We start from the raw sequence: 57,671 nt of genomic DNA, 5'->3' as shown, positions 1-57,671 counted from the left end.
CACCGCCCGCATGTTCGGCGGCCGCATCTTCGACTGGAAGGTCAGCGCGGCGGGCGGCTACGTCGAGACCGACAAGTCGAACACTTGGATCACGCTGGCCCCTTACCTCATTCCGTTTTACACGCTGATCATCATGCTGGCCTTCGGCATCGCCGGACTGGCGCTGGACATGCAGGAGGCGCACGCGGTCTCGCTTTGGAAATGGACGCTCCACGTAAAACCGACGCGGTTTCTTTACGCGCTGATCGGCCTCACCTGGTGCTTCCACGCCACCTACACGATCAAAACCGTCATCGCCGAGCAGGGCGACCTCAAGCGCAACGGCGAGTTCTTCTCGATGATGCTCATCTTCCTCATCAATGCCTTTCTGCTCATCGCCCTCTTCCTTGCCGCCTCCCCATCGCCGGGGCTGGGCCTCGGAGAGGTACTGCGCTGCTGGTGGTCCGTCGCCACCGGCATGCTCGGCTGGGTGTGGCGGCTGGTGTTTTGAGCACCATCACGGCGCATGATGCCCGGATGCCGGGCATGCCTCATCAATGTGTCCAGACCTGCCGCATGAATCCTTCCTGGCAGCCACCTCCCCTTCTCGCGCACAAAAACACCAGCACTTCCCTCAAAAGCACCGTAAAACCGCGCTGCCATTGCAGTATTGACATCTGACCTCCCGCTTTGGAGCATCCACACCTCACATCATGAAGAAATACAACGTCGGAATCATCGGATACGGCTGGGCCGCAGGCGCCCACATTGAAGCCATCAACAAGACCACCCAGGGCCAGGTCACCGCGGTCTATTCCTCCCGCAAGCTCGATGACGCCGAGCTCTCCGCGAAGCACGGTAGCAAGATCAAGAGCTACCAGAGCATCGACGAAATGCTCGCCAATCCCGACATCCACGTCGTGGACATCACCAGCTACCCCAGCCAGCACCGCGACCAGGCTGTCGCCGCCGCGAATGCGAAGAAGCACATCATCCTGGAAAAACCCATGGCCAATTCCCTCCAGGAAGTCCGCGAAATCGTCGCCGCCGCCAAGTCCAACGGCGTCAAAGGCTGCGTCTGCTTCGAGTGCCGCTGGTCGAACCAGTTCCAGGTCACCAAGGCCCTTATCGATGAAGGCCTGCTCGGCAGCCTTCACTACGGCGAGATCGACTACTACCACGGCATCGGCCCGTGGTACGGCCAGTTCCGCTGGAACACCGGCAAAAAGGACGGCGGCAGCGCCCTCCTCACCGCCGGCTGCCACGCCATGGACGCCCTCCTCATGATGATGGGCAGCGAGGTCGAGAGCGTCTGCTCCTTCTCCACCAAGAGCGCCAGCGACATCTTCAAACCCTACGAGTACAACACGAGCAGCACCACCATCCTCCGCTTCAAAAACGGTGCCGTCGGCAAATCCGCCGCCATCGTGGACTGCCTCCAGCCCTACTACTTCCACACCCACCTCTGCGGCAGCCAGGGCAGCCTGCTGGACGACAAGTTCCACTCCATGAAGCTGCACACCGACAAGCACGCCTGGAGCAAGCTCTCCATGAAGATGCTCGACTCCGGCGACGTGAGCGATCATCCCTACCAGAGCCAGTTCCAGGCCTTCTTCGATGCCTTGGATCAAGGCAAGGACATGCCGCTCACCAGCTTCCCCGAGTCCTTGAAGAGCTTCGAAGTCATCTTCGCCGCTGACAAGAGCGCCGAACTCAGTGGCAAGCCGGTGACGATCGCCGAACTCGGCTGATTCGCACAGAAAGGGCGCGGACGAATTCGTCCGCGCTTTTTTATGCCCCTCTCAGCTTCGACACGTCGTAGAGGCTCAGCATCGCGGCGAGGACTTCGTCGCGTTTGCCTTGCTTGAGCATGTCGAAGGTGACGTGCTTGCCGGGCAGGAGCTTGAAGTGGCCGGAGCGGGTGCGGCGCAGGGCGCTGAGGTGCGCGCCGCAGCCAAGCTTCTGGCCGATGTCGTGCGCGTAGGTGCGGACGTAGAAGCCCTTGCTGCACACGACGCGGAAATCGACCTCCGGCGGGGCGAAGCGGGTGATCTCGTAGTCATACACGCGTACGAAGCGCGGCTCGCGCTCCACCTCCTGGCCCTTGCGGGCGAGCTTGTACAGCGGGACGCCGTTGATCTTCACGGCGGAGACCATGGGCGGCATCTGGTAAAAGTCGCCGCGCAGGGTATCGAACGCGGCCTTCACCTGCTCGAGCGTGAGATCGGCGGGGACGGGCTTTTCCTCCACCGTTTCACCTTCGGCGTCCTGGGTGTTGGTGGTCTTGCCGAGGGTGAGAGTGCCGACGTATTCTTTGTCCTCGGACATGAGGAGTTCGGAGAGGCGGGTGCCGTTGCCAAGCACAAGGATGAGCATGCCGGTGGCCATGGGGTCGAGCGTGCCGCAGTGGCCGATCTTTTTCATGTTCAGGCATCGGCGTGCGACCGCCACCACGTCGTGGGAGGTCATGTCCTGGCCTTTGTCCACAAGCAGGACGCCGCTAATCAATTCGTCTGACTTCATCCTCGAGTACTTTCAAAAATTTCTCCGCCGCTTCTTCAATGGGTCCGCGCAACCGCGCGCCGGACGCCATGCGATGACCGCCGCCGCCAAACTGACCGCAGATGACGGACACATCGAGACGCGCGTCCTTGGAGCGCGCGCTGACGCGCACCTTTCCGTCCGCGACATCCTCAAAAATCACACAACTGACCACAGAGTCGATCTGCCGAAGGGTGTCGATGAGACCTTCCGTGTCTCCGGGCAGCATGGCGATGTCATCCATGAGCTTTTGCTTGAGCTGCCAGCTCACAATGCGGCCGTCGGCACGGAACTGCATCTCATTGAGCATGGCGCGCATCAATTCCAGGCGGCGCATCGGATACGACTGGTAGATCAACTGCGCCAGCCGCGCGGTGTCGAGCCCGGCCTCGATCATCTCCGCGGCGATGCGATGCGAGCGGGCATTCGTGCAGGAGAACTGGAAGGAACCCGTGTCCGTCGAGATCGCGATGAAGAGATTCTGCCGCACGGCGTCATCCATCGGGAACCCCTGCTCGCTCAGAAAATTGTAGATGATCTGGCCGGTGGCGGGCGAGTCGCTGTCGATGAGATTGAGCGTGCCGTAACCGGGATTGGTCGGGTGATGGTCGATGTTCATCAGCACCGGAGCGGGATCGAGCAGCGCCTTGCACTTCTCACCGATGCGCTCATGCGTGGCGGTGTCGAGCGCGATGGCGAGATCAACATTCAAGGGCCCCGCGCCGGGCCGGATCACCGTGTCGGTGCCGGGAAGAAAGGCCAGATTCTCCGGCACGCCGTCCTCCAGCATGGCGGTCACTTCCTTGCCCATGGCGCGCAGGCTGAGGGCAAGCCCGAGCAGGGAACCCACGGCATCTCCGTCCGGCCGCACATGGGAGACAATGGCAATGCGCCTCGCGGCACGCATGGCGGCGGCGATTTCGGCGGTGGTGGAGTTCACGGGCATCGGGAACCCGTGACAAAGCACTGCCAGCCTCTTGCGCAAGGAGAAGATGAGGCTGTGAGCGAGTATCAACCGCCTCAAAACCAGCGATGAGACGTTTTTGCCTCTTGTGTCAGCGATCCTCCTGTCCAAGCCTTTGCGGATGCTTTTCGGCTACTACATGCATGACCTCAGCCCGCACCTGATCAAGATCACGGACAGCATCGCGGTGCATTGGTACGGGCTGGCGTATGTGCTGGGGTTCTATCTGACCTACCGTGTGATGTTGTTCCTGGCGAACCGCGGCCTCTCGGAGATCAAGCCGGCGGCGGTGGCGGACTTCATCACGCTCGTGGCGCTCTTCGGCGTGGTGCTGGGCGGGCGACTGGGCTTCATGCTGCTGTATAACTTCGATGAGTTCATTCATCGCCCGTGGATTTTCTTCCTGCTCAATCAAGGCGGCATGGCGAGCCACGGCGGCATCGCGGGCGTGGCGCTCTTCTGCCTGTGGTATGCGCGGAAGCACAAGATCTCATGGACGGGCATCGGCGACACGCTGGTCTGCGGCGCGCCGCTGGGCATCTTCCTGGGCCGCATCGCGAACTTCATCAACGGCGAGCTCTTCGGCCGCGTGACGAACGTGCCGTGGGCAATGAAGTTCCCGACGGAGATGCTGCATGAGGATTTTTACCGTCTAGGCGGCCAGCCGGGCCTGCTGCCCGAAGGCATCCAGCACAGTCCGGACATCATCGCTTTCTTCGAGCAGAACCGCGGCGGACGCGCGGAGTTGGAGGCGATTTTGCATCCGCGCCACCCCTCGCAGCTTTATGAGGCGCTCGGTGAAGGCCTCTTCCTGTGCGCGATCCTGCTCTTCATCCGCATCAAGTGGCCGCGCCTGCCCCACGGCATCCTCACCGGGCTGTTCTTCCTGCTTTACTCGGTCATCCGAATCGCGCTGGAGAACGTGCGCCAGCCGGACAGCGGCTCGGAGATGATCATGGGCCTGACGAAGGGGCAGTTCTTCTCGACGTTCATGATCGTGACCGGTCTGGCCTTCCTGCTGTGGGGCTGTTTTTTCGGGAAACGCCCCGCCGAAACCGCCAAAGCCTGATTTTCCTCTTTGGCGCATACAAAAGGCGAACCCGGAGGCGTTAGGCAGGTCGAACACCAGCCACCCCGCATGGAAGCCTCATTTGACTGGAAACAGACCTTCAACCAAGTCGCCCCGCAGCTTGTGCTGTATGCGCGGCAGCTTGTCGCCTCGAAGGCCGATGCCGAGGACGTGGTCCAGATGGCCTTCGTGCGCTGGTGGCGGCGGTTCCCGGAGGGTGACAGCGCGCACATCCCCCTGCTCTACGCCGCTGTGCGCACCATCGCGCTCGACCAGCGCCGCTCCGACACCCGCCGCGTGAACCGGGAGGCGAAGTCCGACATCGCCATTCCTCATGAAAACACCCCCGCCTTCGACCCGCAGCCCGGCCAGCAGGAGATCGCCTCCATCGTCGAAAAAGCGCTCCAGGACCTGCCCGAGCAGCAGCGCGAAGTCGTGACGCTCAAACTGTGGGGCAACCTGACCTTCAACGAGATCGCCGCGATGACCAACGAGTCCATCAACACCATCGCCGGCCGCTACCGCTATGCCTTGCAGGCGCTGCATAAAAAGCTCGCCCACCTCAGGGAAGACCTTCTCGGCGAACCCACGCCGCCGCCCGTCAACATTCTGCCTTTTTCCAAACCCCAGGAGGCCCTGTCATGAACCACGACCCCGATGATACCCGGCTCGAAAACCTGCTGCGCGGCCTCGCGCCCGCCGCACCGTCCCCTGCCCTCTCGCAGCGAGTCGATGAAGAACTGAAGCTCGACATGAGCTGGCTCACCACCACGTCCCGGCAACGCCACCTGCCCCGCTGGCTCGTCTCCGCGAGCTGGGCCGCTCTCGGCGCCGCCGCCGCCGTGGCGGTGATGAGCAACCTGCCGTCCCGTGCGGACTCTTCCGCCGGCACGCTCGCCGCCTCCACGCCCACCGTCCTGCCAGTGGCCACCATCCGCGAATGGGAGGACGTGCAGGACGAAGGCATCCACTACACGCAGGGACGCCTCCCGGAGCAGCACCTGCGCGTCATCGCCCGCGAGCGCCAGACATGGATCGACCCGCGTGATGGCGCGCAGATGACCGTGGAGTATCCGCGTGAGCAGAAAGTCATCCTGCCCGTCTCCTTCCAATAAATCCCCCGAACCTGAACCCCGCCCGACCATGAAACTCAAACACTCCCTCCTCATCGCCTGTCTCAGCGCTGCACCCGTGTGCGCGCAGCAGGCGGAGCAAAAAGCCGAGGTCCGCAAGATCGAAAAATCCGAGTCCTCCTCGACCGGCGATGCCAGCGCCACAGCGACCGTGACCGTGGATGTGAACGGCGTCCGCAAAACCGAGACACGCACCTCGCGCCCCGGCAGAAACCAGCCTCCGCCCGGAAATCCGCCGGGGCAGCCGCCTCAAGACCCGAAGCCCGTGACTTACATCGGTGTGATGACACGGGATGTCTCCCCCGAGCTGCGCTCCCAGTTCTCCCTGCCCGAGGGCTTCGGCATCATGGTCGATGAGGTCATGCCGGACTCCCCCGCCCAGCATGCGGGCATCAAAACCCACGACATCCTGCTGAAATTCGAGGACCAGCAGCTCGTGAACATGGAGCAGCTCATGCTCCTGGTGCGCGCCAAAAAGAAGGGAGATGTCGTGAACATCACCCTCATTTCCGGCGGACAGGAAAAGCAGGTGCCCGTGACCCTGGGCGAGCATGTCATGCCCGCGGTCCAGCACGGCCGGCATCCAAACTTCGCCGGCATGCCGCAGAACGGAGTGTTCTTCTTCAACGGTGACCCGGCGCAAGGCGGCATGCACGGCTTCCAGAAGCAGGGCCAGGAGATGAACGCGCAGATGCAGCGCTTCCAGAAGGAGATGAAGGAATACCAGCAGCGCATCCAGGACTGGGCGCGGCAGAACAACGGCGCCCCGATGCCACAGCCTCCAGCCTTCAACATGCCGGGCAAACCGCAGCCGCAGCCCGGCCATGTGAACGGCATCATCCAGGTCCAGCCTAGCGGCGGCAACGTGCAGCAGTTTAACTTCAGCGAAGCCCACGCCGCCACCAACATCACCCGCCGTGACGACTCCGGCGAATACACCCTCAAGACCGAAGACGGCAAGACCACCTTCACCGCCCGCCCCAACAACGGCAAGGAGCAGACCTGGCCCGTCAGCAACGAAGCGGAGCGCAACGCCGTGCCGCCGGAGTTCCGCGACAAGCTGCGCATGATGGACGGAGCGCAGAGCGGCATTCACATCCAGATCCATCCCGGCCCCGGCGGCGCTCCCCCGCCCCCGCCTGCTCCCGGCGGCGTGAACCAGCCCGCGACACCTCCGCAGAACACCAAGCCCACCACCTCCGCCTGATCATTCGAGGCATGAAAAAAGCTGCGATGGCGTCACGCCATCGCAGCTTTTGTCTTTCAAAGGGGGACGGGCACTCCTGCCCGTCGGGTATGGTGAGCGATCGCACGTGTGCACCGGCGGACAATCGTGTCCGTCATGCGTCTCACTTCGCCGCCAGCGCTTCCTTGATCGCGTCCAGCACCTCAGGAGCGTCCGGCTTCACCTTCGGCTCGAAGCGCTTCAGGATCTTGCCGTCCTTGCCGACAAGGAACTTGCCGAAGTTCCACTTCACATCGCCCGGAAACGGCGACTCAGGGCCGCTGAGCACCTGGTAGAGCGGGGATTTCTCCGGTCCTTTGCACGTCACCTTGTCGAACATCGGGAAGGTCACCTTGTACTTCGTGGAGCAGAACTGCTTGATCTCCTCATTCGTGCCCGACTCCTGCTTGCCGAAGTCGTTGCAGGGAAAGCCGAGCACCGCCAGGCCGTCCTTGGCGAACTTCTGGTTCAGTTCTTCGAGCTGCGTGTACTGCGGCGTGTTCCCGCAGCGCGAGGCGACGTTCACGATGAGCATCACCTTGCCCTGATAGGCCTTCAGGGAGGTGTCTTTGCCGTCGATGTCCTTCAAAGGAACATCATAGACAGATTTGGGAGCGTCCGCGGCGCTCAACGCGAACGCGGCAAGGAGGGTGGTGGTAAGGGTGAGAATTTTCATGGGGCGGAAGGAACGCTCCGGCAGGCGTGAGTATTACGCGCCTTCATGCCTGGCGACATGTTATCGTGATCATACAGGAACTGTCCCTGCCGGTCTCCAAGTGTCGGAGAGATGTGACGCCTGGTCATGCATGAGGCTTCGAGGGTGCTGAGAGACATTCGTGCGTTTGATGACCTCCCGGCGGCGGGGTGTAGCCGGGATCACCGGGTTCTAGGATGCCGTCCCAGGGGACATTCGGGTTCGGTGAGTCCCAAGTGTATTTTTGGCCGGTCCAGGGGGCGATTTCCTGGGAGTCCCAGTGCAGCGGCTTCATGGCTCATGCACGGCGGGTAAAGGTGTGGACCTCGCACCGGGCACAGGCGCGGCACAGCTCGCAGGTGGCGTGACGGTCGGCGGCGCAGCGGGGACAGTGAATGCAGAGGGCGCAACTGGAACGAACGATGCCGGTCTTTGGCAAGGCCACGGCATGCCTGCCGCATGCTTTCGGCGGTGCCAACCGGCGGGATTGCGTGCTTGAATCTAGGGAAGGCATGCAGGGCGGGGTTCACTGGCCTTTACCCCGCGCCTCCGGCGGGATTTCAGGCAAATTGGGCACGAAACAGCCTTGTTGCATGGCGATCGTAACCTTGGCATGCCTGATGCTTAGGATATCTGAAAACCGGCAGCACCGCATTACATTTTTTACTATTGCCAAATACAATTTAGACGCCCGTTCTTTGCTTACCCGTCAACACCCAGAATCACTATGCCGATGAAAACAGCCCTTCGTACAGCCGTTGTCAGCATGCCTGAGACCGTGAACAGACTGCCTCATCCCCGCCACCTGTGGACGCGTTCCTGGCTTGCAGTTCTTGCGCTTGCCCTGCCAGCCCCTGAGCTGGCTGCCGCAGGTCTGGAGACCTGGACTGATGCCCAAGGCCGGAAGCTCCAGGCCGAGTATGTGGGACGGCAGATGGAAACCGTGTATCTGCGCACTGCGGATGGAACGGCGCACGCGATCCCCCTCGGCCGGTTGAGCGCGGAAGATGTGAAGCGCATCCGCCAATTGCCGGAGAAGCCCGGAGGCGACACAGCGCCGCAGCGTTTGACACCCGAGCAGTCCGCCGAGCGCATCGACCGCGTGGTGGAAGCGCATCTGGCGGCCCGGAAGATCAAGCCCAACCCCATGCTCACCGAGGAGCAGTTCGTCCGCCGTGCTTATCTGGACATCGCGGGCCGCATCCCGAAGCTGGAGGAGACACGCGCTTATCTTGACGACAAAACCCGCAACAAGCGCACGCTGCTGATCGACCGGCTGCTGCGGACTCCGGGCCATCACAGCCATCTGTTCAATTACTTTGCCAATCTGCTGCGGCTGAAGACCCGGGTGTCGGAGTACATCAGCGGCGCTTCCTACATCACCTGGGTGAAGCAATGCATCGCGGAGAACAAGCCCTATGACCAGATGGTGCGTGAGATGCTCACCGCCAGCGGTGCCTACCAGAAAAATCCCGCCGCCGGCTACCTGATGCGTGACGCGGGCATGACCTTGGACAATCTCTCGCTCACCTCGCAGTACTTCCTCGGCACCGATCTTTCCTGCGCCCAGTGCCACGACCACCCCTTCGACGACTGGACGCAAAGGCAGTTCTACCATCTGGCCGCGTTCTTTGGCCACACACGGACGACGCCGAACGGGGATGTCCTCAAGGCGGAATGCGGCAAGGTTGGCAAGGAGTACGTGCCCACGGACAAGGTGATCGAGGCGGCTTTCGAGCACCGCGAATACGACGGCGTGGTCAAGGAGGCGATGAAGCGCTTCATGAACGCGGCCCAGCATCGCGTGGCGGATGACCCCAAGCTGGTGCTGAAGCTCCCGCACGACTACAAATACCCCGATGCCAAACCCGGCGATGTGCTGGAGCCGAAGGTCATCTTCGGTACGATGCCCGACCTGGCAAAGTTTGACAGCTTGCGCGCGGCCTTCGCCCACTGGCTGACGGCGGATGACAATCCACGCTTCGCCATCACCATCGCCAACCGGATGTGGGATCGGGCCTTCGGCCGTGGCGTGGTGGAGCCTTTGAATGACCTCGAAGACCTCAGCGCCGCCAGCATTCCCGGCCTGGTCGAGGTGCTGGGGGAGGAGATGAAGCGTGTGCGCTATGACCTGCGGGCCTTTGAGGCCATCCTCTACCGCACACGGGCCTGGCAGCGGGAGGCCTCGATGGCCTCGCCGGCCTTGGGAGCGGCTTATGATTTCCCCGGACCGCTGCTCCGCCGGCTGAGCGCCGCGCAGGTGTGGGACTCCATCCTCACGATGGTCCTGGAGGACCCGGACTACTACAACGGCAAGCGGGACTACAAGGATTGGGAACAAACCTTCGCCTTTGACCGCGCCACGGTGACCGGGAAGATCTTTGCCGACTCCTTCGCCAGGCAGGAAGCGCTCATGAGCCGAGATGGTGGTGCTTTCGGCTGGCCGAAGGACAGCCCGGATGTGCGCCCCAGCGGCAAAGAGCTCTGGTTTGACGACCGTATCAGCGCATGGCGCTTGTACGGGGATGTGCTGGTGCGTGCCTCTGAACTCACTCAACCCGCCCCGCCAGGACACCTGCTGAGCATCCTGGGACAGTCCAATCGCGAGCTCAGTGATGCCGACACGACGATCGGCTCCGTGCCGATCGTGATGGCCATAATGAACGGCAGCGGCAGCAAGGTTCTGACCAAGCCCGGCTCACGCATCCTCAATGCGGTGGACCAGTTCAAAGCGGACGGCCCCAAGGTGGACGCGGTCTTCCTCAGCGTGCTCAGCCGCCTGCCCACGCCGGATGAACGGTCGGCCGCGTACAAGACGATCCGGCGGGATGGCCAGAAGGGCTTCGAAGATGTCTGCTGGTCCCTGCTGAACACGCGTGAGTTTCTCTTTGTGCAATGAGCCGAGCGCGCTGCGGTGGATAGGGCGCTGTGCCGTGGTAGGATGCTGTGTCGTTGGTAGGGCGCTGTGTCCCCACAGCGCCGTGTGTGCACGGTGTGATGGGGCTTCGAAGGACGCTCAGAGACATGCGCAGGTTTTGCGGCCTCCCGGCGGCGGGCTGGGGACAACCGAGTCTGCGAGATAGGCGAAGCCAACCCGCCCTACCTCGCCGCGGGCGCGATGTGCCAGGTAGGGCGCTGTGTCCCCACAGCGCCGGGCTTGCGCGGGGTGATGGGGCTTCGAAGGACGCTCAGAGACATGCGCACGTTTTGCGGCCTCTCGACGGCGGGCTGGGGACAGCCCGCCCTACCTTGCCCGCCCTCCCCCATCCGCCTTAGCCCTCAAACAGGGCCAGCAGGTGCCGGATCTCTTCCTTCACGTCCTCGCCTTCGTCGAGCGTGCGCTTCACCTCGCGGATCAGGAAGTCGCGGAAATCGCCACGCAGGCGGCTGAGGGAGATGCGCAGGGCGTTTTCGGTGACAGCTAGGCGCGTGGCGATGGCGGCGAAGGATTCGGTCTGCGGCTCGGTGCTGCTGAGCAGCGGTGCCAGCGCATCGTGCAGGGCCTGCTTGCCGCGCTTGGCGTAATCTTCCCGCAGGCGGGCGCGCACGCGCTCGATGAGTTCCAGCGCCCAGCGGCGGTCGTAGTAACGCTCCGGCGAGTCGTGCGTGGCATGGGCGTCCTGGCGGTAACGGGCCTCGTCCTCGTCCCACAGGTCGCCCCGGGCCTGCACGCGCTGCTGGCGGCGCTGCTCGCCGCGCTGGAAGTTGAGCTTGAAGCGGGAGAGGGCGGTGAGCAGGAAGGTGCGCAGCTTGCCGCGTTCCCGGTCGGCCTGCGCGAGGGCGTCGTTGCGCAGCATCTTCTCAAAGAAGCCCTGCAGCACGTCCTCGGCGTCCTCATGGTTCAGCCCGGTGGCGCGCAGGTAGCCGTAGAGCGGGTAACGGTAGATGCTGAAGACCTCCTGCACCGCATTCTGCGCCTCATTCTGATCATGGCTCTTCAGGCGCGCGATAATGGACCAGTGGGTGGTGGGGAATCGACGTTCAGGCGATGCGGCGCTCATGCTCGAAGGTCTTATACTTGGCACGGTGCCGCGTTCACGAAATATTTGCGCTGCAACGGGGTAAAGTTGTAGAACTGCCACGCCCGCATGCCCGACGAGCCCTACACAAAGCCCGATGAGATCGCCCCGCTGCTCCGCCTGGGGCTGGAGGACGAGGCGGACAGCGCCGCCATGACGCTGGACGCCACCATTCGCGTGGATGCCCCCACACCGCGCACCGGCGGGGGCGTCACCGGCGGTTCCTCCTACCGCGGCTGGGAGCCGCCGAGCGTGGAGGAGCTGCAACAGGTGCTCCCCCAGTATGAGATCAGCGGCTTCATCGCCCGCGGCGGCATGGGCGCGGTGTACAAGGGCCTGCAGCGCGCGCTGAAGCGCCCCGTGGCCATCAAGGTGCTGCCGCCGGAGATGGCGGCCGGGGATGACCTGAACTTCGCCGACCGCTTCAAGCGCGAGGCGCAGGCCATGGCGCGGCTCAGCCACCCGAACATCGTGGCCGTGTTCGACGCCGGGGAGACGCCGGACGGGCTGCTCTACTTCGTGATGGAGTTCATCGAGGGCACGGACGTGGCCCAGCTCATCGCCAGCGAGGGAAAGCTGGACGCCGCGCGTGCCACATCCATCATCTCCGCCGTCTGCGAGGCGCTGGCGTTTGCGCACGAGGAGGGCATCGTCCATCGCGACATCAAGCCCTCCAACATCATGATCGACAAGCGCGGTCGCGTGAAGGTGGCGGACTTCGGCCTGGCGAAGGTCACCAGCGCGGACGCCAACGCCAGCCTCGTCACGCAGAGCAACGTGGCCATGGGCACGCCCGACTTCATCGCCCCCGAGGCGATGATCCCCGGCATCTCCGTGGACGGCCGCGCGGACCTGTATGCGGTGGGCGTGATGCTGTATCAGATGCTCACCGGGAAGATCCCGCGCGGCCGCTTCGAGCTGCCCAGTGGCGTGGTTCCGCAGGTGGACAAGGGTTTCGACATCATCGTGGACCGGGCGATGCAGACGGACCGCGACAAGCGCTACTCCACCGCGACGGAGATGAAGAAGGACGTGGAGAGCGTGGTGATGCTCAAAGAAGGGAGCGCGGGCGTTCCCTTCGGGGCTGCGCAGCCTGCCCGCTCTCATCCAACAGGCGGCTCAGCCGCGAAAAAGGAAGCGCCCAAGCGTGGGCGCGCTCCTCTCCTCATCGCCGCCGCGGTGGTGGTGCTGGGCGGCGGGGCGTTTTTCCTCATGCGCGAAGGTTCTCCAGGTAGGGCGGATGGTCCCTCATCCGCCGCCGGAACACCCCAGAACGGCGCTTTGGGACAAAGCGCCCTACCCGCGACCACCGAGCGCTGGATCAATGCGCTGACGAGCGAGGCGAAGCTGGCCAACCGACCTGATGAGCTCACTCCCGAGGGACTGCGCTTCACGGGCATCAGGCTGGTGATGAATGAGAGCGCCCCCAAGCGGGACGTGGCGATTCGGATACGCACCACCTTTGTGCCTTCTCCCACCATCAGCGGCCCCCAGCTACGTGTGCGGAGTGTCGCGGGTGAGGCCCAGTATTACACGCTCAACATCGACAAGAATGGCCGTTACGCTGGACTTTGGCGTCAAGGCCAATCAGCCGTAGGCACACTCAATCTCGGTGAGTTCCCACTGCCGATACCCCTCAGCGCGGGAGAGGACTATGAACTGGAGCTGCGTGCCGTGGGCAGCCATTTCACGGTGAAGTTCAACGGACAGGTGCTGGGCGAGGCCGAGGACACGTCCCCCGCGGAAGGCAGGATTGGCATCGGGACAACGAGTGCCGTGCCCGTGCTGGTGAAAGCGCTGGAGTATCTCGATCTCGGCTCTGGGGCCATCTCCCCCACTCCCAGCCTCCCGGTCTCCCAGTCTTCCACCGCCTTCCCTCCCGGCCAGTGGGTGAAGGTGCTGAGCAAGCGGGAGGAGGTCGATGCGTCCAACGTGGGTGTCCGGGACAAGCTGCGCTTTGAAGGCGGCTGGATGGATGCCAGCAGCCTGGACCCGGTGCCCATGCTGAACATCCCGAAGCTGAACGCGGCCAATGTGGGCCTGCGCCTGAGGGGAAAAATCTCGCCTGCCCGCAGCGCAGGCAAAGTAAACTCCCACGTGTGTGCTCTCGTCCTGCGCTCCCGCACCCAAGGGCCCACGGAGGCCTACCATTTCTCCCTCGGCAGCAATGGCATTGGCAGTGCCAATCTGGGTGTGATCCACCATGCGACTGCCATCAAAGTGAGCGAGCGCCTGCACACCCACAACCTCGACCGCGTGATGCAGCCGGAGGAGGAGTTCACGATGGAATTTTACGCCATCGGCACGCAACTGCTGGCCCGCTTCAACGGCGAGTGGCTGCCGCCCGTGACGGACACCCGGCTGAAATCCGGCTCCGTCTTCCTTCAGACGGGACACTTGGTGCGCGACGTGGAGGCCATTAACCTCGACGGCCTGAGCGAGGCGGAGGCGCGCAAGGCGGCGGGGGTGGATCCCGTCTCCTCGTCTCCCAGTCCCCAAGTCTCCAAGTCTTCCACCACCTCCGCCGCGCCCGCCAAACCCGGGCCATGGATCGACGCCACAGAGAAGCTGAGGCGGAGCGGGCAGGAGAAGGGGCTTTTCACGACGGAGGGTGAGTGGCTGATCGCCACCCGGCGCAGTCCTGAGTATTTCCCGCTCTCGGGGAACCAGGAACTGGCGGATGTGGCGGTGCGCGTGGTCTTCCGCCACCGGGTGCAGGTGAAACTGCGGAGGCAGCCCAGCGCCCAGAAATTCGGAGGCTACATCGTCGGGGTAGGCAATGACCGCCGGGGGACCGGCTTCAGCGGCGACCATCCGGATCGGGAGTGGGTGCCGCCGGAGAACGCTCCTGTCAGAAGCGGTCCACCAGAAGCGGAGCACGAGCTGGTCTTTGCCGCCCACGGCAATCACCTCATGTATTGGCTGGATGGCAGGCTGATGGCCCGGATCACGGATGATCGATACCAAAAAGGCCATCTGGAGCTGGGAACGCTGATGGACGAGACAAGCGACCCCAAACCTACCTCCATCAAGAAGGTGGAATACATGTCCCTCGACGGCCTGAGCGAGTCCGAGGCGCTGAAGGCGGCGGGGACTGACACCCCTGCTGCTGCAAAGCAACCCCGCTGGGAAACGTTCGACTTTTCCAAGATGGATGAGAAGACGTTCGCCGATGCCTTCAGCGGCGCTGCCAAGCTGAAGGGTGGCTTGCTGCACAGCACCAACTACGATATCTGTGGGTGGAATGGAGTGAGAGCGCGCAACGTCGCCCTGCGCACCACCCTTCCGGTCGATGCCAACATGGCCGACGCCCGGCTGATCAATTCTGTGGGCACCACACAAACCGGCGTCCGGTTATGGAGATCTTCCCTGGAGATTTTTGTCAATCGCTCCGGGCAAGAGAAGGTTTACCAGAGGTTTAAACTCGTGCCCGAGTTGACAAGGGGTGGCGATGCCGTCCTCCAGATGGCCATCATCGGCAAACGTGTTTTCGCTTGGCTAGACGGTCGCTTCCTAGGAGACGCTGAGGTGGAAGGTATGTCTGAGGAAGTCGGAAGGAGCAACATCAATGCTCAGAGCGCCCTCTTCAGGAGTTTCGAGGTCCTCATCCTCGATGGCCTGAGCGAGGCGGAGGCGCTGAAGGCGGCGGGGATTGATCCTGTCTCCACTTCTCCCACTATCCCTGTCTCCCAGTCTTCTGCCTTTCCCCCCGGCCAGTGGGTGAAGGTGCTGACGAAGCCGGAGGAGCTGCATGCCTCCAACGCGGGGTTCCGGGACAAACTGCGCTTTGAAGATGGCTGGATGGACGCCAGCGGCCTGGACCCCGTGCCGACGCTGCACATTCCGATGCCTGGTGAAGCCGCAAACGTCGGCCTGCGCCTGCGGGGGAAAATCGCTCCGTACACCGGCAAGGCCAAGGTGACCCCGATGATCGGTTCCCTTTTGCTGCGCTGGCGCACTCAGGGCGCGGTGGAGTTTTATCAATTCTCCCTCGGCGGTCACTGGAGACCAAGCGCCGACCTGGGCGTGATCCACCATGTGGTGGCCACCCAGAAGGGGGAGCGGCTCTACAACCGCGACCTCGGCCGCGCGATGCACCCAGGGGAGGAGTACACGATGGAGTTTTACGCCATCGGCACGCAACTGCTGGCCCGCTTCAATAACGAGTGGCTGCCACCTGTGACGGATACCCGACTGAAATCCGGCTCCGTCGCCATCCAGAACGCCCATCTCATCCGCGACGTGGAGGTCATCAACCTCGACGGCCTGAGCGAGGCCGAGGCGCGGAAGGTGGCAGGGGTGGATTCCGCGCTACCGTCCCAGACTTCGGCCTCGTGGATCGCGGCGGACCTTGCTGCCGCGCCGACGAACCCGAAAGTCACGCTCAACGGCAGGCAGTTGCAGGTATCGAATGGACAATGGCGGCCGCTGGAGTCGAAGCGCTTCCGTCAGGTTGCCCAGCGCATCACGTTCGTCTGGCGGGAAAACACCGCCAATGTCAAACTGATCACCGGAAATGACAGCGCCGCCGTTCACTACGGCAAGCTGGGTGCCTCGCGCTCCGGAGGGCAGTTTTGGGAGGTGGGGCATTACTCGGGACACGATCAGCGCCTGGATGGGAGCAAGCCCGACATCCAGCCGCCCCTGAAGCCGGGCGACACCGCGGTCTTCCAGTTTGCCACCCTTGGCGACCGGCACTTCGTGTGGCTGAACGGCAAGCTCCTCGGCTCGGCCACGCATCCCGCCACTGCCGAGGGAGGGGGCCTCAGTGTTTATGCCGATGAGCTTCTTCTCGATCGTTACGAGTAGATGGACCTCGACGGCCTAAGCGAGGCGGAGGCGCTGAAGGCGGCGGGGGTGGATGCTGTCTCCGCGTCTCCGACTCTCCCTGTCTCCAAGTCTTCCGCCACCGCCCCCCTCCCCCAGCCGGGCCCGGATGGGCGGATGGTCTTCCCGGTGGGCGTGTGGGCGCAGATGAAAGACCTGACGAAGCACGAGAAGACCGAGGATGGCCCGTGGGTTCGCTTGGGACAGGTGGTAAACGGTTGGTATGAGAAGGACATCGTTCTGATGACCAACCTTGGCATCCGGGCACGCTTCCGAGGGCAGCGGGTGAAGGATTACGATTACCCTCAACTCAACCTGCGTGGCGTGAAGGACAAAACGCCCGCACTGAATCTGCACATCCGCTCCGGCAAGATGCAGATCCGCGTGATGGAGACCGGGTTCCCTGTGCTGGCGGAGGCCCCGCTGCGCGAGCCGTTGCCGCAGGGCAAGGAGTATGTGGCGGAGTTCTACGCCATCGGCCAACAGGTGATCGCCCGCGTGAACGGCCAGGAACTCACCGCCAGCACCGATCTGCCGCCCGCGCCCTGCAGCTTCAGCCTTTTCGGAGCTGACTGGGACTACTTCCAGGACGCCCAGGTGCTGAACCTCGACGGCCTGAGCGAGTCCGAGGCGCGGAAAGCGGCGGGGATCGGGGAATGACGAAGCCCGAGCCGAGCAAAGCGAGACAGACGAAGCGAAGCTGAGCCCGAAGGGTGAGTGAAACGAATCAATGACGAATGAGGGCGCGGGCTGGAGGGAAGGCCGGAGTGGAATGATGGCGATGGGTGGTGCTCTGTGAAACCGGGAATTGCAAGGCCTGCGGCCTGAACTTATGCTCACGCCATGCCCACGGAAACCCTGGCCCATCGGCTCGGCACCACGACGCACGTTTCCCCGCTGCTGATGAAGGCGCGGCGGCTGGGGCTGCGCGTGCCGGAGGATCTTTGCACGCTGGCCGTGCAGCGGGGATGCCGCCACTACTGGCAGGGCACGGAGCCGGAGGGCGAGCTGGTGCCCCAAGCAAAGCTTTCGAACGCAGAGCTAGCGCTGGCACTGCTGACGATCGCCGCTCCCTATGACCCTCATATGATCCGCTGCGGCGCCGCCATGCTCAGCGCGTCGGGCAATGATCCGGCCACGCTGGCTTGTCTGGCGGCCTGGGAGCGGAGCGAGGCCGTCGTGCGCTATGTCGCTGAGTGCGGGTCAGGCTATGAGCCTGAAAACCCGTTCTGGAGTGAACTCCTGGGCCTGCTACCTCCCGCGCTCCCACCCAAACCCGGCGTGCTGCCGCATCCGACGCGCTTTGTGGCGATGAACGGCTATGAACGTGGTGTTGGCAGGAAGATCACCACCGAGTGGCAGAGACCTCAAAAACGTCCGGCGGCATGACGAACGCGGAGATCATCGCCAACACGCTCGATGGCCTGCTGGATCATGAGGTCTCACTCGTGGCTTATGGTAGGGCCTCCATCGCGCTGGGTTTTAATCAGGTGCCAGAGGCGGTGGGCCGGTCCCTAGATATGGATGTGATCCTGCGTTTCTCCCATGCCGCGGAGCTTGAGGCGGATGATCAGTTCTGGGAAGCACAGGCGCAGGTGAATGCCGTGCTGGAGAAGCAAGGGCTGTACATGACGCATCTCTTTCAAGAGGATCAGGTCTTCCTCCGTCCCGACTGGGAGCAGCACATCGTGCCCGTGCTCCGACCGCCGATGCGCTGGCTGAAGCTGTTTCGTCCGGCGACCATCGACCTCATCCTGACGAAGATGATGCGGGGAGATGATCCACAAGACATGGCGGACGTGGACTTCCTGATCCGCCACGACCGCATCACGCCGGCGCAGATGGAGCCGGCCTTTGACACCGTGCGGATGCCGGACATCCAGGAACTGCGGGATGCCTTTGACCGGGCGCTGCCGGTGGTGCGCCGATTGCTGGCTCACGGCATCAACACCACATCCCACGGCCAGAGCGGCGTGTAGGTGTGGCGGATTCGATCCAGCCACCTACGAGCTCGTAGCCGCCGGGGATTTCGGCGTCGCTCGGGCAGCATGTTTTTCGAGCAGGCGCGCCTGACGGCCATCTCACCGCCCCAGCACCAGCACGGCCAGCGGCGGCAGATCGACGACCACGCTCCAAGGCTGGCCGTGATGCGGCACCTGCTGCGCCTGGAAGCCCGCTCCCGCGCTCAAGCCGGAACCCGCGTAGTTGCTCGCGTCGCTGTTCAGCAGCTCACGATAGCTGCCGCCGTCTGAAACACCGGCGCGATAGCCTTTGCGCGGCACGGGCGTGGCATTGACGAGCACATAGACCATGTCGCCATCGGGCGAGGTGCGGGCGAAGGCGAAGATGCTGTTCTCCGCGTCGTTTGCATCGAGCCAGAAGAAGCCGCCGGCCTCGTGGTCCCTGGCATGCAGCGCGGGGCGCGTGGTGTAGAGATGATTGAGGTCTTTGACGAGCGTTTGCAGGCCGCTGTGCTCCTCGCCGAGGAAGAGATGCCAGTCGAGACTGGCATCATGCTTCCATTCATGCCACTGGCCGAACTCGCCGCCCATGAAGAGCAGCTTCTTGCCCGGATGCATCCACATCCACGCGAGGAACATGCGCAGGTTCGCGAACTTCTGCCAGCGGTCGCCGGGCATCTTGTTGATAAGGCTCCCCTTCCCATGCACAACCTCGTCGTGGCTCAGGACGAGAATGAAGTTCTCGTCGTAGGCGTAGATCATCGAGAAGGTGGCCATGCCGTGGTGATACTTCCGGTGCACCGGGTCCTCCGCCATGTAGCGCAGGCTGTCGTTCATCCAGCCCATGTTCCACTTGAAGCCAAACCCCAGGCCGCCGCTGCTCACCGGACGCGAGACGCCGGGCCATGCGGTGCTTTCCTCCGCGATGATCGTGGTGCCGGGATGCTTCGCATAGCAGACCTGGTTCAGATCGCGCATGAAGGCGATGGCCTCCAGGTTCTCGCGGCCGCCGAGGTGGTTCGGCACCCACTCGCCCGCTTTGCGCGAATAGTCGAGGTAGAGCATCGACGCCACGGCATCGACGCGCAGGCCGTCGATGTGAAACTCGCCCAGCCAGTAGAGCGCGTTCGCGACCAGGAAGTTCCTCACCTCGTTGCGACCGTAATTGAAGATGAGAGTGCCCCAGTCCATGTGCTCGCCGAGACGCGGATCCTCATGCTCATACAAACCGGTGCCGTCGAAGCGCGCGAGGCCGTGGTCGTCCTTCGGAAAGTGGCCGGGCACCCAGTCGAGGATGACGCCGACGCCGTTCTGATGGCAGCGATCCACAAACTCACGGAACTCGTCCGGATTCCCAAAACGGCTCGTCGGCGCGTAGTAGCCGGTGACTTGGTAGCCCCATGAACCATCGAACGGATGCTCCGCGATGCCCATGAGCTCGATGTGCGTGAAGCCGAGCCCCTTCACATACGGAACGAGGTCGTCCGCCAGCTCGCGGTAGCTCAGCCAGCGACCGCCTTCATTCACGTTCCGCTTCCACGAGCCGGGATGCACCTCGTAGATGCTCATCGGCGAATGGTAGAGGTCATGCCTCGTGCGGCGCTGCATCCATTCATTGTCCGCCCATTGGTAACGGTCCAGATCGAACACCAGGCTGGCAGTCTGCGCGCCGTTCTGGCCGTAGTTCGCCATCGGATCGCTCTTCATGCGGAGATGCCCGTGCTTGTCGATCAGTTCGAACTTGTAGTGCGTCAGCTCCGTGATGCCGGGGATGAAAATCTCCCAGATGCCCGCCTCGATGCGGTGGCGCATCACATGCACGCGGCCATCCCAGCGGTTCCAGTCGCCCACCACACTGACGCGCTGCGCGTTCGGCGCCCACACGGCGAACTGGCAGCCGTCCACGCCATCGATGGTCTTTAATCTGGCGCCCAGAATGTCCCACAGCCGCTGGTGCGTGCCCTCGCGGAAGAAATACATGTCCTGCTCCCCCAGCAGCAGTCCGAAGGAATACGGATCCACCAGCGTCTCGGCGATGCCCTCATGGTCGGTGATCGCCAGCTCATAAGCACCAATTGGCGTCACCACCTCAAAATAGCCGTCGTCATGCAGCTTCTGCGCCTCCCAGCGCTGGCCTTTGACCACCACGTCCACCATGGCGGCGTAGGGCTGCACTGTCCTCACCACCTGCTGGCCGTTGCCGATCTCGTGGGCACCCAGGAAGGCAAACACATTGCCATGACGGGCCTGGATGACGGACTGGATTTCGGACTTGTTGGAGTAGCTGGACATGGCCCGCACTCATGGAGCGTTTCACCGGGAAAGCAACGGCTCCAAGCGCTCGCGAAGAATTGTCTGCCAGTCCAGCCTGCGCATCAGCCCGCGGCGCGCCTGCCGCGCCTTCACCACGGCGTCGGCTTTGATTTTGCGCGCGAGCCCCTTGGGCGAGGCGGTGAGTTTGAAAAAACTGGCGTCAGGCGCGGCCACCTCGCGATGCGCGGGGATGTCGGAGCAAAACACCGGCACCTGATGCAGCGCGGCTTCGATCAACGGCAGGCCATAGCCTTCCTGGATGCTCGGGAAGAAGAGCAGGTCCGCCATCTGGTAGAGGCTGCGCACGTCGTCATCGCTCAACACGGCTTTTTCGCCGAGGAAGTGGACTCGCTTCGTGACGCCGAGGTCTTTGGCGAGGCGTTTGAGCTCGCGGAAGTATTTGAGGCCATCCTTTTGATGTGGGTCCGGGGCGGCGGTGACGAGGTAAATCGCTTCTGGAAGCTCCGCGAGCACGCGAAGGCCCATTTCAATGTTTTTGCGCCGCACGAAGCGCGTGGGCTGCAGGAGCACGAGGGGCGCTTTTTCGAGCTGAAGGGCCGAAATGCGCTCCGTGAGGCCCAGAACGGCCTTCGCGTCGCATCCGTTCGGAATGACGTGGATGGGGTCGCGAGTGACTTTGGCGTATTCGGCCTTCCGATGCTCGGAAACGGCGATGTGGAGGGCTTTGGGGACCTTTTCAGCCCAACGCACATCATGCACCCAGTTGATCCAGCGAATGTCCGGCCGTGCGTGCGTGAGCGCGATGAGTTCCTCCGTCCATGCGAGGTCGAAAGGCATCGTGAAGACGTTGTGGACGATCACGACACATTGGAGTGGAGCGCGGACGCCCTCGTCCGCTTCGAATAATGGCGGAGGGGGGCGTCCGCACTCCCACCATTCAAACGCGCCGTCCCTCAATTTCGCCTCCGGTGCATTCCTCCGGATGTAATTCAACACACCCTCCAAATGCTCCGGCCCACGAATCAACCGGTCACGATACCCCGCCTGCCAACACTCGCCCTTCTGACCTGTATGCTTGGCGATCCTTCGCGAAGAAATGCTCTTCCAAGCCTGGATGACCTTCTCCAGCTCCGCTCCCGCTCGAAGCCGGAAGAGCAGATGCACATGATTCGGCATCACCACATAACTGAGCAGGTCGTAATCCTTGCCATCGGCATGATGCAGCGTGTCAATCAGCCCTTGGCGCGCTTCCGGCCGCTGCAAGACGCAGCTTCCCATGCCCGCGTTCAACCATCGCTCGATTTGCTCATCAAACTGGTCATGAAACGCGAATTCCTCGTCGGCTGACCACGGCTTGGGATGCTCCTGCTCCCACTGGCGCTTCTGCTCTCGCAGTTCAGTGAGTTTTTCCTGCGGCAGCGAATCGGCCAGCCGCCAAGTGACGAAGACGAGCTTCCCCGCTTGCTGCCAATGCGGCAGGACATGGCGGTGACGCGTGATTTCCTTCGCTGGCTCGAAGTAGGGATGGTGATCGTCCTGCTCGATCCATTGCCGCACACGCACGAAGGGAGAAGGAGCGCGGACGCCCTCGTCCGCTTTGGAAACGAGAGGCAGCCACGCATGAAAGCGGACGAGGGCGTCCGCGCTCCTATCGAAGACGCTCACGTCGTGGCCCATCGCGGTCAAAGCATTCGCCTGTTCTCCAATGACACGCTCCACGCCGCCGATAACGGGCGGTTGGGTGTAATGCAGGATGGCGATGCGCATGCGCAAGCATGGGAGCGCGGACGCCCTCGTCCGCAATCATTTCGATGCCCAGGCGGACGAGGGCGTCCGCGCTCCGCTCCGATCAAACGACGATGTTCACCAGCTTCCCAGGAACGACGATGACCTTCTTGGCGGGTTTGCCCTCCATGAATTCCTGCACGCGAGCACTGGCGAGAGCGATCTTTTCGATCTCCTCCTTCGTGGCCTGGATCGGCACGCGGGCTTTGTCGCGGAGCTTGCCGTTCACCTGGAAGACGACTTCCACTTCGTCTTCGATGAGGGCGGCGGGATCGTATTTCGGCCAGGTTTCGTCGCTGAGGAAGCCTGGAGCGGCCAAAGCGGGGAATTTGGAGCGGATGATCGCGTTGAGTTCTTCGGCGAGATGCGGTGCGAAGGGGCTGAGGACCTTGAGGAAGGTCACGATGGCTCCGGCGGGCTTCACTTCGGCTCCGGTGAAGGCATTCGTGCAAACCATCATCTGGCTGATCGCCGTGTTGAAGCTGAGCTTCTCGATGTCCTCGCCGCACTTCTTGATCGTCTCATGCAGCGCCTTGGTGAGCTGCTTGTTCGCAGGCACGTCTTGCAGGGCCTTGGAGATGCTCCACACGCCTTCGTCATCGACTTCCATGACGAGACGCCACACGCGGGCGAGGAAGCGATACACGCCCTCGACGCCCTTCATGCTCCAGGGCTTCACCTGCTCGAGCGGGCCCATGAACATCTCATACAGGCGCAGCGCATCGGCCCCATACTCGCGCACGACGTCATCGGGGTTCACCACGTTGCCACGGGACTTCGACATCTTCTGACCGTCCTCGCCGAGGATGAGGCCTTGGTTCACCAAGCGCTGGAACGGCTCCGGCGTGCTGACGTAGCCCAGATCAAAGAGCACCTTGTGCCAGAAACGGGCGTAAAGCAGGTGCAGCACCGCGTGCTCGGTGCCGCCGACGTATAAGTCCACACCTCCTGGGCGCGGCGACGAAGACAATGAGACAGGGAGACCATGAGATGGGGAGACGGTCTGATTGTCTCCCGGTCTGGTTGTCTCCTTGTCTGATTGTCCCCTTGTCTGATTGTCTCCAAGCGAACCCGTCATCCAATACCGCTCCGCCTCGACGCCCACGAACCTGTCCGAGTTCCGCGCATCGCAGTAACGCAGGTAATACCAGCACGAACCCGCCCACTGCGGCATGGTGTTGAGCTCGCGCTTCGCGGTGGCGGAGTATTGGACCCAGTCGGTGGCTTTGGAGAGCGGAGGCTCGGGCGTGCCGGTGGGTTTGAAGTCTTCCAAGGTCGGCGGCATCAGCGGCAGCTCGCTTTCGGGAATGCTGCGATGCTGGCCGTTTTCCCACACGATCGGGAACGGCTCGCCCCAGTAGCGCTGGCGGCTGAAGAGCCAGTCGCGGAGTTTGAAATTGGTCGTGCCTTTGCCGAGGCCTTTTTCTTCGAGCCAGGCGGCGATCTTCTTCTTCGCTTCGGGCGTGGGCAGGCCGTCGAGGAAGCCGGAATTCACGGCGAAACCATCCGAGGCTTCCGGCTTGTCGGTTGAATACCAAGCGAAGGTAGTTTCTCCAGTCTTCGGATCCTTGATTGTAACAGTAGTATTCAACAGTTGTTCGTAGGGGCGGTCACTGTCGTTAAACTCACCACCTCTCATGTGCAGCGTAGCAACCACAGGTTTGATCGGCAGATCGAACTTCTTCGCGAACTCAAAGTCACGCTCGTCATGCGCGGGCACGGCCATGATGGCACCAGTGCCGTAGCCCATGAGGACGTAGTCGGCGATCCAGATAGGGATGCGCTCGTTGTTGACGGGATTGAGTGCGTAAGCGCCGGTGAAGACGCCGGATTTTTCCTTGGCGAGCTCCGTGCGCTCCAGATCGCTCTTTCGCGCGGTCTTTTCGCGGTATTCCTCGACGGCGGCGAGTTGCTCCTCCGTCGTGATTTCGTCCACGAGGCGATGCTCGGGCGCGAGGACCATGTAAGTGGCTCCAAACAGCGTGTCGGGCCGTGTGGTGAAGACGGTGATCGTTTCGTCGAGGCCATCGACCTTGAAGGTGACATGCGCCCCCTCACTGCGGCCGATCCAGTTGCGCTGGAGCAGCTTGATGCTTTCCGGCCAGTCGAGGCCGTCGAGCTCATCAATGAGGCGCTGGGCGTAGGCGGTGATGCGCAGCATCCACTGGCGCATGGGGCGGCGCTCGACGGGAAAGCCGCCGACTTCGCTTTTGCCGTCCACGACTTCTTCATTCGCCAACACGGTGCCGAGCTGCGGGCACCAGTTCACCGGTGCCTCGCTGACGTAGGCGAGGCGGCGATGGTCGATCTCCTCACGCGAGAGGCCCTGCGCTTCGAGTTCGCTGATGGGATGCGCCTTGCCGTCGTCGCCGACGTAGGAGTTGTAGAGCTTCAGGAAGATCCACTGCGTCCATTTGAAGTAGCCGGGATCGGTGGTGTTGACCTCGCGGTCCCAATCGTAGGCAAAGCCGAGGGATTTGAGCTGCTTGGTGAAGTTCGCGACGTTTGCCTCCGTGGTCACGCGGGGATGCGTGCCGGTTTTGATGGCATACTGCTCCGCGGGCAGGCCAAAGGCGTCCCAACCCATCGGGTGCAGCACGTTGAAGCCGGACATCTTCTTGAAGCGACCGATGATGTCCGTGGCGGTGTAGCCCTCCGGGTGGCCGACGTGGAGGCCGTTGCCGCTGGGATAGGGGAACATGTCGAGCACGAAGTACTTCGGCTTCGAGGCGTCGAAGTCGGCATCACCGGGGTTGGGCGTGCGGTAGGCCTTGGAGGCCTCCCACTCGCCCTGCCATTTCGGTTCAAACTCGGAGAAAGGGAAGGCTTTGCGCTGCTCGCTGGACATAGGGGCGCGGAAGAAGGCGAGGCCGGGCCAAGTTCCAAGTTTAAAGTTGGAGGTTTCAAGTTCCGCGCCCGGGGGGGCTTGAAACTTTGAAACTGAAACTTGAAACCTTATTTGAAGAGCTTCGTCCCCGCCGCGAAATGCCCGGCATGCTCGGACATGCGCATTTCCACGCGCTCGCGGATGGTGCGCTCGCCGATGCCGTCGTGCTTCGTGGCGACGAGGGCCTTCAAAAGTGTGATAAGCGACTTCAAATCATCCATCATGACATATTCAGGGACGATCTGGCGGGTGTCGCTGAGGTTGTGGTAGTTTCCGAGCGGAATGGAGATGCCAGCGCTGCGAATGCCCGCAGCCTGGGCTGCCGTGGCCTCACAGGCGCCAGCGTCGAGCAGGCAGCGCTGCACGCGGATGCCCTGCTCCTTCGCCGTGGTCATCAAAACGGCCACCGCCTCGCTGTCGAAGATGGAAACGCGATCGCCAACACGAATCACCGGTCCGCCGCCCATCACCGCGCCATTCACCGGGCGGCTGGTTTCGAGCGAGAGGAACACGCTGTCTTTGCCGAAGGGCCACTTCTGCGCGAGCTGCCAGGCACCGAGCCAGCCAACCTCCTCCGCGCGGGTGAAGGCCGCATGCACGGTCGTCTGGATGTTCAGACGGGCGAGTTCGAGGAAGGTCATCACGATGGCGGCACAGCCGATCAAGTCATCGCACGCGGTGGCCTCGATGCGGCTGTTGGTCACGTTCACCGGAAAGTTCCATGTGGCGATCTGCCCCTTCACCTTGCGCAACCCTTTCTTCACCGCCGTCTCGATGGACTCCTGCGGAACTCCGCCGCCGCCGAGAAACTCCCACTCATCACGCTTCGTGCTGCCGGCAGGTTTGACAAAGCCGGGATGATCCATGTGCGAGCACAGCACCCATGTCGGCTTGCTCTTGGCCTTGCCGTTCTTGTAGGTGGCCAGCAGGTTGCCGAACTTGTCGCGCTTCAACTTCACATGGCGGCAGTCCTTGAGCAGCGACTCGATTTCGGCGCGCACATGATATTCGTGAAATGGCGCGGTCGGCTGCTTGAGCAGGCGTTTGAGAATGTTGTTGAGGTTGGGCGATGCCATGCGCCATCGTAACTCGATTTTCGCAAACACCAAACGCCGCGTGAAGAAGCTCCGATATTTCTTTGAGACCGCCCTGATCGAATCAGGCGCATGGATCATGCCCCGCCTGCCGAGGGGCTTCATCCTGGCGCTCTCACGCGGCATCGGAACGCTGGCGTATCTGGCGGACAAACGCGGACGCGGCACGGCGCTGGAGAACTTGAAGTGCGCGTTTGGAGATCAGTACACAGCGGCCGAGCGCTCCCGCATCGCCCGCAAGTCGTATCAGGTCTTCGCGCGCACTTTTCTCGACCTGTTCTGGTCCTCGCGGCTCACCAAGGACACCTGGCAGAATTTTTTCAGCATTCACCTGGCCGATCCTGCCGCCGAAAAGCAGGCGCATGAGACAGGCGGCGTGTGGGTGACGCCCCACTTCGGCAATTTCGAACTGGTGAGCATGGTCTGGGGCTTCCGCGGCTTCAAATTCACCGTCGTCGCGCAGGATTTCAAGAACCCCGCCCTCACGCATGTTTTCAAACGCCTGCGCTCGCACTCGGGGCATGACATCATCCCGCAGGAGAATGCGATGCTGAAGCTCATGAAGGCGCTGAAGCGCCAAGGGCACGCGGGCCTGCTCACGGATCTCAACATCCCTCCCGGTCGTGCCGCCACTGCGATTCAATGCTTCGGCCTCTGGACCAGCGTCCCCACGCTGCATGTGGAGCTGGCGAAACGCCTCGGCCTTTCGATCATGACCGGTGTGTGCCGCCCGCTCGATGACGGCCGCTATGAAGTGCACATCTTCGAGGCCATCAAGCCCGGTGCTGATGAGGACACGCAGCAGCTCACACAGCGGGTTTGGAATCACTTTGAAAAGGCCATCCGCGAGCACCCCGAGTGCTGGCTCTGGATGTACAAGCACTGGCGCTACCGCCCCGTGGGCACCTATGGCGCGCCACACCCGGATTACCCGTCTTACTCGAACTTTTCCGACGCGCTGATCGAGATGATTCCGTCCTCTTTGCGCCCTGTGCAAAAAGCATGACCCGAACTGGCTGAAAGACACAGCCTCACGCGCCAGTTTTTTCGTTGCCCCGCGAATCCCGCGCTCGTAATCCTCACGCCTCCCAAAAACCAACCCGCCAATGTCCATACCGCATCTTCCCGCCCTCCGCAAAGGCCGCCCTTATGAGTCGCTCGACAAGGTTCAGGTCAAAGACCACAAAACGGGCGAGATCTGCGCCGAAGTCAGCCAGGTGAACGCCGGCATCGTCCGCAAGGATCTCGCGAAGATCGGCGAGGCGCGTGCGACGCTGAAAAAGTTCACGGTGGAGCAGTTGATCGAGATCACCGCCAAGGCGGGCGATCTCTTCCTCAACGGAACCCTTCCCCTCGGCGACAAGGGCCACACGCAGTCGCCGCAGGAATACATCGCCACCCTTTCCCGCACCAGCGGCCTGCCGCACATCATGGTGAAGCGGAACATGACGAAGATTCACTTCGCCATGACGAACATGAAGATGATCCTCAACGGCCTCACCCGCGGCCTGGACCTGAGCGTCATCGACCGCGGCTTCGGCACGCAGGCCGGCTGCCCGGTGTCGTATTTCCCCACTACGAAGTCCCTCGGCCTCGTCATGCCGAGCAACTCGCCTGCGGTGAACTCTCTCTGGCTGCCCTCCATCGCGCTGAAGATCCCCGTGGTCATCAAGCCGGGCCGCGAGGAACCGTGGACGCCTTTCCGCCTCATTCAGGCCTTCATCGCCGCCGGCGCACCGGCGGAAGCCTTTGGTTTCTACCCCACCGACCACGAAGGCAGCGGCGAAGTCGTGAAGCTCAGCGGCCGCAACCTCGTCTTCGGCGACGTGAACATCGCCAAGATGTATGAAAACAATCCCGCCGTGCAGGTTCACGGTCCGGGCTGGAGCAAGATCATCATCGGCGAGGACAAGATCGAGAACTGGAAGGAATACATCGACGTCATCGTCAGCTCCATCAGTGACAACGGCGGACGCTCCTGCATCAACGCCTCCGCCGTCATCGTGCCGAAGTACGGCAAGGAAATCGCCACCGCCATCGCCGAGCGCCTTGGCCCGGTGAAGCCCACCGCCGCTGATGACGAGAACGCCCGCCTTTCCGGCTTCGCGAACCCCAAAATGGCCGACTACATCGACAGCGCCATCGACAACGACCTCAAGACACCCGGCGCCGAGGACGTCACCGCCCAGTTCCGCGACGGACCGCGCAAGGTCGAGTTCGAGGGAGGCATCTTCCTTCGCCCGACGATCATCTGGTGCTCCGACAACAAGCACCCGCTCGCCAACCGCGAGTTCCTCTGCCCCTACGCCAGCGTTCTGGAGATTCCGCAGAGCGAAGTGCTCGGCCGCATCGGCTACTCGCTCATCGTCACCGCCATCACGCAGGATCCGGCCTTCATCAACGAGCTGCTGGAATGCGGCGACATCGACCGCCTCAACATCGGGCCGATCAGCACGATGAAGATCAGCTGGGACCAGCCGCACGAAGGCAACATGTTTGAGTTCCTCTACAAGCGCCGGTCGATTGACTGCGCGTGAGCGACGTAGCACGGGCTTTCCAGCCCGTGCTTGTCTCCGAATCGGGTTAGAAAACTCGATCAACGGTTGGAATCCTCGCCCTACACCGCATGTCACTCGCCCCCTTCGATCACCAGCCGCGCACGCGCCTCGTCTTTGGCAACGGCACGCTGGCGCGTGTGGGCGAGTTCGCGCGCGAACTTGGAAAACGCGCGCTCATTGTTAGCGATCCTGGCATCGTGAAGGCCGGTTACGTGACTCGTGCGGTCAGTTTCCTGGTCGAGGCGGGCCTTCAGGCACGCGTATTCGGCGAGGTGCGCGAGAATCCAAGTACGGAAGACGTGGACGCCTGCGTCGCGGTCGCCCGTGAGTTTCAAGCCGACCTCATCATCGGCCTTGGCGGCGGCAGCAGCATGGACACCGCCAAGGGCTGTAACTTCATCCTCACCAACGGCGGTCGCATGCATGACTACTGGGGCACGGGCAAGGCGACGAAGCCCATGCTGCCGCTCATCACCATCCCCACCACCGCCGGCACCGGCAGCGAATGCCAGAGCTACGCGCTCATTTCCGATGCCGAGACGCATGTGAAGATGGCCTGCGGCGATCCCAAGGCCGCCGCGAAGGTGGCGATCCTCGATCCCGAGCTCACCATCTCCCAGCCGCAGCGCGTCACCGTCTGCACCGGCATCGACGCCCTCTCCCATGCCCTCGAAACCGCGGTGACGAAGAAGCGCAACGCCCTGTCCTCCCTCTACTCCCGCGAAGGCTTCCGTCTCTGCCACTCCGGCTTCAGCCGCGTGCTGCGTGAGCCGAAGGATGTCGAAGCTCGCGGCATGATGCTCCTCGGCGCGGCCTACGCTGGCATCGCCATCGAAAACAGCATGCTTGGCGCCGCGCACTCCTGCGCCAATCCCCTCACCGCCTTTTTCCACGTCGTCCATGGCGAGGCCGTCGGCGTCATGCTCCCCCACGTCATCCGCTTCAACTCCGCGATCCCCGAAATCGCCGCCATCTACGAAAGCTACTTCGACGGCGACCTCGCCGACCGCATCAGCGAGCTCCTCTGGGAGGCCCGCATGCCCCGCACCATCAGCGAGCACGGCGCGAAGGAAGAAAACCTCCAGCCCCTCGCCGAACTCGCCGCCAAACAATGGACCGCGCAGTTTAATCCGCGTGAACCGAGCGTTGAGGACTTCGTAGAGCTGTATCGCGCGGCGTTGTGAGTCCTGTTGAACATCTCGATCAACTACTCGCTCGCCCGGAGCCGCTGCTGGCGCTCGCGCCGATGCAGGACATCACGGATCTTGGTTTCTGGCGGCTGATGACGCGGTATGGCGGGGCGGATGTGTATTACACAGAGTATTTCCGCGTGCATCCGGACTCGCACCTTGAGAAGGACATTCTGGCGTCGATCACGCATAACCCCACGGGGCAACCGGTGGTGGCGCAGATGATCGGGAATGACATCCATTCCCTCGTGCGCAACGCGAAGGAACTGCAGCAGCATGAGGTGGCGGCGATTGACCTGAATCTCGGCTGCCCAGCGCCCATCGTTTACAAGAAGTGCGCCGGCGGCGGCCTGCTGCGCGATGTGCCGCGCATCGAGGGCATCCTCGGAGCGTTGCGGGAGGCGGTGACGGTGAAGTTCACAGTGAAGACGCGTCTTGGCTTTGATGACACGGAGACGATCGACGCGCTGGTGCCGCTGTTTGCGAAGCACGGCGTGGATCTGGTGACGATCCACGGCCGCACGGTGACGCAGATGTATCGAGAGGGCGTGCGCTATGATTTGATCGCGAAAGCGAAGTCGAATCTCCCCTGCCCCGTGCTGGCGAATGGCAACATCGGCTCGCATTTCGACGCGGAGGCGGTCACGAAGGAAACCGGTGTGCAGGGCCACATGCTGGGACGCGGTGCGATCCGCAATCCGTGGTTGTTTGAGCAAATCAGGCAGCACTTTCGCGGCGAACCGGTGGCACAGCCGACTCCAGCCGAGAGACTGGCCTACATCGGCGAACTGTATGAGGCCGTCACGATGCCCAGCACCCGCGAGCTCGATCAAGTGAACCGCATCAAGAAGCATCTGAACTTCTTCGGAGAAGGCATGGACGACCCGCCAGGCTTCCTGAACGAGATGCGCCGCTGCACGACGCGGGCGGGGCTGATGGAGGTTTGTTCACGTCACTTGAAGGTCTGATCCGGCGCAAAACGACGGACGTTTCCTCGTATTGGACATCCCCCGAAGCCTATGCTATCCGCACGCCTCATGTCTCCAGCCAAAACCCTCGCCTCCATGCTGCTTTTATCTCCCGCGCTGCTCAGCGCTGCGGAGAAGGTTGATTTCGTCAAACAGGTGAAGCCTTTGCTCGAAGGCGCCTGCACCCACTGCCACGGCGCGAAGGAGGACAAGGGCGACTTCCGCATGCATACGCTGGAGGACATCAAGAAGGGCAACGAGAACGGCCCGGGTCTCGTCCCGGGTGATCTGAAGAAGAGCGCGATCTACTCGACGCTGCTTCTGGATGTCGAAGATGACATGGTCATGCCGCCGAAGAAGGAAGGATTGCTCGAAAAGAGCCAGATCGAGGTGATCAAGACCTGGATCGAGCAAGGTGCCGACTGGCCCGCCGGGGTGGTGCTGGAGCAAACGCCGCGCATTAAGTTCGAGAAGCACATCCAGCCGATTTTGGAACAGAACTGCGTGTCCTGCCACAACGCGGACAAGGCGAAGGGCGACTGGATCATCACGACGAAGAAGGAAGCTTTCGAGAGCGGCGAGAACGCGCCGAACATCGTGCCCTTCGACCTCAAACAGAGCGCGATTTATCACCTGACGACGCTGGGCGCCGATGAAGACGACTTGATGCCGCCGAAGAAGAGCGGCGGGCCTTTGAGCAAGGAGGACATCAATTTCCTGAAGTTGTGGATCGAACAAGGCGCGCCGTGGCCTGATGACGTGAAGCTGACTGCGAAGGAGAAGAAAGGTCCGGCCACGAACAATCCCGACAACCTGGAACTGGTGAAGAAGATCCACGCCTTCATCGTGCAAACCTCCAAGGAGAAGAAGGAAGCCGACATGAAGCCCTACGACACGAAAGTGCCGAAGACGGGCGCGCCTTACAGCATGGTGGTGATCAAGAGCGGTGAGTTCATGATGGGCAGCCCCGAGGGCGAGGCGAACCGTGGCGAGGACGAAGGCCCGCAGGTGAAAAAGACGATCAAGCCGTTCTGGATGGGGAAATATGAGATCACATGGGACGAATACGAGCCCTTCCAGCTCACGAGCGTGGGTCGTAACAAGGACGGCTCCCGCCAGGTGTGGAAACCGACTGACAAGCCGGAAGACCTCATTTCTCAGCCGACTCCACCTTACCAACCGATGGATTTCGGCATGGGCCGCGAGCGTTTCCCGGCGATTTGCATGACACAGCACGCGGCGAACAAGTACTGCCAGTGGTTGAGCGCGCAGACAGGCCACTTCTACCGCCTGCCGACCGAGGCAGAGTGGGAATATGCCGCCCGCGCCGGCACGAAGACCGCTTACTTCTTTGGCGACGATGCCGCCCAGCTCAAAGACTACGCGTGGTACTTCGACAACGCGCCGAACTTCCAGTACGCAAAAGTCGGCGGCAAGAAGCCGAACCCTTGGGGTCTTCACGACATCTACGGCAATGTGTGCGAGTGGTGCCTCGACCAATACACACCGACGACACCCGGCACCGCGATCCTTGGCAATGATTGGGTGCGTTCGAAGACTCCGTATCCGCATGTCGCACGCGGCGGCACCTACGATGACGATCCGGAACTCTGCCGCAGCTCCGCCCGCAAGGCTTCGGATCCTCTTTGGAAACAGCAAGACCCGCAGCTTCCGAAGAGCATCTGGTATCTGACCGACGCCACCTGGCTCGGCTTCCGCATCGTGCGCCCGCTCGAAATCCCGACCGTGGAAGAAATGTTCGCCGCCTGGAACAACGGCGTGGCGAAGGAATAAATCGAGACGTCATCTTTTGCGCGTGAACGGTCCGCTGTGATGCAGCGGCCCGTTTTTTTGCTCGCCATGATTGTAGAAGTGAGCTCATGCTGCCGTTTGCTCGGTCCTCTTTCCTTCATGAACAGCACCAACACCTCCTCCGCCCGCACCGCCGCCCTTCTTGCCGCTTTTCTTGGCTGGATGTTTGATGGCTTCGAAATGGGCCTGTTTCCACTCACAGGGCGCGATGCATTGAAGGAACTGCTGGGGCCGGACGGCGGCCCTTCGCTGAACAACTGGTTCGGCGTCATCATGGCGATGTTTCTCGTCGGTGCGGCCACGGGAGGCGTGGTGTTCGGCTGGCTGGGTGACCGCATCGGCCGCGTGAAGGCGATGTCGCTATCCATCTTCACTTACGCGGTGTTCACCGGTCTCTGCGGCATCGCGAAGCATGCGGAGGAGATCGCCGCGTATCGTTTCATCGCCTCGCTCGGCATGGGAGGCGAGTGGTCGCTTGGTGTGGCGCTGGTGAATGAGGTGTGGCCCGGCAAGTCACGCATGCTGGTGGCTGGATTGATCGGTGCCGCGGCGAATGTGGGCTACCTGCTCGGTGGTTTCCTCAGCCTGGGGCTGGCCGGTGTTCTGGGCACCGTGAACAACGCCCTGCTAGGCATCGGTCTGGGACAGGAGACTGTGACAACGCTGCTGTCGAACAACGGCTGGCGCATTTTGATGATGAGCGGCGCGGTGCCGGCCTTCTTGGTGTTCTTCATCCAGATTTTTGTGGGTGAATCGAAGAAATGGGAGGAGGAGAAGGCCAAAGGCACCACTGACCACTGGGCTACGAAGGATTTGCTCGGCGTGTTGATCGGTTGCGCTTCCGCGCTGGGCATCGTGTGGGTCTGGGCACCCAAAAGCACGGTGATCCCGACCACGCTGGCCGTCGCGATCACGCTCGCAGGCTTGGTGATCACCCTGCTGGGCTACTTGTTCCCTGTCTGGCAATATCTGGGACGCGCCGGGTCTGAAGATCCTGCCGCAGCACGCCCCTTCATCATCAAACGCATGCTTCTGGGCGCAGGACTGGCTGGGGTGGCTCTCATGGGCACCTGGGGAGCTGTGCAATGGGCGCCAAAGTGGGCGGAAGAACTCGCGGGTAATCCAGCCCTGCATGCCAAGGACTGGGCGCAAATCTGGACCGCCACGGGTGCGATCATCTTTACTATGGTGGCCGCCTTGCTCGGTGACAGACTCGGACGCCGCATCGCCTACACGATCCTGTGCGTGGCCACCATCGCCGCCGCATTGCTCTTTTACCAGACCAATTCCAGCTACACGAACTGGTTCCTTTTCACCGGTTTCCTCATCGGCGGTATCAGCGCGTCGTTCTACGGCTTCTTCCCGCTTTATTTCCCTGAACTGTTCCCAACCCAAGTGCGTGCCACAGGCCAAGGATTTTGCTTTAATTTCGGCCGAGTACTGGCGGCCATTGGAGCACTCCAGACCGCCAACCTGATGAGCGTGTTCGGTGGTTCTTTCGCCAAGGCCGGCAGTGTCCTGTGCTCGATCTACGCGCTTGGGATTGTTCTGATTTGGTTCTGCCCCGAAACGAAAGGCAAGACACTGCAATGAGTCTTGGTTGACGCTTGGAATTAGCCCATGCGTGAATGTTTTCTTGCCAACCTTCATTTCGCAGATAATAATTCACCCATATTAACCTCTCAGATATAAGAAATGCATGAGGCGGATAAGTAAAATTTTATGGATTCTATGAAATTATCTTGATCCTACCTTTGGCACTCGTTATATTACCCACAATTCGAGATTTTCTCGGAACCCATAGCTCTAAGGACCCAACTCCATGATCACAGGAACCAAACAACCAGACAAAGACCACGCCAAACTGGCAGATTTCATTCTGTTCAGTCAGCGCGAGTTTCTGCTGAATCTCTCCCGTGAGCTGAACCGGGACAATATCTCCTTCGCTCAGTTCTTTCTCCTCAGCTACCTCGCCACTTCAAAGGAGCTGACCATGACCGACATCGCCCGCAAGATGGGCCACTCCACCGCCGCCGCGACCGGCCTGGTGGACCGCCTCGAAAAGCTCGGCTACATGGAGCGAACCCACGCCATTGATGATCGTCGCAAGGTGCTCGTCCGCATCACATCACGTGGTTTGGAGCTTGTCAGCCGCCTGCGTGATGAGTTGCAAAACCAGGTGGCCGCCGCCATGAGCGAAACTTCCTCCGAAGACGCGGCCAGTTTCATGACCTCGTATCGCTCGCTGGACACCGCTTTGGCGCGCTGAAACTCATGCCATTTTTATGAAGGGCGCACGGTTTGTCCGTGCGCCCTTTTGCTTTTCATGGCAAACAAGCGCGATGGACTCCGCCCCTTGGATGACTTTTCCAGCGCTCACTGCCCTGGCCGGCATCGCACATCGATTTAGCCTCCGGCATCCCGAAATCGATGTGAATGCCGAACGAGCTGTGGTGGTGGAAAGGCTGTGGGCCTGGCACCATGATCAGGCGCGAGAAATTGGATTCCGGGACGGCTCCTTATGCATCGCCGAACAGGTGCATGGTCGCGAAGTCGCGGTGATCGATGCCCCGTCATCCCAGGCCATCAACGGCGTCGACGGCATCATCTCCAACACCCCAGGCCTTGTGGTCGGCATTTATGTAGCGGACTGCTGCGCTGTTTATCTGGCTGACCCGCGCACCGGGGCGTTTGGTGTGGTGCATTCTGGAAAAAAAGGCTCGGAGCAAGGCATCACCGCGCATGCGATCGAGAAAATGGTCCGACACTACGGCACAAATCCCGCCGACCTGCGTGTGCAACTCAGCCCATGCATCCGCCCGCCGGCTTACGAAGTTGATTTTGCCGCCCAAATCCGCCAGCAGGCGGTCGACTCTGGAGTTCCAGCAGCGCAGGTGCATGACACAGGAATCTGTACTTCTTCGGATTTGCGGCGCTTCTATTCCTATCGCATGGAAAAAGGCCGCACCGGGCGCATGCTGGCCCTGCTCGGACGCCCATGCTGATCACGCGATGACCTTTCACTCCCCCGCCAAAATCAATCTCTGGCTGCGCATCCTCGGCAAACGAGAAGACGGTTTCCACGAGGTTCAGACACGCCTTTGCCAGCTCGCCTTGGGCGACACGGTAGAAGTCGAGCATCTCGGGGCGGGCCACAACGTCGCATTGACCTGCTCCGATCCCACCGTGCCTCTGGACGAGTCAAACCTCGCCATCAAAGCCCTGCGTGCGTTTGAAAGCCGCGCCAACAAGAACTCTTCCTGGCGCATCCATTTGGAGAAGAAAATTCCTGCGGGCGCAGGTCTGGGTGGCGGCAGCAGCAACGCGGCCACCGTGCTCAAGGCCTGCAACACTCTGGCTGGCTCCCCGCTTTCACCAGCACAGTTGATCGAATTGGGTGCTCAGATCGGCTCTGACGTGCCGTGCTTTTTGATCCACACTCCGGCGTCCGATGGAGCGGGGCGAGGCGAGCAAGTTACCCCGGTCGAATTCGACTGGAAACTCCCTCTCGTGCTCATAAAGCCACCCTTTCCCATTCCAACGCCATGGGCTTACAAGCGTTGGGCAAATTCGAAGGAAATCCCCGGCGTGCCGTATGCGCCCCAGCTTTGTCCTTGGGGTGCGATGGTGAACGACTTGGAGCGTCCGGTTTTCGAAAAATACCTGCTGCTGCCCACCCTCAAAAATTGGCTGCTCGAACAAGGGGAGGTCCGCGCAGCGCTCATGTCCGGTTCCGGCAGCACCATGTTCGCGATCACCGACACCCCGGTTCAGGCCGCTGAGCTTGCAGCAAAGGCTCGCGAGTGGTGCGGCGAAACGGCATGGATTCAGTCCACCTCGACCGCGGGGTGAAAATACGCCGGCTCATTGGAAAAAATTTGGGGCCGGACGGCTCCCGATTCCGTCCGGCCCCTGGTATGATCAACCTCAACTTAATCCTGCGTTGAGGCAGGGTTTCAGTGAACAACCAATCACTCTCAAGACTCAGTTCATGGAGGGCTGATACCTTGCACAAACTGTTGGTGGGTTAGTGGCTTGGTGGTTGGAAGTGTTGAAAAAAGTTGAGAAAAAGTTCCCGACCCCGTTTGTCATGCACGCTCTCATGCCTGCCCAAACCGCGCTCACCCTTGAAGAACAAGCCATCTACGAATGGCAGATGACGGTGCCGGGCATGGGAGAGGAAGGCCAGCGCAAACTCAAATCCGCGTCCGTGCTCATCTCACGCGTCGGCGGCCTGGGCGGACTGGTGGCGCTCGAACTGGCGGCGGCGGGAGTGGGAAAGCTGGTTCTGGCTCACGGCGGCAACCTCCGGGCATCTGATTTGAACCGTCAGCTACTGCAAACCCATGATCACATCGGCAAACCGCGCATGGAATCGATTCTGCGGCGGCTGAATGAACTCAACCCACGTTGCGAGGTCGTGGGCGTGAGCGAAAACGTATCCGAAAAGAATGCGGATTCCCTCGTCGCCCACGCGGACATCGTGGTGGATGCCGCGCCGCTTTTCCAAGAACGCCTCGCTTTGAACGCGGCCGCCTTTCGGGCAGGCAAACCGATGGTGGAATGCGCCATGCACACACTGGAGGCAACTGTGACGGTCTTTGCGCCCGGGAAGACCGGATGTCTTGCATGCTATGTGCCGGAGATTCCCGCCTCGTGGACACGCCAGTTTCCCGTTTTCGGCGCGGTTTCAGGCACCGCCGCATGCATTGGCGCGATGGAGGTGATCAAGCTCATCACCGGCATCGGCGAGTCACTCGCAGGCAGCCTGCTGTCGATGGATCTTTCCACCATGCAATTCCGCAAGGTGCGTCTGCCCAAACGGGCCGATTGCCCTGTCTGCGGACGCTAAGCGTCATTTTTGGGCCACAAAATCAACCACACAGACCTTCTCGAGCAGAGGCTTGAGCTTCGCGACGAACGCCTGGTGCTCCGCATGCGGCAGATAGACCTGAAGCCCGGCCTTGTCGGCAAAGGTGACCAGGAAACAGTGGGTAAAGCCATCATTCAGTCCTTCGGGACTGACATTGGTTCCCCATTCAAACCCCTTCACCGTGTCGATCTTCTTCGCCAGCTCACCGAATGCTTTTTCAATCGCCTGCACCTGCTCTGGCGAGGCGTTATCCTTAAATTTGAAGAAAACGACATGGCGATAAGGAGCATCAGCGGCGGTGGCGAGTGTGGTCATGGTGAAAAGCAGGGCAAGAAGAAGTGATTTCATGGTGTCGCAGACTGGAGAGCCGGTGCTGGCAGTCAATGACGGCCAAACAGGTTGCAGCGCGGCATGAGAAGTGCTTTTTCGAGGCCTACGCCTCACTCCAATCCTCCATCACCTTCCACCGCACATGAGCCACTGGGATCGCTTTCAGAAGTACTTCGTCCGTTACCCGCAGATCGGTTTTTCCATCGACATCAGCCGCATGGGCTTTGAGGACAGCCTGTTCACCAAAATGGCTGGGAAGATCGACCATGCGTTCAAGTCGATGAAGGAGCTCGAAGCGGGTGCCATCGCCAATCCAGACGAGGGCCGCATGGTGGGCCATTACTGGCTGCGTGACTCCAAGCTGGCTCCCGACGCGGCCATCACGAAGGAGATCGACGAGACGCTGGAGGCCACGCTGAAGTTCGCCGCTGATGTGCATGCTGGCTCGATAAAGGCCGCGAATGGGCAGAAATTCACCCGCGTGCTGGTGGTGGGCATCGGCGGCTCCGCGCTGGGGCCGCAGCTCGTGGCGCATGCCATCACGCCGGCCAATCCGCCGATGGCGATCTCGTTTTTCGACAACACGGACCCGGACGGCATGGACCGCGTGCTCGCGGAGATCGGTGACGGGCTCGCGACCACGCTGACGCTGGTCATTTCGAAGTCCGGCGGCACCAAAGAAACCCGCAATGGCATGCTCGAAGCCGAGGCCGCCTACAAGAAGGCCGGGCTCGACTTTGCAAAGCACGCCGTGGCCGTGACCGGCCTGGACAGCGAGCTCGACAAGCACGCGGTGAAGCAAGGCTGGCTGGCCCGTTTTCCGATGTGGGACTGGGTGGGCGGCCGCACCAGCGTGATGAGCGCCGTGGGCACCATCGCCGCCGCGTTGCAGGGCGTGGATGTGCGCCAATTTTTGGCCGGAGCTGCTGCCATGGACGCCGAAACGCGTGCCCGTCCGGCACGTGAGAACGCGGCGATGCTCCTCGCGTTGATGTGGTATCACGCCGGCGGCGGCAAAGGCCTGAAGGACATGGTCGTGCTGCCATACAAAGACCGTTTGGTGCTGTTCTCGAAGTATTTGCAGCAACTCGTCATGGAGAGCCTGGGCAAGGAGCACGATCTCAGCGGCGCGGTGGTGAACCAAGGTGTGGCCGTCTATGGCAACAAGGGCTCCACCGACCAGCACGCCTATGTGCAGCAGCTCCGCGATGGCGTGAACAACTTCTTCGCCACCTTCATCGAGGTGCGCAAAGCACGTGACGTGGCCCCGCTGGAGGTCGAGCCCGGCTTCACCAGCGGCGACTACTTGCAGGGCTTCCTTCGAGGCACGCGCAAGGCGCTGTCCGACAAAGGCCGCGAGAACATCACGCTGAGCATCGAGGAGGTCAGCGCGTTCACTCTGGGTATGCTCGTTGGACTTTTTGAGCGGGCGGTGGGCTTCTATGCCAGCCTCGTGAACATCAACGCCTATCATCAGCCCGGTGTGGAGGCCGGAAAAAAGGCTGCGACGGATTTCCTGAAGCAACTGGCCCAAGTGAAGGCGGCCCTGACCGCCACGAAGGAGCCTCTCGGGGCCGCCGAAGTGGCTGCCAGCCTTGGTATCGACGCGGAAGACGCCTTCCACATGCTCACCCATCTGGCCGCCAACGGCGCGGCGAAGGTCGCATTCTTGAATGCCAGTCCGGCTCATGAGCGATTTGTCGCTTCGTAACAAATCGCCATTTGCACAGTTTACGGCGCATTCTATACGTAGATCAGGTCGCCGAGAGCTAGCCTAACTAGGTGTCATGCGAGAAATCCCCATCCAGTATCAAATTGCCTGCGTCATCCTGACGGCCCTGTTTATCTGGTCGTTCAGCATTGCCCGCGAGCCTCGTGGATGGCGCCGGTTGTTCCAGTCCATGTTCTCCAAATCGGAGACATTTTCAGTGAACAAAAACAAGGTCATAGACGAAGCGCTGAAGCGATACGGCATCGTGGTCGCCATGATCATCTTGGTGGCAGATGTTTCGTGCTTTGTGCTGGGCGTGACCCATCCTTTCCGCGAAAAAATGCGATCGATCTCCCCTGAGCAACGGGACCACATCAACGAGATCAACAAGTTCCAGAACGCCAAGCCCGGCGTTCTCTAAGTTGGACGGGGAACTTTGACCACCCGCGTGTCCGCCACCAAATCATGCAGGCAGCGGCGGTCCTGGCGGAAAATCATGAAAATATTGGCCAGCGTCAGCACAGGACCGATGAACTGAATGCTCTCAATCATGGCAAACAGAAACCAGCGCAGCAGCACAGCTTTGACAAATCCCGCCCTGCCTCCGTCCGATGCGCGCACGATTTGAATACCCGTCAGCAGTTTGCCAACGGACTGTCCGCGCACGGTGAGGAGGATGACATTACCCAGCAGCAGCACGACCACCAGCCAGCTCATGGCCATGACTGTGGGATTTCCCGCGCCCTGCGCCTTCTGAATCTGACGCTGCAATGCTTCCATGAGCGCCGCCGGGTTTCCTTGGAGACTTTGGACCTCCGCCTCGAAAGCGGCGTCCATCATGGCCATCACGAGGGTGATAATCGGAAGAAGCATCAGGCTCCAGTCAATCAGCCGGGCTGCCAGACGGCGCCCCAAGGAGGCCAGTTCAATGGTTTTTGCATGATCCTGGCGTACTTCCTCCCTTAAAGCAGAAATCGAGGAAGTCTCGGACGCGCTCAGGCCTGACTCCTCGGAAAGCGCCTTCATTCGCTCCTCAAGCGTCTGCCATTCCTTCATGCCTTCCGCCCAGCAGAGATCCGTCGGCAAAAAACGTCCCTCCCGCATGCCTGAACTCACATCCAGGTCGTTGAAAGTGCCGAGCTGCTGCTCACCGCGTGCGATGTGGTATTTCATGGGATGCCGGTTGCTCCGGGCCGTATGCTAGATAGCTGCTAACTTTCCCGCATCAAGCCTCCTCCCTTCGATTTGAAAACCATTTTCCGCGTCTTCGCCTACCTGCGCCGCTATCCACTGCTTGGAGCGGCCCAGATTTTCTGTGCCATCACCGGCACGCTCATGGTCATTGTTTTTCCACACATCACGCGGGAGGTGCTCGATGTCGTTGTCCCGGGGAAACAATGGGAACGCATCACCCCTCTCGCATTCTGGGCGCTGGCGGCCTATTTCGCCCAGCATCTGTTCAATTCGCTGCGCATCCAGCTCAACAACACCTTCGAGCAGAAAGTCATCTTCGACCTCCGCAGTGACATCTACCAGCGTCTGCAAACGCTCCCGTTGCGTTGGTTCGATAACCGGCCCTCCGGTGACATTATGACCACCGTCTCCGAGGACATCCCCTCGGTCGAGCGCGTACTCATCGACGGCATCGAGCAGGGACTCGTCTCCGTGCTGCAAATCCTGGTTGTCGGCGTCTTCATGTTTCAAGCGGACGCCACGCTCACCCTTTACGCGCTTATTCCCCTGCCCTTCCTCATCGCCGGAGCGCTCGGCTACACGCGAACCTCCCGCGAACGTCATCGCAAAGTTCGAAAGGCCAGCAGCGCCATGAACTCCCTGCTCCAGGACAACGTCTCCGGCATGCGCCAGATCAAGGCCTACGCCATGGAGCGCGAGGAGCATGCGCGTTTCAACCGCGCCAGCGACGCCCTGCGCCGCGCCACACTGCACGTCATGCGCATCTGGGCCGTTTACCGCCCCGGAATGCACTTTCTCACGAGCGTCGGCATGGTCATCGTCCTGTGGGTCGGAGCACGTCAGCTCATGCAGGGCCGCATCCAGGCCGGCGACCTCACTGCCTTCCTCCTGCTTCTCAAATTTTTCTACGATCCCATCGAAAGCCTCCACCAGCTCAACCAAATCCTGCAAGCCGGACGCGCCGCTGGCGAACGAGTCTTCGACATCCTCGATGCCGAGCCCGAGGCCGACACCACCGGCGGGCGTGAGCTTCCCGCCATCACCGGCCATGTGAGGTATGAAAACGTCGGCTTCAGCTACGCCGGCAAAACGCCCACTGTCCACGGCGTTACCCTGGAGGCGAAACCCGGCCAGACCATCGCCCTCGTCGGCCCCACAGGCGCGGGCAAGTCCACGCTCATCAACCTCCTCACCCGCTTCTACGAATACGACGAGGGCGTCATCACCCTCGACGGCGCGCCTGTGCATGAGCTGAACAAAGCATGGCTGCGCCGCAATATTGGCTACGTCACGCAGGAGAGCTTTCTCTTCAACGGCACCGTGCGCGAGAATCTCGTCATCGGCCGTCGTGACGCGACCGACGAACAGCTTTGGGACGCCCTGAAGAGCGCCAATGCCGACGCCTTCGTCAAACGACTCCCTCAGGGACTCGACACCCACGTCGGCGAGCGCGGCGTGAAACTCAGCGTCGGCGAAAAACAGCGCGTCAGCATCGCACGCGCCCTTCTGCGAAATCCCCCTGTTCTTCTGCTCGACGAGGCCACCGCCAGCGTCGATACCGAGACCGAGCGGCAGATTCAGGAGGCACTGGAGCACCTCATGGCCCACCGCACCAGCTTCGTCATCGCGCACCGCCTCAGCACCGTTCGCAACGCCGACCGCATCTACGTCCTCGACCACGGCCGCGTCATCGAGCAGGGCACGCACGATGAATTGATCACCCTTGACGGCATGTACGCCCGCCTCTGCCGCACTTCCCTCATCGCGGCCGGGCAACAAGCATGAATGACATGCGGTTTGACCGTCTGGAAGGCATCGCTAGTCTCATAAAATGGCCTTTTCCGTGAATCAACAGCGTCCCGGCACCAGACCGGCACTTTGGAGGAGATGAAACGCGTCTTCATCATCGCGGGAGAAGTCAGCGGCGACACGCATGCCGCAGGACTGCTGCGTGAATTGAAGGAGATCGAGCCGGACATGCAGGTGATCGGCCTCGGCGGGCCAAAAATGCGCGAAATCATCGGCGACGGGATCGAGGACTGGGTCGAGACCGCCGGCGTCGTCGGCCTGTGGGAGGTGCTGAAAATGTACCGTTACTTCAAGGACAAGATGGACGCTGTCCTCGACTCCATCCTCGATCAGAAGCCAGAGGCCGTCATTCTCGTCGATTACCCAGGCTTCAATCTCCGCCTCGCCAGCGCACTGCGCACCGGCGGCTACAAGGGCCGCATCCTCTATTATATCAGCCCTCAGGTCTGGGCTTGGAAGAAAGGCCGCGTTAAGACCATGGCGAAGGTACTCGACCTCATGATCTGCATCTTTCCTTTCGAGAAGGAATTTTACGAGAAGAGCGGACTACGCACCGAGTTCAGCGGTCATCCGATGGTGGACCGTGTCGTCACCTTGAAGCGTGATTGGAAACGCGAACCCGGTCTCGTCGGCTGGTTCCCCGGCAGCCGCATGAACGAGGTCCGCCGCCTTTTCCCGATCATGATGGACGCGGCGAAAATCATCAAGCAGGCTGTGCCCGACGTCCGTTTCGCTGTCTCCGCCGCCAACGAGACCCTTGCCGGCTTCATGAGACAGATGGCCGACGAATACGACATGCCCGAGGCCAAGCGCTGGATCGAAACCGGCACCGTTTACGACCTCATGCAGCGTGCGGAGGCCGGGGCCGTTGCCTCCGGCACTGCCACGCTCGAAGCCGCCTGCTTCGGCCTGCCCTACATGCTCATCTACAACGTAAGCTGGCCCACCTACATCGTCGGCAAACTCGTTGTGCGCATCAAGCACCTCGGCATCGTCAACATCCTCGCGAAGCGTGAAGTCGTGAAGGAACTCGTCCAGGGCGGGCTTAGCCCGGCCACGCTGGCCGCCGGAGTGGTCGAACTGCTTCAAAGCGAATCGAAGCGCCGTCAAATTCAGGACGATCTTGCGGCCGTCGTGGCCACCCTCGGCAGTGGCGGCGCTTATGCGCGAGCCGCTAAAGCGGTGCATGAGTCGCTGGACGGCTGAGAGCCGCCGGGGTCAAACGGATGCCGCAATTGCAGCAGCCTCGGCGCGTTTGTCCTTGGTGAAGCGGATGTCCTCGGCACGCTCGATGAAAATGGTGTCTTCGCAGATGTTTTTTGCATGATCACCGACGCGTTCGAGGAAACGGGCGACGAAGAGAAGGTGAATGTAGCCTTCCAACGCGGTGTGGTGCGACTCCATGACGGCGATCAGATCGCGGTCGAGCGCCTTCTCCGCAGCGTCGAGCTCTTTGTCCAGCAGACGAGCGGCCGCGGCTGCCTCGGGATCCCCGTTCAGGAACGCCTGGAGGCTTGCGCCGAGGTTGCGGTCGCAAAGCGAGTAAACCGGCTGGATAAGCTTTACCTCGTCGAATTCAGGGAGGTTGTTGATGAGGCGGGCACGTTTGGCGATGCTGCTGGCCTGATCGGAGATGCGCTCAAGGTTGTTAGCGACACGGATGGTGCCCATGACGGCGCGAAGATCATGCGCGGTGGGCTGGAATTTCACAAGGATTTGCATACCCAGCTTGTCCACGCTCTTTTCGAGTTCGTTGACGTCCTGATCGGCGGCAATCGCGGCGTTGCAGAGATCGGTGTCGCGCTCCAGCAGGCCGCGCATCGCACAGGCGAGGTTTTTGCGTGCCATGCTGGACATGGCGAGTACATCGCCGCGGAGTTTATCGAGCGAGTGATTGAATGTGGAGAGGATGTGGTCGTGCATGGAATGAAAATGGGGCAATGTCACGGTTCTGTCACATGGGGATTTTAAGAGCTTCGTGCGCGCCACCCTCCTCATCAGCAGCCTGAATGCCTTTGGGGTCCCGGTGGGTGAGACGGCAAAACTCGGCATAGCTGAGGATCTCGAAGCGTCCATCCAGATGCTCGACGGCGGCAGTCATTGACTCGACCCAGTCACCGGAGTTCAGATAATGGGTGTCGCCAATGATCTTGTCGGCAGCCTTGTGAATGTGGCCGCAGATGATGCCGATGCATTGCCGATGGCGGGCCAGTTGCTGCAGTTGCTCCTCGTATTTGCCGGCGGCGCCGACGGCGGACTTCACCTTCTGCTTCACCCAGGCGCTGAAGGAAAAGGGCGGCTTCCCGCGCCACACTCGCCAGGCGTTGTACCCACGATTGATGCGCAGGAGGGCATTGTAACCGAGGCCGCCGAGCTTCGCGAGCCAGGCGTGGTTCGTGGTGACCGCGTCGAAGCCGTCGCCATGCACGACGAGATAGTCGCCGCGTGGAGTGCGGTGGACGTGCTCGTCGGTGATGAGAAAGTTTTCAAACTGGATGGGGATGAAGCGGTCGAGCACGTCGTCGTGGTTGCCGCGCAGATAGATGATGCTGGTGTTTTCCTTCTCCATCTTGCGCAGAACGGTGCGGATGAAGTTGGTGTGGCTCTTGTTCCAGCCTCCGAGGCGGCGGAGGTGCCAGGCATCGATGATGTCGCCGTTGAGGACGAGTTTTTCACACAGGCAGTTGCGCAGGAAGTGGGAGGCCTGCGCGGCCTTGCTGTCCGGCATGCCGAGATGCACATCAGAGATGAAAACGGTCTTGAAACGCAGCTTCGCCTTGCCTGTGGCGGGGTTCAGAGCTGTGGAGTCATCGTTCATCGTCTCAAGCAGCACGGTCCCGCATCACGGATGCCAGTTCGTGCTCGAACTGTTCAATCACACGTTCCCAGCCAAGGTCAAACGCCGTCTGCCGGGCGGCGGTGCGCACAGCGGCGTCATTCCACGCTGCCGCAGCAGCGCGGCTTTGAGCGAGAAATGCCGCTTCATCCCCCAGCGGGGCGAGCCAGCCGTTTTCCCCACAGCGAATCAAGAGTCGCGGCGCGGCGTAATCATATGCGACGACCCCAAGGCCGGCCGACATGGCCTCCAGCACGACATTGCCGAACGTTTCAGTGACGCTGGGAAAGAGAAAAACATCCCCGGAGGCATAATGCACGGCCAGATCCTCCCCCGTGCGTGCTCCGGCATAATGAAACTCTGGATGCTCCTCCTTGAGGGAGGCAAGACGCGGACCATCACCCACGAAAACCATCCGCGCGTCCGGCTCAGCGTCACTGAAGGCCGCAAACGCCCGCACGACCAGATCGAGGTTTTTTTCCGCTGCGATACGGCCCACATAAATCGCCACGGGCGTCGATTCACCCGCCCCCCAGCTCCCCCGCAGTTCGGGAGAGCGGCGACGCGGGTGAAACAAGTCCGTGTCCACGCCGCGCCCCATGACACCGACGTTTTGAACCCCCCAGTCCTCAAGCATGGCCGCTGTATCCGCCGAAGGCGTGAGGGTCCGCGCGGTCTGATTGTGCACCACACGCAGCGCACCCTGCGCGATGCTCTGCATGCCAGGCAGATTGTAATCTTCCAAGTAGGTTTGAAAATTCGTGTGGAAGCCGGAAATGACCGGAATCTCACGTTTTCCTGCGGCGCGGATCGCTGAGATGCCCATCACGCCCTCCGTGGCGACGTATAGCACCTCAGGCCGGAAGTTGTCGAAAATCTCCAGCAACTGCCGCGCGGAGGAAAAGCCGAAACGCAGGCCTGGATACCCCGGCAACGGCATGGAGTGCATAACGTGACGCTTCAAACCCGCTCCTTTAGCATCCCCCACCGTGGTGACCACCTGCACCTCATGGCCCCGGCGCTGCAATCCCTCGCCCAGAGTGCTGAGCGTGCGGGCCACGCCGTTGATGTCCGGCGGAAAGGTGTCGGTGACGATGAGAACCCTCATGCCGGGGAAGAATGCTGGATTTTGCATATGGAACAAGCACGACGCGCCTTCTGCTCCAATAGGATGAAGGTGACAAATCCGTAACCGCAAGTCACACTCTCCCCTTATCGGCATTTGCCATGTGACAGCTTCGTCACCATCATGACCTTGCCTCAGGTGACACACCGTCTCAAAACCAGCCCATGAGCAAGATCTTGATCGTCGAAGATGAAGCGGATATCGCCGAACTCATTTCCCTTCATCTGGAGCGAGAGGGCCATGCGGCGGTCAGCGTCAGCAACGGCCTGCAGGCGCTTCCGGCGGCCATCCAGCACCTGCCCGACCTCATCGTGCTCGACCTGATGCTGCCAGGCATCGACGGAGCGCAAATTTTCAAACGTCTCCGCGCCGACACGCGCACGGCTGGCATCCCCGTGGTCATTCTCACCGCCAAAAGCCAAATGACTGACAAAATCGCCGGCCTGGAGCTGGGAGCGGACGATTATCTGACAAAACCCTTCAGCCCGCGGGAGCTGGTGCTGCGCATCAGCGCCATCCTGCGCCGCGTGAAGAAGGTGACACATGTCTCCGAGCTCCGGCGCGGACGTTTTGTGCTTGACCGCAAAAACATGAAACTCTTCCTTGATGGGGCGCCGCTCGATCTTACAACGACCGAGTTCAAACTGCTGACCACGCTAATGGAAAACGACACCGCCGTGCACACCCGCGCCGACCTGTTGCGCGAGGTTTGGGGCTACAATTCCGACGTGGCCACCCGCACGCTGGACACACACATCAAGCGCCTGCGTGAGAAGCTCGGCCCCGCCGGCAGCCACATCGTCACCATCCGCGGCACCGGTTTCCAATTTCAAACCGACGCTGCCACGACCGCATGAGCACGCTCTGCCTCGTCCTCGCCCTGCTTCTGGCCGCGTGTGTCGTGCATCACACACGGCGGGAGCTGGGATGGCGGCGGAGATGGGAGGGCGTGGCGAAAGCCATCGGCATGCGGACGCGTGACGCGGACCAACTGCCGGAACAGGCGGCGGCTTTGTACCACTCCCGTCAGCAGGCGGAGGAGCAGGCCGGTCAGCGCAAGGTCTTTGAGACGCTCCTTGATGAGATCAGCCAGGGCCTTGTGCTCGTGGACGGTCATCTGCGCATGCGCTACACCAATCAGACGCTCAAAAAGCTCCTCCACCTGGCAGACACACGCCCCGGCCGGCCGCTGATCGAAGTCGTGCGTGATCATCAGATCATCGGCCTCGTCCAGGATGCGGTCGCGGGTAAAAAACATGCCACACGTCGCATCCAGATGCTCCCGTCGGATGTCGGCGCGGGAACCGACCTGGGCGGGCGGCATTTCCTCGTTGAGGCGGCTCCGTTGCCCTCGACCTCAGGCAGTGGCGCCTGGATCATGATCCAGGATGTGACCGAGGCGGCGATGACCGAGCAAATCCGCCGCGATTTCGTCGCCAACGCATCCCACGAGCTGCGCACGCCGCTCACGCTCATCAACGGCTACATTGAAATGCTCCAGGAGGATGCCGCCAAGGCTCCCGCCTCGATGAAACGCGGCCTGGATGTGATGGAAAAACACGGCAAGCGGATCGCCCGCATCATCGAGGACATGCTGGCCATCTCACGCCTCGAAGACAGCAGCACGCCGCTGAAGCTGGAGCCCTTCAACATGCGCGCCTGCGCCCAGGATGCCGCGGATCATCTGGCGCCGATGCTGGAGGGTCGCGATGCGCGCGTCGAGTTCGACTTTCCGAAGGACGGCGGAAAACTCGCCGGAGACCGCTTTTACTGGGATCAGATCTTCACCAACCTCATCGAAAACTCGCTCAAGGAGAACATCAACCGCACCGCGCTCGTTGTTCGCGTCTCCGGGCAGTGGTATGACGGCCATTGTGTCATCAAAGTCAGCGACAACGGCATCGGGATTCCGGCCCACGACCTTCCCTTTGTCTTCAAACGCTTCTATCGCGGCCACAAGCACCACTCCTCCGCCTCCCAGGTCAAAGGCACCGGACTGGGCCTCTCCATCGTCAAACGCGCGGTCGAGGCGCACGGCGGCAGCGTAGAGCTGACCAGCACGCCGGGAGTCGAGACCACCTTCACCATGCGCGTCCCGCTGAAGCGGGAATGACGAAACCAGAATGGCGAATGATGAATTCAAGCATTGATTCGCCATTACTCATTCTGGTTTCATCATTGAGCATGCCACACATCGTGCTAAAGCCATGACGCGGCCTGAACTGCGAAAATAGAGCCGCGCACTCCATGCAAGATCCCTTCGGCCATCGCATCTCGTATCTGCGCGTATCCGTCACCGACCGGTGCAACGAACGCTGCCGGTATTGCATGCCCGAGGAGGAGCAGCCGTGGTTTCCGAAGGAGGAAACTCTCAGCTATGACGAAATGGCCCGCGTGGTCCGCGTGGGGGCCACTCTTGGCATCAAACGCATCCGCGTCACCGGCGGCGAGCCGCTCACGCGGCCAGGCATCGCCGGCTTCTGCGCGCAGCTCACCAGCACGCCCGGCATCGAAAGCGTCGGCATCTCCACCAACGGCACCTTGCTCGCCAAAACCGAAAACGGTCGCACGCTGGCCGAGCAGCTCGTACAGGCCGGTGTGCGCACGGCAAACGTCTCCCTCGACTCGCTCGACCGCGGCGTCTATCAGCGCACTACGAGCCGCGATTTGCTCCCCCGCGTGCTGGAGGGCATCGATGCCGCGATCGACGCAGGTTTTGAATACATCCGCCTCAACTGTGTTCTCATGAAGAACCAGACAGAGCGCGAACTGCCCGCGCTGATCGACTACGCGGCGAAAAAGAACGCGCTGCTGCGCTTCATCGAGCTGATGCCGGTCAGCACGCAGGATGTGCTCAATGACGACACCTTTCTCTCCATCGGCATCGCCAGACAGCTCGTGGAGCAGACCACCGGCCCGCTCATCGAGGAGCCGGACTTCAAAACGAACGGACCTGCCGTTTATCACCGAGTCCCTGCCACCGGCCAGCGCCTCGGCTTCATCGGCGCGATGACGAACCTTCACTTCTGCGAGAACTGCAACAAGCTCCGCCTCACCTGTGATGGCAAACTGCGCCCCTGCCTCGGCAGTTACCTCGAATTCGACCTTCGTGCCGTGCTGCGCGGCGGTTGCAGTGATGCCGAACTCGCCGCCTTTTTTCAAAACGTCGTCGCCCGCAAGCCCAAGGAGCACGACTTCCGCCACAACTACCAGCCGAACCGCCGCATGATCGCGATCGGCGGATAAAACCATGCCGAAGCTCACCCATCTCAATCGCAAAGGTGAGGCATCAATGGTCGATGTCTCCGCCAAGTCCCCCTTGCGCCGGGAAGCCGTGGCGGAAGGCCGCATCCTCCTCGCACCTGCCACACTCGAACTCATTCGCAAGAATCAGATCAAAAAGGGGGACGTGCTGAGCATCGCACGCATCGCCGGCATCCATGCGGCTAAGCAGACGCAGCATCTCATCCCCCTCTGCCATCAGATTCCGCTCAGCAAGGTGCAGATTGATTTCGAGCTCCGGACCAAAGCCGTCCACATCACCGCCACCACCATCACCATCGCGCAAACCGGCGTGGAGATGGAGGCGCTGACCGCCGTTTCAGTCGCCGCGCTGACGATCTACGACATGTGCAAGGCAGCGGACAAAAAGATGCGCATCGAAGGCGTCCGCCTCCTGAGCAAGACGAAGCAGGCCGTTTGAAATCAGGGTACCTTGGCATCAGCCACAGGAACCACCTTCAAAGATGCCCTGACTTGTTTGAACCCGGCCTCCACCTTCCCGAGATCCTCCTCGGCCACCTGGCAGATGAGAAAGCAGCGCCGCGAGCCGAAGTCCTGGCTGAAATAGCGCCGCACATGCGGAACCTTTTCACCGAGGAGCTGCAGCGTGAAATCCTCCTGCAATCCCTCGAAACCATCGCTTTGCGCCAAGGGCGTGCATTTGGAGCCGACCACCCTGCCCATGGGCAGCTCTGCGCCCGCAGCCTTCGAAAATTCACGTGTGTAATCTTCCAGAGGCATCCCCAGGCCTGGCGGGCACATTTGCACGATGACCAGCGTATCCCCGCTCGTCTCGATGGTCACATGGCGAATGCCCCCAAGATTTTGATCCTCCTCAATGTGCCAATTGCCGGGATGCTGGAATGCGAGTCCGTCCTTCTCGTAGAGTTTTGGCCTGGCAATGTCCGCCGCAGGCTCGCCACAACCAGCCAGAAAGAGGGCAAGATTGAGCAGAAGCAGGGCGCGCGGAAGAGTCATCCTGCAAGATCGACCGCTCCATGGCTGGCTCAACCTTCATGTCCTCAAAAAAAAACACGCGACGCTGATGAGGCGTCGCGTGCTTGAGGTCGAACAATACTTCCTGTCGATTACGCGAACAGGTTGGTGATCGGCTGGCCCTTGTCGGCAATCGTGAACGGACGCTTGCTGGGGCTGTAGATGACCTGGTCGAGCGGAAGACCGAGCGCGTAGGCAATGGAGGCGTTGAAGTCCATGATCTTGACCTTGTCCTCGACGACCTCGCGGCCTTCCTTGTCGGTCTTGCCATAAACGTAGCCGCCTTTGACGCCGCCGCCGAACATGACGGCGGAGAAGGCCTTCGGATAGTGGTCACGGCCGACGTTCTGGTTGATGTCCGGCGTGCGACCGAACTCGGTGGTTAGAACGACCAGCGTGTCCTGGAGCATGCCGCGGAGATGGAGATCGTTGAGTAGTGCGGAAAGCCCCTTGTCGAGCGTTTCGCAGCGCTCGGGCACGGCGACAAAGTTCGCATTGTGGGTGTCCCAACCGCCCAGGGAAACCTCGACGAAGCGCACGCCGCGCTCGACGAGACGGCGGGCGAGCAGGCAGCCCTGGCCGAAGGCTTCACGACCGTAGGCGGCGCGGACATCGGTGGCCTCCTCATTGAGGTCGAATGCCTTCAAGTCCTCCGATTTCATCATCGCCATGGCATCATCATACATGTCGGCATAGGCCTTGACGTTGCGATGCGGGAAGGTGGCACGGAAGTCCTTGTCGAGCTCGTCAGCCAGCTTCATGCGGGCCTTGAACTTGTCCTCTGGAGCGCTGTTCTTGATGTTTTTGAGGCCGTTTTCAGGATTACTGACGAACAAAGGCGCTTGGGCGGCCGGGAAGAAGCCCGCGCCGGGGTGGCGGCTGTCATTGCCGACAAAGACGAAGTTCGGCAGGGTGCTGTTGCCGCCGCCTTGGAACACATTGAGCCAAGCTCCCATCGCAGGATGGCGGATGGTGCCGCGCAACTCATAGCTGGTGTGCATCATGTAATTCCCCTGCTCATGCGCTCCCTGGGTGGAGGTGAGTGAGTTGATGATGGTGCCGTGATGCATGTGCTTCGCGGTAAGCGGGAGGTATTCGGAAATCCGCACACCATCAGCGCTGGTTTTGATGGGCTTGGTTGGGCCGGCGGTTTCCACGCCTTCCTTCACGTCCCATGTGTCCATATGGGACTGGCCGCCGCTCATGTAGAGATAGATCACATTTTTCGCGGTCGCGGCCTGCTTGAGCTTCGAGGAGCCTTCAAAGGCAGCGAAGGACTTGCTGGTGAGCGAATTCCCGAGAAGCCCGACACCAAGCAGTGACGAGGCGGTTTTCGCGGCGAAGTCGCGGCGGCTGATTTCTCCTGAACGGAGGAGTTTGGAGGCGATTTCCTGTTTCATGGGATGTGCGCGTGGTGTTGTTGGTTTTGTGTTTTGACTTACTGAATGAAAATGAACTGCTGCGTGTTCAGCAACGAGAAGATGAGGTCTTCCATGGTGCTGAGACCGGAGTCCTGTGCTTTGAGCCAAGTTTCTTTCTCGTTTGCGGTAGGTCTGCGGGAGAGAAGCGTCATGTAGGCGGCCTCGACCTTGTCGTCAGGATACTGAGCCTTGTTCACCGTGAGCATGAGCTGGCTGTAGGAGCTGAGAATCTGCGGGAGAAGGCTGCCGTTCATCATCGCAAGCGCCTGAGGCACGCTGGCGTCGTTGTTGGCGTTTTCGATGGTCTCGCGGTCGCTTTGGCCGAATTCACGAAGGTAATGACCGCGCGGCGCAGGGCTTTCCAACTCGGCGGCACGCAACCACTGGCGGTTGATATTTTCACGGTTGCGAACGTAATCGCGGCGGGCCTTTTCAGGGATGCCAAAGTATTCAGCTTCCTCATTCAACTCCTTGCGCACCTTTTCCTGCGCGGCCTGCTTTTCCTCTTGGGACAGCTCCTTGCGGTCATAGCCGGGAATGATGATGCGCTCCGTCCGCACCCCAGAAGACATCATCATGTCTCCACCGCTCATCATGGCGGGCGCTCCATCGGCCCCCGTGGCCTTCGTGTTCAGGGCGACGGTCTGGAAGGGTTTGCCTGTGACCTTCTCATAAAGCTTTTTCTGTCCGTTGGTGATGACTTCGGCGTATGTCACACGGCGGCCTTCGTTCTGAATGCGGTTCACCTCGCTGCGGATGGCGTCGGATTTGGCTTTGAGCTCCTTCGCCTTGGCAATCAAAGCATCCTGCTCAGGTCCCGGCTTTGTGGCGTCGGCCTTGTCCTGCGTTTCCTTCCATTGGGTGCGGGCTTCGAGATAAAGCTTCTGCTGCACATCGGTGCGCTCGCGATTGGAACTGTAGATTTTCGCGGATTTCTTCAAACCGGCCAGCGCCTCCTCGGGCGTCAGAGATTCAACGCTGTCAGCGATCTTTTTCGCCTGAAGGATACGCTGGTCCATCTGCTCGCGGTTAGCCTGGTTGATCATGTCCGGATTAGGATTGATCAAGGTGACGAAGGAATCCCACATCTGCTCGGCGCTCATGCGGCGGAGAAGCGGTCCGGTAAAGTGATAGACCGTGCCTGGAGCGTATTCCTGACGGGTGACCTGAGCCTGATAGGCCTTCGTGTTGTAAAGCACGCGCAAGACAGCCTTCATGTCGTATTTCAGGTCAATCAGCAGCTTTTCCAGGTGCTTTTCCATCTCTGGAATCATCGGCACGGATGTATCCATCAGTTCGTCCAGCGGCTCGATGAGGGCGAGACCGAAAACACGCTTCCAAAGGCGGTTCGCGATCACCGTGGTGAAGCGCGGATTCTCAGGGCTGGTCATCCAGCGCGCATAGGCCTCCAGGGGTGTTTCACCAGGCTTCGTGATGCACTCATGCCCCATCATCGTGCCAGGCTCGACTGCGGACCGCGGTTTGGCATCGCTGTATTGATAATCATGCGGCAGCGTTGGCTTACGTTCGCGCAGGCTGACCGAGGTGTATCTCATCGTGTCACGAATGTCGTTCATCGACTCGTTGTAGCCGCGATTTTCCGCGCGGAATTTTTCCTGCGCGTCGCGGCGCTGCTTCTGCACCTCACGCATCTTCTCCTCATACTGCTTCTGCTCGGCCATGAACTTCTTCTCCAGTTCCGCACGCTCTTCCTTGGTCATCTTGCCGTTGATGACCGGGCGTTTCGGACGTTCGGGATCCTTGATCGAGGCACGCACAGCCTCCTCCTGCTCACGCAGGAGATCGCGGACACCGCCCATCACACCGCCATCATAATCCTGCGTCTGGACGCCATAGGTGAAGGAGGCCATTTTGTAGAACTGCATTTGCGTCCACTTGTCGAACGGATGGTTGTGGCACTGCGCGCACTCGATGCGGGTGCCGAGAAACACGCGTACGGTGTTCGCCATGTTATCCAAAGGCATGCCGCGGTCGCGCATGTAATAACCGATCGCGCCGTTATCCCATGCCTTGCCTTGGGCCGCAACCATGTCACGCACGAATTGGTCGTAGGGCTTGTTGTCACGCAGGCTCTGCTTCACGAAACTCGCATATGCCGCCCCGGTGATGGCTCCGGTCTGGTTGCCGTTGGAAGTCAGGCGAAGCACGTCAGCCCAGTAATTGAAGAAATGCTGCACATAAGCTTCTGAGTTCAGCAGTTTGTCGATCAGCTTTGCGCGTTTGTCCGCGTCCTTGGAGTTCAGAAACTCAGTCGCCTCACGTGTGGTCGGTATGCGACCAATGGTGTCGAGGTAGATACGGCGAACGAACGTGTTGTCATCCGTGGCAGGATTTGCCTGGAGTTTGTTTTTCTTCCAATCCGCAGCAAGCACCGCGTCGATTTGACGGGCGGCATCAACAGGATTCATCACTGCCCCAAAGGCACTGACAGCAAGGAAACCATAAACAAGGAATGCGCGGACTAAGGATTGCTTCATGGCGGCACAAACGGCATGAAAAGGATACTTTTTCACAATCCGTGCACAAAACTGAGAATTTCAGTTCGGCCCAATTGTAGTCCACGCCGCAGCATCCACCTCGCGAACGAGTCAGTTGCGCAGACGACGACGCAGCAGCAGCGCGATACCGGCCGTCGCGATTAGCAAAGCCCCTCCCGGCTCGGGAATGGGAGCACAATTGCCTAGCAAGGCCACATTGTCCAAATAGAGAGGCCCGCCGGCGGCTCCCCATGCATAAATCTCCACATGGAACTGCTTGCCGGACGTGTCGATGCCTGTTGGCAGCGGATTCACGTCGATCGGAAATTCCAGCACGCGTGAATTCCATGAGCCAAAACCATCGAGTGTGATGGGGCCGGTTGAAAGGTATTCGATACCACCACCGGTGCTTAGCCAGAAAATCGTCGCCTGAATCGAATCGACCGAATTGCAGTCGGGTCGCAGCCAGTCAAAAGACACGCCGGAAATGTTCGCAATCGCGTCAGGCCTCACAAACAAATCATAAGACAACACCCCCGGCGCGGGAGAGAAATCCGCGCGAGCAAATGAATAATCATAAGCAATGTCCCAGCCGCTGAAATTCCGGAACTGGCTGCCATCCGAACCACCACACAACAGTTTCTGATCGAGATGGCTCAATCCCAAATCCGTCGTCCATACGCACGGAGCACAATAAGAGGGCGCGTTGGGATCGCAGTCATTCTTCAGAAAATTGAAGTCATATTTGACCAACACATTGTCTAGCGAATCGTCCGCACGAAGCGTTGCCTGGAGGCCCCAGGAAATCAAAAGCGCGAGAAAGAGTGAAGGCTTTTTCATAATCTGCGAACGAGGTTGTTTTTGCACTGGTTCTAAAATTCTCTGAATCAGGACTCATCTTGTAGCGCTCCACCCCCGGCTCAATTTCATCTTTGTAAGTTTTATCAAAGAACAAACTCAAAAATGAGAACAAATGCCAAGTGGTCAGCCCTTAGATTTCTAGGTTCATGAACACACGGATTCAGCAGATGGACGCCATCAAGCCACGCGCTTCAATCTTGCCGCATAAAAACCATCAAACACGCCGGCTTCCGGGGTGCGATGAAGCTCCTCTTCAAGAAGCCACCCTTCCCCATGCCGGACCAGGAATGCCTGCACCTGTTGTTCGTTTTCACTGGGTAGAATGCTGCACGTCGCATAAACCAGCTTGCCGCCTGGAATGACCATCCGGCTATAGTTTTCGAGGATTTCAGCCTGCAATGCTCTCAACCGCTCGATTTCAGCCAAACTAAGCTTCCACTTGGCATCCGGGTTACGCCGCAAGACACCCAATCCCGAGCACGGCACGTCCAGCAAGACGCGGTCTGCGCTCTGCGCAAGACGTTTGACCGTCTTGGATCCCTCGATCTCCCGTGTCTCGATCACATCCACTCCAGCGCGTGACGCACGCTTTCTCAATTCCGCCAACTTCCATGCGTGAACATCCAGCGCAAGAATGCGCCCCTTGTTCCGCATAAGCGCGGCTATGTGGAGAGCTTTCCCGCCTCCTCCTGCACACGCGTCCACCACACGCATGCCGGGTTCAGGTTGCAGCAGAGGCGCGATCAACTGAGATGCCGCGTCCTGCACCTCAAAAAGCCCCTCCTTGTAAGCAGCGGAGCCAAACAAACTCGCCCGCTGCTTCAAACGCAGGGCGCTGGGCACGTCCTCGACGATCTCCGTCTCGAAGCCCTCCTGTCCCAGTCTCTCGCGCAACGTCCGACGGTCGATTTTGAGCGTGTTGACGCGCACAAACACATCTGCGGGAACATTCATCGCGTCGCGCAACGCAGGCCAGGCATTTCCAAGCTCACGGCTCCCTCGCTCTTCCAGCCAGTCCGGAATCGCCGCACGAACAGCAGGCTCCACCTGCTCTTTGGCACGCTTTAGAACATCTTCAGGCCGCACCTCCGGCGCGTCTTCATCTTTCGGCAAATCACGCCCGTTTATGATCCAATAGGCCGCCCACACCTGCCACAGCCGTTCTGGCGTGATGATTTCAGGTTGGTTGTGCTCCGAATCCGGAAGACCGGCCAGATGCCAGAACCAGCGCCACCAGCGCACGCATTCGTAAATCGACTCCGCGAAGATGCGGCGGTCGCGGCTCCCCCATTTGCGGTGCCGTTTGAAGGCAAACTCGATCACCTTGTCCGCATACCTGCGCCCCACGAACACCTCTCCGAGGGAAAGAACGATTTCGTCGAGCAAATGGGACGGCAGTTTCATCCAACCCCATTAAAACAACGCGACGGCATTCACAACCACCGCCATCCAAGAAATCACTGGCCCCTGCGTCCAAGCACTCTAATCTCCGCGACCCTCAAAAACCCATGCCCACCGAGTTCGACATTCAATATGCCTTGGAAAACACCCAGGTGTTGCATGAGCCGGACCGCCGCATCGACACTTTCGGCAGCACTCAGTTCGAATTCCAGATTGTCACCGAACTGATGGACTCCGTCGGTGCCGTGCGTGTGCGCGAAGGCCGCATCGAGGCAGAAAAACCCCTTATCCTGCGACCGGAGATGCCCGGCAACTTCGACTTTGAAGGCTTTGGCCCCGAGGTGGCCGCGTTC

The 57,671-nt window shown here is 61.0% G+C and carries 49 protein-coding genes (2 of these 49 only partly in view); 30 read left to right on the top strand and 19 right to left on the bottom strand.

Annotated features, from left to right (window positions below):
- On the top strand, positions 1 to 490 hold the 3' portion of the coding sequence (locus ACILSE_RS11110; protein ID WP_395717456.1) for a hypothetical protein. 323 nt of this gene lie to the left of the window's left edge; only the last 490 of its 813 coding nucleotides appear in the window; its start codon lies off the left edge, out of view; the stop codon is at positions 488 to 490.
- Positions 491 to 692: 202 nt separating this feature from the next.
- Entirely contained in the window at positions 693 to 1,730 is a 1,038-nt protein-coding gene (locus tag ACILSE_RS11105; RefSeq protein ID WP_395717455.1) for a Gfo/Idh/MocA family protein, read from the top strand.
- Between the two features lie 40 nt (positions 1,731 to 1,770).
- On the opposite strand, the gene truB is transcribed toward ACILSE_RS11105, so the two are convergent.
- Both truB and ACILSE_RS11095 read right to left on the bottom strand, forming a co-directional pair.
- Positions 1,771 to 2,502, bottom strand: coding sequence for a tRNA pseudouridine(55) synthase TruB (gene truB / locus ACILSE_RS11100; protein WP_395717454.1), 732 nt, complete (start codon positions 2,500 to 2,502; stop codon positions 1,771 to 1,773).
- Complete coding sequence (locus tag ACILSE_RS11095) at positions 2,480 to 3,460, bottom strand: bifunctional oligoribonuclease/PAP phosphatase NrnA (RefSeq protein WP_395717453.1); 981 nt, start codon at positions 3,458 to 3,460, stop codon at positions 2,480 to 2,482. Before ACILSE_RS11095 ends, truB begins: the two co-directional genes overlap by 23 nt.
- A gap of 112 nt (positions 3,461 to 3,572) precedes the next feature.
- Here ACILSE_RS11095 and lgt point away from each other — a divergent pair, with 112 nt between their 5' ends.
- The 4 genes from lgt to ACILSE_RS11075 all read left to right on the top strand — a co-directional run bounded on the left by lgt (position 3,573) and on the right by ACILSE_RS11075 (position 6,893).
- Positions 3,573 to 4,553, top strand: a complete 981-nt coding sequence (gene lgt, locus ACILSE_RS11090; protein ID WP_395717452.1) for a prolipoprotein diacylglyceryl transferase — start codon at positions 3,573 to 3,575, stop codon at positions 4,551 to 4,553.
- A 69-nt stretch (positions 4,554 to 4,622) separates the two neighbouring features.
- Positions 4,623 to 5,198: an RNA polymerase sigma factor gene (locus ACILSE_RS11085; protein WP_395717451.1), complete on the top strand. Its 576-nt coding sequence runs from the start codon at positions 4,623 to 4,625 to the stop codon at positions 5,196 to 5,198.
- On the top strand, positions 5,195 to 5,668 hold the full coding sequence (locus tag ACILSE_RS11080; protein WP_395717450.1) for a hypothetical protein: 474 nt from the start codon (positions 5,195 to 5,197) through the stop codon (positions 5,666 to 5,668). The genes ACILSE_RS11085 and ACILSE_RS11080 overlap by 4 nt, the downstream gene beginning before the upstream one ends.
- 28 nt (positions 5,669 to 5,696) lie before the next feature.
- Positions 5,697 to 6,893, top strand: coding sequence for a S1C family serine protease (locus ACILSE_RS11075; protein WP_395717449.1), 1,197 nt, complete (start codon positions 5,697 to 5,699; stop codon positions 6,891 to 6,893).
- 142 nt (positions 6,894 to 7,035) lie between these two features.
- On the opposite strand, the gene ACILSE_RS11070 is transcribed toward ACILSE_RS11075, so the two are convergent.
- Complete coding sequence (locus tag ACILSE_RS11070) at positions 7,036 to 7,587, bottom strand: glutathione peroxidase (RefSeq protein ID WP_395717448.1); 552 nt, start codon at positions 7,585 to 7,587, stop codon at positions 7,036 to 7,038.
- A gap of 124 nt (positions 7,588 to 7,711) precedes the next feature.
- Positions 7,712 to 7,900, bottom strand: a complete 189-nt coding sequence (locus ACILSE_RS11065; RefSeq protein ID WP_395717447.1) for a hypothetical protein — start codon at positions 7,898 to 7,900, stop codon at positions 7,712 to 7,714.
- A gap of 483 nt (positions 7,901 to 8,383) precedes the next feature.
- Here ACILSE_RS11065 and ACILSE_RS11060 point away from each other — a divergent pair, with 483 nt between their 5' ends.
- The gene (locus tag ACILSE_RS11060) at positions 8,384 to 10,504 is read left to right on the top strand and encodes a DUF1549 domain-containing protein (RefSeq protein ID WP_395717446.1); all 2,121 of its coding nucleotides are present in this window, start codon (positions 8,384 to 8,386) and stop codon (positions 10,502 to 10,504) included.
- Positions 10,505 to 10,877: 373 nt separating this feature from the next.
- Here ACILSE_RS11060 and ACILSE_RS11055 read toward each other — a convergent pair whose 3' ends face one another.
- Entirely contained in the window at positions 10,878 to 11,606 is a 729-nt protein-coding gene (locus ACILSE_RS11055; RefSeq protein WP_395717445.1) for an RNA polymerase sigma factor, read from the bottom strand.
- An 87-nt stretch (positions 11,607 to 11,693) separates the two neighbouring features.
- Here ACILSE_RS11055 and ACILSE_RS11050 point away from each other — a divergent pair, with 87 nt between their 5' ends.
- The 4 genes from ACILSE_RS11050 to ACILSE_RS11035 all read left to right on the top strand — a co-directional run bounded on the left by ACILSE_RS11050 (position 11,694) and on the right by ACILSE_RS11035 (position 18,430).
- Positions 11,694 to 16,433: a serine/threonine-protein kinase gene (locus tag ACILSE_RS11050; RefSeq protein ID WP_395717444.1), complete on the top strand. Its 4,740-nt coding sequence runs from the start codon at positions 11,694 to 11,696 to the stop codon at positions 16,431 to 16,433.
- Positions 16,434 to 17,111: a hypothetical protein gene (locus ACILSE_RS11045; RefSeq protein ID WP_395717443.1), complete on the top strand. Its 678-nt coding sequence runs from the start codon at positions 16,434 to 16,436 to the stop codon at positions 17,109 to 17,111. It begins immediately after the preceding gene.
- A gap of 183 nt (positions 17,112 to 17,294) precedes the next feature.
- A complete protein-coding gene (locus ACILSE_RS11040) occupies positions 17,295 to 17,840 on the top strand; it encodes a hypothetical protein (protein ID WP_395717442.1) in 546 nt (181 codons plus the stop codon).
- A complete protein-coding gene (locus ACILSE_RS11035) occupies positions 17,807 to 18,430 on the top strand; it encodes a hypothetical protein (RefSeq protein ID WP_395717441.1) in 624 nt (207 codons plus the stop codon). Before ACILSE_RS11040 ends, ACILSE_RS11035 begins: the two co-directional genes overlap by 34 nt.
- 102 nt (positions 18,431 to 18,532) lie before the next feature.
- Here the strand turns inward: ACILSE_RS11035 and glgB are convergent, their stop codons facing one another.
- The 4 genes from glgB to ACILSE_RS11015 all read right to left on the bottom strand — a co-directional run bounded on the left by glgB (position 18,533) and on the right by ACILSE_RS11015 (position 26,434).
- A complete protein-coding gene (gene glgB, locus ACILSE_RS11030) occupies positions 18,533 to 20,704 on the bottom strand; it encodes a 1,4-alpha-glucan branching protein GlgB (RefSeq protein ID WP_395717440.1) in 2,172 nt (723 codons plus the stop codon).
- Between the two features lie 21 nt (positions 20,705 to 20,725).
- Positions 20,726 to 22,453, bottom strand: a complete 1,728-nt coding sequence (locus ACILSE_RS11025; RefSeq protein WP_395717439.1) for a glycosyltransferase — start codon at positions 22,451 to 22,453, stop codon at positions 20,726 to 20,728.
- Positions 22,454 to 22,535: 82 nt separating this feature from the next.
- Entirely contained in the window at positions 22,536 to 25,319 is a 2,784-nt protein-coding gene (locus ACILSE_RS11020; RefSeq protein ID WP_395717438.1) for a leucine--tRNA ligase, read from the bottom strand.
- A gap of 107 nt (positions 25,320 to 25,426) precedes the next feature.
- Entirely contained in the window at positions 25,427 to 26,434 is a 1,008-nt protein-coding gene (locus ACILSE_RS11015; protein WP_395717437.1) for a M20/M25/M40 family metallo-hydrolase, read from the bottom strand.
- A 40-nt stretch (positions 26,435 to 26,474) separates the two neighbouring features.
- Between ACILSE_RS11015 and ACILSE_RS11010 the strand changes: the two genes are divergently transcribed.
- The 10 genes from ACILSE_RS11010 to ACILSE_RS10965 all read left to right on the top strand — a co-directional run bounded on the left by ACILSE_RS11010 (position 26,475) and on the right by ACILSE_RS10965 (position 37,832).
- On the top strand, positions 26,475 to 27,458 hold the full coding sequence (locus tag ACILSE_RS11010) for a lysophospholipid acyltransferase family protein (RefSeq protein ID WP_395717436.1): 984 nt from the start codon (positions 26,475 to 26,477) through the stop codon (positions 27,456 to 27,458).
- A gap of 100 nt (positions 27,459 to 27,558) precedes the next feature.
- Positions 27,559 to 28,989, top strand: coding sequence for an aldehyde dehydrogenase family protein (locus tag ACILSE_RS11005; RefSeq protein WP_395717435.1), 1,431 nt, complete (start codon positions 27,559 to 27,561; stop codon positions 28,987 to 28,989).
- An 89-nt stretch (positions 28,990 to 29,078) separates the two neighbouring features.
- A complete protein-coding gene (locus tag ACILSE_RS11000; protein WP_395717434.1) occupies positions 29,079 to 30,194 on the top strand; it encodes an iron-containing alcohol dehydrogenase in 1,116 nt (371 codons plus the stop codon).
- Positions 30,191 to 31,168 (top strand): tRNA dihydrouridine synthase, encoded by a 978-nt coding sequence (locus ACILSE_RS10995; RefSeq protein WP_395717433.1) that lies wholly within the window; start codon positions 30,191 to 30,193, stop codon positions 31,166 to 31,168. Before ACILSE_RS11000 ends, ACILSE_RS10995 begins: the two co-directional genes overlap by 4 nt.
- Positions 31,169 to 31,237: 69 nt before the next feature.
- A complete protein-coding gene (locus ACILSE_RS10990) occupies positions 31,238 to 32,962 on the top strand; it encodes an SUMF1/EgtB/PvdO family nonheme iron enzyme (protein ID WP_395717432.1) in 1,725 nt (574 codons plus the stop codon).
- 117 nt (positions 32,963 to 33,079) lie between these two features.
- Complete coding sequence (locus ACILSE_RS10985) at positions 33,080 to 34,573, top strand: MFS transporter (RefSeq protein WP_395717431.1); 1,494 nt, start codon at positions 33,080 to 33,082, stop codon at positions 34,571 to 34,573.
- A gap of 229 nt (positions 34,574 to 34,802) precedes the next feature.
- The gene (locus tag ACILSE_RS10980; RefSeq protein WP_395717430.1) at positions 34,803 to 35,249 is read left to right on the top strand and encodes a MarR family winged helix-turn-helix transcriptional regulator; all 447 of its coding nucleotides are present in this window, start codon (positions 34,803 to 34,805) and stop codon (positions 35,247 to 35,249) included.
- Positions 35,250 to 35,322: 73 nt separating this feature from the next.
- Positions 35,323 to 35,985 (top strand): polyphenol oxidase family protein, encoded by a 663-nt coding sequence (locus ACILSE_RS10975; protein WP_395717429.1) that lies wholly within the window; start codon positions 35,323 to 35,325, stop codon positions 35,983 to 35,985.
- A gap of 7 nt (positions 35,986 to 35,992) precedes the next feature.
- Entirely contained in the window at positions 35,993 to 36,832 is an 840-nt protein-coding gene (ispE, locus tag ACILSE_RS10970) for a 4-(cytidine 5'-diphospho)-2-C-methyl-D-erythritol kinase (RefSeq protein ID WP_395717428.1), read from the top strand.
- Between the two features lie 250 nt (positions 36,833 to 37,082).
- Positions 37,083 to 37,832 (top strand): HesA/MoeB/ThiF family protein, encoded by a 750-nt coding sequence (locus tag ACILSE_RS10965; protein WP_395717427.1) that lies wholly within the window; start codon positions 37,083 to 37,085, stop codon positions 37,830 to 37,832.
- Between the two features lie 3 nt (positions 37,833 to 37,835).
- Here ACILSE_RS10965 and ACILSE_RS10960 read toward each other — a convergent pair whose 3' ends face one another.
- Positions 37,836 to 38,201: a Dabb family protein gene (locus ACILSE_RS10960; protein WP_395717426.1), complete on the bottom strand. Its 366-nt coding sequence runs from the start codon at positions 38,199 to 38,201 to the stop codon at positions 37,836 to 37,838.
- Positions 38,202 to 38,325: 124 nt separating this feature from the next.
- Between ACILSE_RS10960 and ACILSE_RS10955 the strand changes: the two genes are divergently transcribed.
- Positions 38,326 to 39,894: a glucose-6-phosphate isomerase gene (locus ACILSE_RS10955; RefSeq protein WP_395717425.1), complete on the top strand. Its 1,569-nt coding sequence runs from the start codon at positions 38,326 to 38,328 to the stop codon at positions 39,892 to 39,894.
- 76 nt (positions 39,895 to 39,970) lie between these two features.
- Positions 39,971 to 40,315 (top strand): hypothetical protein, encoded by a 345-nt coding sequence (locus ACILSE_RS10950; protein ID WP_395717424.1) that lies wholly within the window; start codon positions 39,971 to 39,973, stop codon positions 40,313 to 40,315.
- On the opposite strand, the gene ACILSE_RS10945 is transcribed toward ACILSE_RS10950, so the two are convergent.
- A complete protein-coding gene (locus ACILSE_RS10945) occupies positions 40,312 to 41,067 on the bottom strand; it encodes an RDD family protein (RefSeq protein WP_395717423.1) in 756 nt (251 codons plus the stop codon). The two genes, ACILSE_RS10950 and ACILSE_RS10945, sit on opposite strands and share 4 nt — an antisense overlap.
- 72 nt (positions 41,068 to 41,139) lie before the next feature.
- Between ACILSE_RS10945 and ACILSE_RS10940 the strand changes: the two genes are divergently transcribed.
- Both ACILSE_RS10940 and lpxB read left to right on the top strand, forming a co-directional pair.
- Positions 41,140 to 42,873, top strand: coding sequence for an ABC transporter ATP-binding protein (locus tag ACILSE_RS10940; RefSeq protein ID WP_395717422.1), 1,734 nt, complete (start codon positions 41,140 to 41,142; stop codon positions 42,871 to 42,873).
- A 102-nt stretch (positions 42,874 to 42,975) separates the two neighbouring features.
- Positions 42,976 to 44,103 (top strand): lipid-A-disaccharide synthase, encoded by a 1,128-nt coding sequence (gene lpxB, locus ACILSE_RS10935; RefSeq protein ID WP_395717421.1) that lies wholly within the window; start codon positions 42,976 to 42,978, stop codon positions 44,101 to 44,103.
- A 12-nt stretch (positions 44,104 to 44,115) separates the two neighbouring features.
- Here lpxB and phoU read toward each other — a convergent pair whose 3' ends face one another.
- The 3 genes from phoU to ACILSE_RS10920 are packed head-to-tail and all read right to left on the bottom strand — an operon-like array spanning position 44,116 to position 46,841.
- The gene (phoU, locus tag ACILSE_RS10930; RefSeq protein WP_395717420.1) at positions 44,116 to 44,820 is read right to left on the bottom strand and encodes a phosphate signaling complex protein PhoU; all 705 of its coding nucleotides are present in this window, start codon (positions 44,818 to 44,820) and stop codon (positions 44,116 to 44,118) included.
- Between the two features lie 31 nt (positions 44,821 to 44,851).
- Complete coding sequence (locus ACILSE_RS10925) at positions 44,852 to 45,715, bottom strand: UDP-2,3-diacylglucosamine diphosphatase (protein ID WP_395717419.1); 864 nt, start codon at positions 45,713 to 45,715, stop codon at positions 44,852 to 44,854.
- A 4-nt stretch (positions 45,716 to 45,719) separates the two neighbouring features.
- Positions 45,720 to 46,841 carry a glycosyltransferase family 4 protein gene (locus tag ACILSE_RS10920; protein WP_395717418.1) on the bottom strand — a complete coding sequence of 374 codons (1,122 nt, stop codon included), beginning with the start codon at positions 46,839 to 46,841 and terminating at the stop codon, positions 45,720 to 45,722.
- Between the two features lie 182 nt (positions 46,842 to 47,023).
- On the opposite strand from ACILSE_RS10920, the gene ACILSE_RS10915 reads away from it, so the two are divergent.
- From ACILSE_RS10915 to moaC, 4 genes are all read left to right on the top strand, one after another.
- Positions 47,024 to 47,716, top strand: coding sequence for a response regulator (locus ACILSE_RS10915; RefSeq protein WP_395717417.1), 693 nt, complete (start codon positions 47,024 to 47,026; stop codon positions 47,714 to 47,716).
- The gene (locus tag ACILSE_RS10910) at positions 47,713 to 48,972 is read left to right on the top strand and encodes a sensor histidine kinase (RefSeq protein WP_395717416.1); all 1,260 of its coding nucleotides are present in this window, start codon (positions 47,713 to 47,715) and stop codon (positions 48,970 to 48,972) included. Before ACILSE_RS10915 ends, ACILSE_RS10910 begins: the two co-directional genes overlap by 4 nt.
- A 134-nt stretch (positions 48,973 to 49,106) precedes the next feature.
- Positions 49,107 to 50,105 carry a GTP 3',8-cyclase MoaA gene (gene moaA / locus ACILSE_RS10905; RefSeq protein ID WP_395717415.1) on the top strand — a complete coding sequence of 333 codons (999 nt, stop codon included), beginning with the start codon at positions 49,107 to 49,109 and terminating at the stop codon, positions 50,103 to 50,105.
- A gap of 4 nt (positions 50,106 to 50,109) precedes the next feature.
- A complete protein-coding gene (moaC, locus tag ACILSE_RS10900; RefSeq protein ID WP_395717414.1) occupies positions 50,110 to 50,562 on the top strand; it encodes a cyclic pyranopterin monophosphate synthase MoaC in 453 nt (150 codons plus the stop codon).
- Between the two features lie 2 nt (positions 50,563 to 50,564).
- Here the strand turns inward: moaC and ACILSE_RS10895 are convergent, their stop codons facing one another.
- The 5 genes from ACILSE_RS10895 to ACILSE_RS10875 form a co-directional block, all read right to left on the bottom strand.
- Positions 50,565 to 51,119, bottom strand: a complete 555-nt coding sequence (locus ACILSE_RS10895) for a hypothetical protein (protein ID WP_395717413.1) — start codon at positions 51,117 to 51,119, stop codon at positions 50,565 to 50,567.
- Positions 51,120 to 51,229: 110 nt separating this feature from the next.
- The gene (locus tag ACILSE_RS10890) at positions 51,230 to 52,537 is read right to left on the bottom strand and encodes a DUF1501 domain-containing protein (protein WP_395717412.1); all 1,308 of its coding nucleotides are present in this window, start codon (positions 52,535 to 52,537) and stop codon (positions 51,230 to 51,232) included.
- Between the two features lie 38 nt (positions 52,538 to 52,575).
- The gene (locus ACILSE_RS10885; RefSeq protein ID WP_395717411.1) at positions 52,576 to 55,056 is read right to left on the bottom strand and encodes a DUF1549 domain-containing protein; all 2,481 of its coding nucleotides are present in this window, start codon (positions 55,054 to 55,056) and stop codon (positions 52,576 to 52,578) included.
- Positions 55,057 to 55,167: 111 nt separating this feature from the next.
- Complete coding sequence (locus tag ACILSE_RS10880) at positions 55,168 to 55,896, bottom strand: hypothetical protein (protein WP_395717410.1); 729 nt, start codon at positions 55,894 to 55,896, stop codon at positions 55,168 to 55,170.
- 198 nt (positions 55,897 to 56,094) lie between these two features.
- A complete protein-coding gene (locus ACILSE_RS10875; protein WP_395717409.1) occupies positions 56,095 to 57,303 on the bottom strand; it encodes an RsmB/NOP family class I SAM-dependent RNA methyltransferase in 1,209 nt (402 codons plus the stop codon).
- Positions 57,304 to 57,425: 122 nt separating this feature from the next.
- Between ACILSE_RS10875 and ACILSE_RS10870 the strand changes: the two genes are divergently transcribed.
- On the top strand, positions 57,426 to 57,671 hold the start of the coding sequence (locus tag ACILSE_RS10870; RefSeq protein ID WP_395717408.1) for a hypothetical protein. Its footprint extends 282 nt past the window's final position; only the first 246 of its 528 coding nucleotides appear in the window; its start codon is at positions 57,426 to 57,428; its stop codon lies beyond the right edge, outside the window.

The sequence above is a fragment of the Prosthecobacter sp. genome (assembly GCF_044236155.1).
In the GTDB taxonomy this organism is placed as follows: domain Bacteria; phylum Verrucomicrobiota; class Verrucomicrobiia; order Verrucomicrobiales; family Verrucomicrobiaceae; genus Prosthecobacter.
This window is presented reverse-complemented; position numbering and strand designations above follow the sequence as displayed.

What these genes read in the sequence shown, in the direction of transcription:
- ACILSE_RS11105 (WP_395717455.1), top strand. Translation starts at nt 693, where the DNA reads ATGAAGAAATACAACGTCGGAATCATCGGATACGGCTGGGCCGCAGGC.
- truB (WP_395717454.1), bottom strand. Translation starts at nt 2,502, where the DNA reads ATGAAGTCAGACGAATTGATTAGCGGCGTCCTGCTTGTGGACAAAGGC.
- ACILSE_RS11085 (WP_395717451.1), top strand. Translation starts at nt 4,623, where the DNA reads ATGGAAGCCTCATTTGACTGGAAACAGACCTTCAACCAAGTCGCCCCG.
- ACILSE_RS11080 (WP_395717450.1), top strand. Translation starts at nt 5,195, where the DNA reads ATGAACCACGACCCCGATGATACCCGGCTCGAAAACCTGCTGCGCGGC.
- ACILSE_RS11075 (WP_395717449.1), top strand. Translation starts at nt 5,697, where the DNA reads ATGAAACTCAAACACTCCCTCCTCATCGCCTGTCTCAGCGCTGCACCC.
- ACILSE_RS11070 (WP_395717448.1), bottom strand. Translation starts at nt 7,587, where the DNA reads ATGAAAATTCTCACCCTTACCACCACCCTCCTTGCCGCGTTCGCGTTG.
- ACILSE_RS11065 (WP_395717447.1), bottom strand. Translation starts at nt 7,900, where the DNA reads ATGAAGCCGCTGCACTGGGACTCCCAGGAAATCGCCCCCTGGACCGGC.
- ACILSE_RS11055 (WP_395717445.1), bottom strand. Translation starts at nt 11,606, where the DNA reads ATGAGCGCCGCATCGCCTGAACGTCGATTCCCCACCACCCACTGGTCC.
- ACILSE_RS11050 (WP_395717444.1), top strand. Translation starts at nt 11,694, where the DNA reads ATGCCCGACGAGCCCTACACAAAGCCCGATGAGATCGCCCCGCTGCTC.
- ACILSE_RS11045 (WP_395717443.1), top strand. Translation starts at nt 16,434, where the DNA reads ATGGACCTCGACGGCCTAAGCGAGGCGGAGGCGCTGAAGGCGGCGGGG.
- ACILSE_RS11040 (WP_395717442.1), top strand. Translation starts at nt 17,295, where the DNA reads ATGCCCACGGAAACCCTGGCCCATCGGCTCGGCACCACGACGCACGTT.
- glgB (WP_395717440.1), bottom strand. Translation starts at nt 20,704, where the DNA reads ATGTCCAGCTACTCCAACAAGTCCGAAATCCAGTCCGTCATCCAGGCC.
- ACILSE_RS11025 (WP_395717439.1), bottom strand. Translation starts at nt 22,453, where the DNA reads ATGCGCATCGCCATCCTGCATTACACCCAACCGCCCGTTATCGGCGGC.
- ACILSE_RS11020 (WP_395717438.1), bottom strand. Translation starts at nt 25,319, where the DNA reads ATGTCCAGCGAGCAGCGCAAAGCCTTCCCTTTCTCCGAGTTTGAACCG.
- ACILSE_RS11015 (WP_395717437.1), bottom strand. Translation starts at nt 26,434, where the DNA reads ATGGCATCGCCCAACCTCAACAACATTCTCAAACGCCTGCTCAAGCAG.
- ACILSE_RS11005 (WP_395717435.1), top strand. Translation starts at nt 27,559, where the DNA reads ATGTCCATACCGCATCTTCCCGCCCTCCGCAAAGGCCGCCCTTATGAG.
- ACILSE_RS11000 (WP_395717434.1), top strand. Translation starts at nt 29,079, where the DNA reads ATGTCACTCGCCCCCTTCGATCACCAGCCGCGCACGCGCCTCGTCTTT.
- ACILSE_RS10990 (WP_395717432.1), top strand. Translation starts at nt 31,238, where the DNA reads ATGTCTCCAGCCAAAACCCTCGCCTCCATGCTGCTTTTATCTCCCGCG.
- ACILSE_RS10985 (WP_395717431.1), top strand. Translation starts at nt 33,080, where the DNA reads ATGAACAGCACCAACACCTCCTCCGCCCGCACCGCCGCCCTTCTTGCC.
- ACILSE_RS10980 (WP_395717430.1), top strand. Translation starts at nt 34,803, where the DNA reads ATGATCACAGGAACCAAACAACCAGACAAAGACCACGCCAAACTGGCA.
- ACILSE_RS10975 (WP_395717429.1), top strand. Translation starts at nt 35,323, where the DNA reads ATGGACTCCGCCCCTTGGATGACTTTTCCAGCGCTCACTGCCCTGGCC.
- ispE (WP_395717428.1), top strand. Translation starts at nt 35,993, where the DNA reads ATGACCTTTCACTCCCCCGCCAAAATCAATCTCTGGCTGCGCATCCTC.
- ACILSE_RS10965 (WP_395717427.1), top strand. Translation starts at nt 37,083, where the DNA reads ATGCCTGCCCAAACCGCGCTCACCCTTGAAGAACAAGCCATCTACGAA.
- ACILSE_RS10960 (WP_395717426.1), bottom strand. Translation starts at nt 38,201, where the DNA reads ATGAAATCACTTCTTCTTGCCCTGCTTTTCACCATGACCACACTCGCC.
- ACILSE_RS10955 (WP_395717425.1), top strand. Translation starts at nt 38,326, where the DNA reads ATGAGCCACTGGGATCGCTTTCAGAAGTACTTCGTCCGTTACCCGCAG.
- ACILSE_RS10950 (WP_395717424.1), top strand. Translation starts at nt 39,971, where the DNA reads ATGCGAGAAATCCCCATCCAGTATCAAATTGCCTGCGTCATCCTGACG.
- ACILSE_RS10945 (WP_395717423.1), bottom strand. Translation starts at nt 41,067, where the DNA reads ATGAAATACCACATCGCACGCGGTGAGCAGCAGCTCGGCACTTTCAAC.
- lpxB (WP_395717421.1), top strand. Translation starts at nt 42,976, where the DNA reads ATGAAACGCGTCTTCATCATCGCGGGAGAAGTCAGCGGCGACACGCAT.
- phoU (WP_395717420.1), bottom strand. Translation starts at nt 44,820, where the DNA reads ATGCACGACCACATCCTCTCCACATTCAATCACTCGCTCGATAAACTC.
- ACILSE_RS10925 (WP_395717419.1), bottom strand. Translation starts at nt 45,715, where the DNA reads ATGAACGATGACTCCACAGCTCTGAACCCCGCCACAGGCAAGGCGAAG.
- ACILSE_RS10920 (WP_395717418.1), bottom strand. Translation starts at nt 46,841, where the DNA reads ATGAGGGTTCTCATCGTCACCGACACCTTTCCGCCGGACATCAACGGC.
- ACILSE_RS10915 (WP_395717417.1), top strand. Translation starts at nt 47,024, where the DNA reads ATGAGCAAGATCTTGATCGTCGAAGATGAAGCGGATATCGCCGAACTC.
- ACILSE_RS10910 (WP_395717416.1), top strand. Translation starts at nt 47,713, where the DNA reads ATGAGCACGCTCTGCCTCGTCCTCGCCCTGCTTCTGGCCGCGTGTGTC.
- moaA (WP_395717415.1), top strand. Translation starts at nt 49,107, where the DNA reads ATGCAAGATCCCTTCGGCCATCGCATCTCGTATCTGCGCGTATCCGTC.
- moaC (WP_395717414.1), top strand. Translation starts at nt 50,110, where the DNA reads ATGCCGAAGCTCACCCATCTCAATCGCAAAGGTGAGGCATCAATGGTC.
- ACILSE_RS10895 (WP_395717413.1), bottom strand. Translation starts at nt 51,119, where the DNA reads ATGACTCTTCCGCGCGCCCTGCTTCTGCTCAATCTTGCCCTCTTTCTG.
- ACILSE_RS10890 (WP_395717412.1), bottom strand. Translation starts at nt 52,537, where the DNA reads ATGAAACAGGAAATCGCCTCCAAACTCCTCCGTTCAGGAGAAATCAGC.
- ACILSE_RS10885 (WP_395717411.1), bottom strand. Translation starts at nt 55,056, where the DNA reads ATGAAGCAATCCTTAGTCCGCGCATTCCTTGTTTATGGTTTCCTTGCT.
- ACILSE_RS10880 (WP_395717410.1), bottom strand. Translation starts at nt 55,896, where the DNA reads ATGAAAAAGCCTTCACTCTTTCTCGCGCTTTTGATTTCCTGGGGCCTC.